Here is a 57,671-nt window from a genome sequence, read left to right on the forward strand (position 1 = left end):
CTGGCCGCGATCGGCGCCAAGGCGCGCAAGGAGTCGGCCTACCACCTCGACCACGCCTCGCTCTGGGTGAAGCGGCTCGGCGACGGGACCGACGAGTCCCACCGGCGGATGCAGGCCGCCGTCGACGAGGTCTGGCCGTACACCCACGAGCTGTTCGGCCCGGACCCGGCCGCGCCGGTCGACCCGGCCACCCTGCGGGCCGGCTTCGACGCGACCGTGACCGCCGTGCTCGACGAGGCGACGCTGACGCTCCCGCCGGCCTCCTGGGCGCCGGCCGGTGGCCGGGAGGGCGTGCACACCGAGCACCTGTCGTACCTGCTCGCCGAGATGCAGGTGCTGCACCGCGCCCATCCGGGGGCCCGCTGGTGACCACGCCCAGGGACGCCGTCGCGTCGGTGGTGGATCCGGAGATCCGGGTGATCACCATCGACGAGCTGGGCATCCTGCGGTCGGTCGACGAGGATCCGGCCACCGGCCGGGTGACCGTCACCATCACCCCGACCTACACCGGCTGTCCGGCGATGGACGTCATCCGCGCCGACATCCGGCGGGCGCTGGCCGCCGCCGGGCACCCCGACGCCGAGGTCCGAACGGTCTGGTCACCGGCGTGGAGCACGGACTGGATCTCCGAGTCCGGGCGGGCCAAGCTCGCCGCCGCCGGCATCGCCCCGCCCGGCCCGGCCCGCCACGACGGTGCGGTGCCGCTGACCCTGGCCGTCCGCTGCCCGCGCTGCGGCTCGCCGGAGACCGAACAGGTCAGCCGGTTCGGCTCCACCGCGTGCAAGGCGCTCTGGCGCTGCCGTTCCTGCTCCGAACCCTTCGACCACCTGAAGGCACTGTGACTGTCACCATCACCCGGCCGGTCCGCCGCCGGCCGGTCTTCCACCCGCTCCCCGTCGCCGCCGTCGACCGGCTCACCGCCGACGCGGTGGCGGTCACCTTCGCCGTACCCGAGGAGCTGCGCGAGGCCTTCGCGTTCTCCGCCGGCCAGCACCTGACCGTGCGCCGGGTGACGGACGACGGGGCGGAGGTGCGGCGCTCGTACTCGATCTGCTCCACCCCGGAGGACCTGGCCCGGCACGGCCGGCTGCGGATCGGGGTCCGGGAGATCCCGGGCGGCGCCTTCTCCGCGTACGCCTGCGGGGCGCTGCGCGGCGGCGACACGATCGAGGTGCTGCCGCCGCTCGGCCACTTCACCACGGCGTTCGCCCCCGAGCGGGTGCGCCGGTACGGCGCGGTGGTCGCCGGCTCCGGCATCACCCCGGTGCTCTCGCTGGTCGCGACGGCCCTGGCCGTCGAGCCGGCCAGCACCTTCACCCTGGTGTACGGCAACCGCACGGCGAGCACGGTGATGTTCGCCGAGGAGCTGGCGGACCTGAAGGACCGGTACCCGACCCGGCTGCACCTGGTGCACGTCCTGTCCCGGGAGCAGGGCGAGTCGCCACTGCTGTCCGGCCGGATCGACGCCGAGCGCCTGGGCCGGCTGCTGGACACGATCGTGCCCGGGGACACGATCGAGGAGTGGTTCCTCTGCGGCCCGTACGGGATGGTGGTCGACGCCCGGGAGGTGCTGACCGCCCGGGGCGTTCCGCAGCCGGCGGTGCACACCGAGCTGTTCCACGTCGACGCCCCGCCGGAGCCGGTGCGCCGTCCCGACGAGTCGTCCGGTGGCACGGAAGTGACGATCGTGCTGGACGGCCGCTCGTCGAGCTTCAGCATGCGGCGCGACGAGCGGGTGCTGGACGCGGCGCTGAAGGTCCGCGGCGAGCTGCCGTACGCCTGCAAGGGCGGGGTCTGCTCGACCTGCCGGGCGAAGGTCGTGGACGGCGAGGTCACGATGGCCCGCAACTACGCGCTGGAGCCGGACGAACTCGCCGCGGGGTACGTGCTGACCTGCCAGTCCAGCCCCACCACCGACCGCCTGACCGTCGACTACGACGCGTGACGGGAGAACGTCTTGTGCCACGGTGCCGTGGAGCAGATCGCCATCCGTGAGTTGAACCAGCACGCGAGCAAGGTGCCGGCAGGAGCTGAGCCGTCTGGGGTGCGCGTCACCCCGGGCGGAGTGGCGCGCCGGCTCCGGCAGGGGCGACGTAGGCTCGGGGCGTGACGGTGAGCCGGGAGATCGACGACATCCTGCAGCGCGGCGCGGACGGCGGGCGGATCACGCCCGAGGAGGCCCTGCTGCTCTACACCGACGCGCCCTTCCACGCGCTGGGCGAGGCGGCCGACGCGGTACGCCGGCGGCGGTACCCGGACAACATCGTCACGTACCTGATCGACCGCAACATCAACTACACGAACGTCTGCGTGACGGCGTGCAAGTTCTGCGCCTTCTACCGTGCCCCCAAGCACAAGGAGGGCTGGACCCACTCGACGGAGGAGATCCTGCGTCGCTGCGGCGAGGCCGTCGAGCTGGGCGCCACCCAGGTCATGCTCCAGGGCGGGCACCACCCCGACTACGGGGTCGAGTACTACGAGGAGCTGTTCTCCTCGGTGAAGCAGGCGTACCCGCAGCTCGCGATCCACTCGATCGGCCCCAGCGAGATCCTGCACATGGCGAAGGTCTCCGGCGTGGGCCTGGAGGAGGCCATCGCGCGGATCAAGGCTGCCGGGCTGGACTCGATCGCCGGCGCCGGCGCGGAGATGCTGCCCGAGCGCCCGCGCAAGGCGATCGCGCCGCTGAAGGAGTCCGGCGAGCGCTGGCTCGAGGTGATGGAGCTGGCCCACCGCCAGGGCGTCGAGTCCACGGCGACGATGATGATGGGCACCGGTGAGACCGCCGCCGAGCGGATCGAGCACCTGCGGATGATCCGCGACGTGCAGGACCGGACGCGGGGCTTCCGGGCGTTCATCCCGTGGACGTACCAGCCGGAGAACAACCACCTCAAGGGCCGTACCCAGGCCACCACCCTGGAGTACCTGCGGCTGGTCGCGGTGGCGCGGCTCTTCTTCGAGACCGTGCCGCATCTCCAGGCGTCCTGGCTGACCACCGGCAAGGACGTCGGGCAGCTCGCCCTGCACCTGGGCGTCGACGACCTCGGCTCGATCATGCTGGAGGAGAACGTCATCTCCTCAGCCGGCGCGCGGCACCGGTCCAACCTGCACGAGCTGATCGGGATGATCCGCTCGGCCGACCGGATCCCCGCGCAGCGCGACACCCTCTACAACCGACTGGCGGTGCACCGGACGCCGGCCGACGATCCGACCGACGACCGGGTGGTCTCGCACTTCTCCTCGATCGCCCTCCCGGGTGGTGGCGCCGGCCGGACGCTCCCGCTGGTCGACGCCCGCTGAGCTGCTCCCACGAGGACGGTCCATGACCGTCCGGGCACGGCCGGTGACGGTGATCGATTGCCCGAACGGCCGGTGGCGGTAGGTCGTAGATATCGATTCGGTGACCGTTTCACCGAGGGACGCACGCGTTCCCGGCTGACAACCCCGATCAATCCGGACAATCTTTAAGCCAGTCTTAGGTGGGCAGGCCAGACGCCTCTTCCCGAGGGCTGGCGAGGATGATCGTCACCCGCTAACGTCCCGGCCCGTATGTTTCCTTCACCCTGCGGGGGGACTTTCCATGATCTTCCGTAACCGGCCGCTTGCGCGGCTCGGCGCGGCCGCGCTGCTGGCCACCAGCGGGCTCGCCGTCACCGCGTCGCCGGCGTACGCCGCGGACACCAAGGCCGATCTCGAGATGACCGTCGCCGGCACCACGCTGGCCGAGGGCGCCACCGAGAAGGTCGGCTGGCTCAAGGTCAAGAACAACGGCCCGGGTACGCCGAGTGCGCTGCAGGTCGGTGTCGACCTCGACGGCGTCTTCGACGAGCGGATCTTCTCGGTGCCGCTGGGCCAGGACTGCGAGATCGAGGGCGCCTCGAAGATCGTCTGCGCGGTTCCGGCGGACGCGATCCCCGGCCCCGGCGAGACGCTCGAGTACCCGGTGCTCACCATCAAGGACGCCGAGGGCACCGACGGTGGGGACAGCAAGGTCCGCTTCTTCCTCGCGTCCGCCGACGACACCACGCCGGGCAACAACCACAAGGACGTCACCCTCCAGTTCGAGGGTGAGCCCGGCGTCGACCTCGGCGTGGTGGTGCCGGACGTGAAGACCCGGCCGGACGGTTCGCCGCTCCACGCCGGTGACGAGGCCCTCGTCTTCGGCGAGATCATCAACCAGGGCGACACCATCGCCAAGGGCATCGAGTTCAAGCTCCAGCTGCCGAAGGACGTCGCCTTCACCGAGCAGTACGAGGGCTGCGAGTACTCGGCCGACGCGGGCACCGCGACCTGCCGTGACGACGCCATCCTCGTGGACCCGCAGACGATCCTGCTGATCGAGTTCCCGGTCAAGGTCGCCGCCGGCGTCAAGGCCCCGGCCACGCTGCCGGCCGGTTCGCTGACCGCCGACGCGCTCGACGTGGCGGAGCCCGACTCCCCGGCGGCCCGCGCCGCCCGGAAGACCAGCCTCGAGAACGCCCGCCTGGTGAACAAGGGTGAGCGGGTCACCGACGTCGATCCTACGGACAACGTGGACGACTTCGCCGTCGTCGTGGCCGCCAAGGGCGGTGCCGGCGGTGGCGGCGAGGACGACGGCGACGGCCCCGGCCTGCCGGTGACCGGCCCACAGGCCGGCCTGATGGGCGGAATCGGTGTCGCGGTGCTGCTCGCGGGTGGTGTGATGTTCCTGGTCGCGCGGCGTCGCCGGATCGTTCTGGTGAGCCCCGGCGACGAGAAGCCGACCGCCTGACGGTTGTCCTCCATCGACCCGCGAGGGTCGTTCACATAACGCAGGGCAGTGCGGGCGGGATGGTCACATCCCGCCCGCACTGTCTCAACCGGACCAGGCCTCGGCGGACACGCGCCGGGGAACTGGCACAACCGAACGAGGTTGGATAGCGTCCGCTCGTTCCGCAACCTGTCCAGTAACCGTCCCTTACCCCCGGGGGATCGATGACAACGTTCCGATCGCTGGCCCGAGCCGGGGCCGTCGCCCTGCTCGCGGCTACCGCCCTCACCGGCGTGGCCGCTCCGGCGCGCGCCGCCGACCAGGCCGATCTGGCCCTCACCCCACTCAGCTACGAGTTGGCCAAGGGCGTCAAGGAGGCCAAGGCCAAGCCGTTCAAGTTCCAGGTCGACAACACCCGTGGCACGGTCGACGCGAAGGCCGTCCGGGTGACCGTCGAGACGAAGCACCTCAAGCCCCGCAAGGTCGGCGTCGTCATGCCGGAGGGGTGCGAGGTCGACGGCACCGCCTTCAGCTGCCTCCTCGGCGACCTGCCGGCCGGCACCACCGAGGACTTCGGCATCCCGATCTTCTCCACCGGCGGTCGCGGCGACGCCGGCACGCTGATCGTGACGGTCACCTCGGCGACCGCGGACCCGAACGTCGAGGACAACACGGTCGAGCACGACATCACCGTCGCCAAGCGCGGCTACGACCTCACCACCTGGGTGCAGGACGTCTACGCCGACGTGGCCGTCGACGGCGACGACGCGGGCGAGTCGAAGCTCGCACCGGTGCGCCCCGGCGGCACCGCCCCGCTCGACTGGGCGGTCTACAACGGCGGCAGCCGCCGGGCCACCGGCATCGCGTACGGGATCGTCCTGCCGGCCGGCGTCACCTTCGACGTGCTGCCCGAGGGCTGCGTCGAGCAGACGCTGGGCGGCGTCGCGGCGGCGTACTGCGAGGACTCTGGCGCGGTGCTCAAGCCCGGCCAGTACTACACCGCCGACGTGCGGGTGGCGGTGGGTGCGGACGTGACCGAGCCGGTGCTCCGTCCGGGCTTCCTCTTCGCCGCCGGCCTCGACGCCGCGCAGGGCGCGCCGGAGGAGGAGCCGCGGGTCGCCACCGAGGGCCAGCGCAAGACGTTCACCGAGGTCGACCCGGTCGACAACACGGCACAGTTCGACGTTTTCGTCGACCTGTCCGCCGAGCCGACGCCGACCCCCACGCCGACCGGTGAGCCGACCGCCACGCCCACGCCGACCGCCGCCCCCACGACCACCCCGACGCCGGGGGACGGCTCCGGCGAGGGCGGCGGCCTGCCGATCACCGGTGTGCAGGTCGGCCTGATCGCCGGCATCGGCGCGGCCGTGCTGGTGGCGGGCGGTGCCCTGCTGCTGCTCTCGCGGCGGCGCAAGGTCGTCCTGGTCAGCCCGGCCGACGACGCGTCGACCGACTGACCGGTCGGGCCTCACACGGGGGCGGGGCGGCCGGCGGGCCGCCCCGCCCCCGTCGCGTGTCGGTGCCGTACGCGGGGGGTGTGACGAGGGGGCCTTCCCCTGCCGCGGGCGTTGAGAAGGGGCGCTTCCTTCGGGCCGGTCGGCGGCTGGCAGAGTGGAGGAGTGAGTCGTACTCCCCAGGGCCAGCGCGCGAGCCTGGACAAGCAGCCGCACGAGGTCGCCGCGATGTTCGACGGGGTGGCGGCCCGCTACGACCTGACCAACACCGTTCTCTCCTTCGGGCAGGACCGGTCCTGGCGGCGGGCCACCCGGGCCGCGATCGGCCTGCGGCCGGGTGAGCGGGTGCTCGACGTGGGCGCCGGCACCGGCGTCTCGACCGAGGAGCTTTCCCGCTCGGGCGCGTACGCGGTCGGGGCCGATCTCTCCCTCGGCATGCTGCACGCGGGCAAGCGGACCCGCCCCGGCGTGCCCCTGCTGGCCGGGGACGCGCTGCGGCTGCCCTTCGCCGACGCCAGCTTCGACGCGGTGACCATCTCCTTCGCGCTGCGCAACGTCAACGACACGGACGCGGCGCTGCGCGAGCTGGCCCGGGTCACCAGGCCGGGTGGCCGGCTGGTGGTCTGCGAGTTCAGCACTCCGGTGAACCCCGCGTTCCGCACGGTCTACCTGTCGTACCTCATGCGGTCGCTGCCGGCCGTGGCGCGGGCCGTCGCCAGCAACCCGGACGCGTACGTCTACCTGGCGGAGTCGATCCGCGCGTGGCCGGACCAGGCGGCGCTGGCCGCGCGGATCGGTGCCGCCGGCTGGGACCGGGTGGCCTGGCGCAACCTCACCGGCGGGGTCGTCGCGCTGCACCGCGCGGTGCGGGCCTGACGCGCCGGCACGGGGTGTGCGGGCCTGACCGGCTGCACCGGGCTGTGCGGGCCTGACCGGCTGCGCCCCGGCGGTCCTGGGGCGCGGTCGGCAGCAGCGCGGCCTGACCAATCAACCAGCTTTTACGAATATTCGGATATAGTCCAATTTGTCCCGTAGGCTCGCACCCATGACCGGACCCGACCGGGCGGACCTCACGGCACCCACCGACGACGACGCCACCGAACTCGTCGCCCAGCTCAAGGAACTGGCCGGCGCCGACCCGGCCGACGTCCGTCAGGTCGTGGCCGAGGTGCTCGCCGCGCTCGACCGGGCGGCCGGCGGGGCACTGCGTGAGCATCTGCCGGCGACGATCCGGGCCGAGGCGGGCCTCGACGCCTCCCCGGCCCGCAACTGACCGCCTTCGCGCCCGGCTCCGCACGGAAAGGGCACCGACGCCCGGCTCGGCCCGCCACTGAGCGGCCTGTTTCCGGCAAGTTAGGTACCCCTCACCGGGCACCCTTGTTGCGCCGGTCATAGACTCCTCAGCGTCTGGCTTGTGAAGCATTTCACGAGCACGCGGGAGGAGGCGCGGATGACCACGGTGGAGCACGACGCCGAGGTGATCGTCGTGGGCGCCGGTCCCGGTGGGTCGGCGACCGCGTACCACCTGGCTCGGCACGGGGTGCGGGTACTGCTGCTGGAGAAGACCGAGTTCCCCCGGGAAAAGGTCTGCGGCGACGGGCTGACCCCGCGCGCGGTGCGCCAGCTGATCCGGATGGGCGTGGACACGTCGACCGAGGCCGGCTGGCTGCGCAACCGCGGCCTGCGGGTCATCGGCGGTGGCGTCCGGCTCGAGCTGGACTGGCCCGACCTGGCCAGCTTCCCCAACTACGGCCTGGTGCGCACCCGGCTGGACTTCGACGACCTGCTCGCCCAGCGGGCCGTGGCCGCCGGTGCCAAGCTGCGCACCGGCGTGAACGTCATCGGCCCGGTGCTCGACGACGACGGCCGGGTGGTCGGGGTCGAGGCCGAGGTCGGCCCGGAGCGGGAGCCGGCCGCTTTCCGGGCCCCCCTGGTGGTCGCGGCGGACGGCGTCTCGGGCCGCTTTCCGCTCGCCCTCGGCCTGGCCAAGCGGGAGGACCGGCCGATCGGTGTGGCCGTCCGCCGGTACTACCGCTGCGCGGCGAAGCACGACGACGACTACCTGGAGTCCTGGCTGGAGCTGCGCAGCAAGGGCAGCGACGCCCTGCTGCCCGGCTACGGCTGGATCTTCGGCCTGGGGGACGGCCGGGTCAACGTCGGCCTGGGTGTGCTCAACTCCTCGTCGGCCTTCGGCAAGACGAACTACCGCCGCCTGCTCACCGACTGGCTCGCCAACACCCCCGAGGAGTGGGGGATGACCGACGAGACCAACGCCGAGGGCCCGATCCTCGGCGCGGCGCTGCCGATGGGTTTCAACCGGGTGCCGCACTACACCCGCGGGGTGCTGCTGGTCGGCGACTCCGGCGGCATGGTCAACCCGTTCAACGGCGAGGGCATCGCGTACGCGATGGAGTCCGGCGAACTGGCGGCGGAGATCGCGGTGCAGGCCCTCGCCCGTCCGGCCGGCGCGGAGCGCGAGCGCGCGCTGGCGGCGTACCCGACGGAGCTGAAGGCGCGGTTCGGCGGCTACTACCGGCTCGGCGGCATCTTCGTGAAGCTGATCGGCCGGCCGGAGGTCATGCGTGCCGCCACCAGGTACGGCATGCCGCACCCGATGCTGATGCGCTTCGTGCTCAAGCTGCTGGCCAACCTGACCGACCCCCGTGGCGGGGACGCGATGGACCGGATCATCAACGCGATGACGAAGGCGGCGCCGGCTGTGTGAACGCACCGTGCTGGTCCGCTCGCGCAGAGTGTAAAAGGCCAGGTCAGGGGCCCCGAAAGGGCTCCGGACGGGACCGGGATCGACCCCCCGCTGGCAGCCGCCGGCCGGGACGTGAATAGTGTGATTTTCGCCAAGCACCGAGGGCAGGGAAGGACGAGCAGGAGAAACGATGTCGCTCTCGCCTTACGTACCGATCATCGGGCTGTTCGCCCTCGCCGCGGCGTTCGCCCTGTTCTCCGTGGCGGCCGCCCGCTTCGCCGGCCCTCGCCGCTACAACAAGGCCAAGCTCGAGGCGTACGAGTGCGGCATCGAGCCCAGCCCGCAGCCCGTCGGCGGCGGCCGGTTCCCGATCAAGTTCTACCTGACGGCGATGCTCTTCATCGTCTTCGACATCGAGATCATCTTCCTGTACCCCTGGGCGGTCTCCTTCGACGCCCTGCCGATCTTCGGCTTCGTGGAGATGGTCCTGTTCATCGTCGCGGTCTTCGTCGCGTACGCCTATGTGTGGCGGCGCGGCGGCCTGGACTGGGACTGAGGGAGGAACCTCAGATGGGTATCGAGGAGAAGCTCCCCGCCGGCGTCCTGCTCACCTCGGTGGAGAAGCTGGTCAACTGGTCGCGGAAGACGTCGACGTGGGGGGCCACCTTCGGCCTCGCCTGCTGCGCCATCGAGATGATGGCGGCCGGCGGCCCCCACTACGACCTGGGCCGCTGGGGCATGGAGGTCTTCCGGGCCTCGCCCCGCCAGGCGGACCTGATGATCGTGGCCGGTCGGGTGAGCCAGAAGATGGCCCCGGTGCTCCGGCAGATCTACGACCAGATGGCCGAGCCCCGCTGGGTGCTCTCGATGGGCGTCTGCGCCAGCAGCGGCGGCATGTTCAACAACTACGCGATCGTCCAGGGCGTCGACCACGTGGTCCCGGTGGACATGTACCTGCCGGGTTGCCCGCCCCGGCCGGAGATGCTCATCGACGCGATCCTCAAGCTCCGCGAGAAGATCATGCACGAGCCCCTCGGCCCGAACGGCCGCAAGATGCTGGAGGCCCGCAAGGCCCGCGGCGACGTGCCCGTGGTGCCGCACGGCTCGATGCCGTCGTCGTACCGCAGTGACAAGGCCCGGCGGGCCGAGTGGACGAAGGCCGTCCGCGAGGGCCGCGAGGAGCAGCTGCGGATCGAGAACTGGATGAAGTCCCAGAACCACCTGCGCGAGTACGGGGGACTGAAGAAGTGACCGCACCTCAGGACAGGCCGAACGACGGCGGCGTCCCGGTACCGGTGACCCCGGCCGGGGCGACCGGCGGCGCGCCGGCCGAGTACCCGCCGTCCAGCCCCGCCGGTCGCGGCATGTTCGGCAACCAGGGCACCGGCGACGTCTCCGGCTATGGCGGGCTGGTCCGCCAGCGCCGGCCGATCGAGGAGGCCACGCGCCCGTACGGCGGCTACTTCGACGAGGTGACCGACGCGTTGGAGGAGGCCTACCCGGCCTTCGGCGACGCCATCGAGAAGGTCGTGGTCGACCGGGGCGAGCTGACCCTGCACGTACGCGCCGAGCGGATCGCCGAGGTCTGCCAGGTGCTGCGGGACGACCTCGCGCTCCGGTTCGAGCTGTGCTCCTCGGTGTCGGGGGTGGACTACCTCGGCGCCGACGAGCGCCGGCTGCACGTGGTCTACCAGCTCACCTCGATGACGTACCGGCGGCGGGTCCGGCTGGAGGCCGCGGTCTCCGTGGCGGACCCGCACCTGCCGAGCGTGACCAGCGTCTACCCGACCGCCGACTGGCAGGAGCGGGAGACGTACGACATGTTCGGCGTCATCTTCGACGGCCACCCGGCCCTGACCCGGATCCTCATGCCGGACGACTGGGAGGGCCACCCGCAGCGCAAGGACTACCCGCTCGGCGGCGTGCCCGTCGAGTACAAGGGCGCCCAGATTCCGCCGCCGGACAAGCGGAGGTCGTACCAGTGAGCGCGAGGAGCGAGCGTTTCTGGGCGGCTCGCGTGGGACGCGGTCGCGCAGAAGTGCGAGGAGAGCTTGCGAGCCCCGCAGTCGTGAACGGAGGGCAGGCACAGTGACCACGTCCAACTACGCCACCGAGCGCGAGACCACCGAGGGCAAGGTCTTCACCGTCACCGGCGGGGACTGGGACGACATCGTCTCCGGCACCGACCCGATCAACGACGAGCGGCTCGTCGTCAACATGGGTCCGCAGCACCCGTCCACCCACGGCGTGCTCCGGCTGATCCTCGAGCTGGAGGGCGAGACGGTCCGCGAGCTCCGCTCGGTCGTCGGCTACCTGCACACGGGCATCGAGAAGAACCTGGAGTTCCGCAACTGGGTCCAGGGCTCGACCTTCGTGACCCGGATGGACTACCTGTCGCCGCTGTTCAACGAGACGGCGTACTCGCTCGCGGTGGAGAAGCTGCTCGGGATCGAGGAGCAGATCACCGAGCGGGCGACCGTCATCCGGGTCCTGATGATGGAGCTCAACCGGATCTCCTCGCACCTGGTCTGGGTGGCCACCACGGCCATGGAGCTGGGCGCGGTCAACATGATGCTGTACGGCTTCCGCGAGCGGGAGTACATCCTCGAGATCTTCGAGCTCATCACCGGCCTGCGGATGAACCACGCGTACGTCCGGCCGGGCGGCGTGGCGCAGGACGTGCCGGACGAGGCGATCGTCAAGATCCGCGAGTTCCTGAAGCTGATGCCGAAGCGGCTCAAGGAGTACGAGGACCTGCTCTCCGGCCAGCCGATCTGGCTGGAGCGGACGCAGGACGTGGCGGTGCTCGACGTCACCGGCTGCGTCTCGCTCGGCGTGACCGGCCCGGTGCTGCGCTCCGCCGGTCTCGCCTGGGACCTGCGCAAGACCATGCCGTACTGCGGCTACGAGACGTACGAGTTCGACGTTCCGACGCACACCGACGGCGACGTGTGGGGCCGCTACCTGGTCCGGATGGCCGAGATCCGGGAGTCGCTGAAGCTGGTCGAGCAGGCGCTGGACCGGCTCAAGCCCGGCCCGGTGATGGTGGCCGACAAGAAGATCGCCTGGCCGGCGCAGCTGGCCATCGGCGTCGACGGCATGGGCAACTCGCTGGAGCACGTCGCGAAGATCATGGGTCAGTCCATGGAGTCGCTGATCCACCACTTCAAGCTCGTCACCGAGGGGTTCCGGGTCCCGCCGGGCCAGGTATACGTGGCGGTCGAGTCGCCGCGCGGCGAGCTGGGCGTGCACGCGGTCTCCGACGGTGGCACCCGGCCGTACCGGGTGCACTACCGGGAGCCGAGTTTCGTCAACCTCCAGGCCCTCCCGGCGATTTCCGAGGGTGGCCTGATCGCCGACGTGATCGCCGGCGGCGCCTCGCTGGATCCGGTCATGGGTGGTTGTGACAGGTGAGCGCGAGGAGTGAGCTTGCGAGCCCCGCAGTCGCGAACGGAAAGGCGGCTCCGATGAGTGTGTTCACTGAAGAGACCCGGGCCCGGGCGCGGGAGATCGTCGCCCGGTACCCGGCCGACCGGTCCCGCTCGGCGCTGCTGCCGCTGCTGCACCTGGTGCAGTCCGTCGAGGGGTACGTCTCCCCGGCCGGCATCACGTTCTGCGCCGAGGTGCTGGGGCTGAACAAGGCCCAGGTCGGCGCGGTGGCGTCCTTCTACACCATGTACAAGCGCCGGCCGACCGGCGATTGGCTGGTGAGCGTCTGCACCAACACGATGTGCAACGTCCTCGGCGGCCAGAAGGTCTACGACACGCTCGCCGAGCACCTCGGGGTGGGGCACGAGGAGACCACCGCCGACGGGACGATCACCCTGGAGCACGCCGAGTGCCTGGCCGCCTGTGACTACGGCCCGGTGATGACGGTCAACTACGACTTCTTCGACAACATGGACCCGCAGACGGCCGTCGACGTGGTCGACGAGCTGCGCGCCGGAGGCCGGCCGACGCCGACCCGGGGCGCCCGGCTCTGCACGCTGAAGGAGATGTCGGTGCAGCTCGCCGGTTTCGCCGACGAGCGCGAGGGCGCGGTCGCCGACGGCGTGCCGGGCGAGCCGACCCTGCGCGGGCTGCGCCTCGCGCAGGAGCACGGCATCTCGGTCCCGGGCTTCGACCCGAACGCCCCGATCCGCAGCAAGGCCGAGGCCGACCAGGCCGCCGCCGAGGCGAAGGCGAAGGCCGAGGCCGCGAAGCCGGCGCCGGAGAAGCCCGAGGCACCCGCGAAGCCGGCGGGCAGCGCCGGCGTGGGCGAGCCGGTTCCGCCGGCCGCGGCGGCCGGCAGCACCACCCGGGACGTGAAGGCGCCGGACGACAAGTCGCCCGAGGTGCGGGCGGCGGAGACCCGGCAGCCGGACGCGCGGACCGCGGTGCCTGACGCGCCGGGCACGAAGGTGCCGGCGGACGGTGCGCCCCCGGTGCCGCGCGGCGCCCAGGCGGCGGAGGCGTCCGGCGCGGCGGCGAACCCGCCGGCCGGTGACGGCAAGCCCGCCGGCGACGACGCCGGGGCGCAGGAGCGCTCGCTGAAGGATGCGGAGGCCAAGAAGTGACCACTCCTCGGCCGGAGACCCTGGCCAAGCTCACGCCGGTGCTCACCAAGCGCTGGCTGTCGCCGGACGCCTGGCAGGTCGACACGTACGAGAAGCTCGACGGGTACGCGGCGCTGCGCAAGGCGCTCAAGGCCCACCCGGACGACCTGATCCAGCTGATCAAGGACTCCGGTCTGCGCGGCCGTGGCGGCGCGGGCTTCCCGACCGGTCTCAAGTGGGGGTTCATCCCGCAGGGCGACGGCAAGCCGCACTACCTGGTGGTCAACGCCGACGAGGGCGAGCCGGGCACCTGCAAGGACCTGCCGCTGATGACGCACGATCCGCACTCGCTGGTCGAGGGCGTGATCATCGCGTCGTACGCGATCCGGGCCAGCCGCGCCTACATCTACATCCGGGGCGAGGCGGTGCACGCCGCGCGCCGGCTGCGCAACGCGGTGCGGGAGGCGTACGCCAAGGGCTACCTCGGGAAGAACATCCTGCGCAGCGGGTTCGACCTGGACCTGGTGGTGCACTCGGGTGCCGGGGCGTACATCTGCGGTGAGGAGACCGCGCTGCTGGACTCGCTGGAGGGCTTCCGGGGCCAGCCCCGGCTCCGGCCGCCGTTCCCGGCGACCCACGGCCTGTACGCGAGCCCCACGGTGGTGAACAACGTCGGCACCATCGCCTCCGTCCCGTACATCGTGCTGGGTGGAGCGGACTGGTGGCGGACCATGGGGACCGAGAAGTCGTCCGGCCCGATGATCTACTCGCTCTCCGGCCGGATCGCGAACCCCGGCCAGTACGAGTGCTCGATGGGCATCACGCTCCGCGAGCTGATCGAGCTGGCCGGCGGCATGCAGCCGGGACACAGCCTGCGGTTCTGGACGCCGGGCGGCTCGTCGACGCCACTGCTCACCGCCGAGCACCTGGACGTGCCGCTGGACTTCGAGGGGGTGGCGGCGGCCGGGTCGATCCTGGGCACCACGGCCACGCAGATCTTCTCCGACCAGGACTGCCCGGTGTACGCCACGTACCGGTGGCTGGAGTTCTACCACCACGAGTCGTGCGGCAAGTGCACGCCGTGCCGCGAGGGCAACTACTGGATGGTCCGCGTCTACCGCCGGATCCTCTCCGGGCAGGGCACCCAGGAGGACCTGGAGACGCTCCTGGACACCTGCGACAACATCCTCGGCCGCTCGTTCTGCGGTCTGGGTGACGGTGCGACCAGCCCGGTGACCTCCTCGCTGAAGTACTTCAAGCAGGACTACCTCGACTACATCGAGGGACGTACCGCTCCGAAGCTGTCGGAGAAGCAGTTGGTGGGGGCGCACTGATGAGCGCGAGGAACGAGCTTGCGAGGCCCGCAGTCGCGAGTGAAAGGCGACTCTGATGAGCGACGTAGCCAAGCAGACCGAGACGGTCACGCTGACCATCGACGGGATCCAGGTCACCGCGCCGAAGGGGGCGCTGCTGATCCGGGTCGCCGAGCAGATGGGCATCGAGATCCCGCGGTTCTGCGACCACCCGCTGCTGGCCCCGGCCGGCGCCTGCCGGCAGTGCCTGGTCGAGGTGGAGGGGCAGCGCAAGCCCGTCGCCTCCTGCACCCAGACCGTGGCCGACGGCATGGTCGTGAAGACCCAGCTCACCTCCCCGGTCGCCAAGAAGGCGCAGGAGGGGATCATGGAGTTGCTGCTGGTGAACCACCCGCTCGACTGCCCGATGTGCGACAAGGGTGGCGAGTGCCCGCTGCAGAACCAGGCGATGTCGACCGGCCGCGCCGACTCCCGGTTCCACGAGCACAAGCGGGAGTACGAGAAGCCGCTGGAGATCAGCACCCAGGTGCTGCTCGACCGCGAGCGCTGCGTGCTCTGCCAGCGGTGCACCCGGTTCTCCGAGGAGATCGCCGGCGACAAGTTCATCGACCTGATGAACCGGTCGTCCGCCGAGGAGATCAACATCTACCGGGACGAGGTGTACGGCGCGGAGGAGAGCGACGACGGTGACGTGCCGTTCAACTCGTACTTCTCCGGCAACACGATCCAGATCTGCCCGGTCGGCGCACTGACCGGGGCGCAGTACCGCTTCCGGGCCCGCCCCTTCGACCTGGTCTCCTCCCCCAGCGTCTGCGAGCACTGCTCGGCCGGCTGCGCCCAGCGCACCGACTGGCGGCGCGGCAAGGTGTTGCGGCGGCTGGCCGGCGACGACCCGGCGGTCAACGAGGAGTGGAACTGCGACAAGGGGCGCTGGGGCTTCCAGTACGCCCGCGCGTTCGACCGGCTGACCACCCCGCTGGTGCGCGACGAGCGCACCGGCGAGCTGCGTGCGGCGTCGTGGAGCGAGGCGCTCACCGTGGCCGCCGAGGGGCTGCGCGCGGCGCGGGACGGCGAGCGGGGCGTGGGGGTGCTCACCGGCGGTCGGCTGACCGTCGAGGACGCCTACGCGTACGCCAAGTTCGCCCGGGTCGCGCTGCAGACCAACGACATCGACTTCCGGGCCCGGCCGGTCTCCCGCGAGGAGGCGGACTTCCTGGCCAGCTCGGTCGCCGGGGTCACCGACGTCACCTACGCCGACGTCGAGAAGGCGCCGGCCGTCGTGCTGGTCGGCCTGGAACCGGAGGAGGAGTGCCCGATCCTCTTCCTGCGGCTGCGCAAGGCGTACCTGAAGAAGACCCTGACGGTGTACGCGATCGCGCCGTTCGCGACGCGTGGCCTGGAGAAGCTCGGCGCCAAGCTGGCCCGGGTGGTGCCGGGCGAGGAGGCCAGCGTGCTCGCGGAGCACGCCACGGTCGCCGAGGCGCTGAGCCAGCCGGGCGCGATCCTCGTCGTCGGCGAGCGGTTGGGCGCGGTGCCGGGCGGCCTGTCCGCCGCGGCGGACGTGGCCCGGCGTACCGGGGCCAAGCTGGCCTGGGTGCCGCGGCGCGCGGGTGACCGGGGCGCGGTCGAGACCGGCTGCCTGCCGAACCTGCTCCCCGGTGGCCGCCTGGTCACCGAGCCGGCCGCCCGCGCCGAGCTGGGCGAGGCGTGGGACATTCCCGCCGGGGTCATCCCCAGCCAGGCCGGCCGGGACACCGACGGGATCCTCGCCGCGGCGGCCGCCGGTCAGCTCGGCGCGCTGGTCGTGGCCGGCGTCGATCCGGCGGACCTGGCCGACCCCCGGCTGGCCGAGGAGGCCCTGGCGGCGGTGCCGTTCCTGGTCAGCCTCGAACTGCGCAACAGCGCGGTGGCCCGCCGGGCCGACGTGGTCCTCCCGGTCGCGCCGGTGGTGGAGAAGGCCGGCAGCTTCCTCGACTGGGAGGGGCGGCTGCGCCCCTTCGAGGCGGTCCTGCAGACCGCAGCGATGACCGACGGCCGGGTGCTGGACGCGCTGGCCGCTCAGCTCGACGTGCGGCTCGGCACGGCCGACGTGCCGAGCGTCCGCCGCGAGCTGGGCGGGCTGCCGCACACCCGGACCAGCAAGCCGGCGCCGCCGGCGGTGGAGCCGGCGGCCGTGCCGGAGCCGGGCGCCGGTGAGGCGGTGCTGGCCACCTGGCACCAGCTGATCGATCTGGGCAGCCTGACCGACGGCGACGAGCACCTCGCCGGCACGGCCCGCCCGCCGGTGGTCCGGCTGGGCAAGGGCACCGCGGAGGCGATCGGTGTCGCCGACGGCGACGCGGTGACGGTCGGCACCGACCGGGGCGCGATCACCCTGCCGGCGGCGGTGACCGAGATGCCGGACGGCGTCGTGTGGCTGCCGACCAACTCGCCCGGCTCGACGGTCCGCCGCAGCCTCGGCGCCACGGCGGGAGCGGTCGTGCGGGTCTCCGCCGCCGTGGCCGCCCCGGCCGTTCCCCAGCAGGCCGACTCGCCCGTCGCCACCGACGCGGCCGGTCGCCCGGGCCCGCTCCTCAACTCCGGGGGTGTCGCATGACCTTCCTCGCCCAGGACCCGACGCTGGCCGACTTCGGTCAGGACACGTGGTGGCTGGTCCTGATCAAGATCGTCTTCGCGTTCGCGTTCGGCCTCCTGGCCACGCTGCTCGGCGTGTGGTTCGAGCGCCGGGTCGTGGCCCGGATGGCGGTCCGGCCCGGCCCCAACCAGGCCGGCCCGTTCGGCCTGCTCCAGACGCTCGCCGACGGCCTGAAGATGGCCTTCAAGGAGGACATCCTCCCGCGGTCCGCGGACAAGGTCGTCTACTTCTTCGCGCCGGTCATCTCGGTGGTCTGCGCGGTCACCGCCCTGTCGGTGATGCCGTTCGGCCCGATCGTCAGCATCTTCGGGCACCGGACCCCGTTGCAGGTGACCGACGTGCCGGTGGCGGTGCTGCTGGTGCTGGCCTGCTCGTCGATGGCGGTGTACGGCGTCGTGCTCGCCGGCTGGGCCTCCGGGTCGACCTACCCGCTGCTCGGTGGTCTGCGGTCCACCGCTCAGCTGATCTCGTACGAGGTCGCGCTGGGGCTCTCCGTCGTGTCGGTGTTCATGCTCTCCGGGACGATGTCGACCAGCGGCATCGTCGCCGCGCAGGGGGAGCGGCCGAGGCTGGAGCTGTTCGGCACGGACCTCGCCGCTCCGGGCTGGTACGCGATCCTGCTCTTCCCGAGCTTCATCGTCTTCTTCATCGCGATCGTCGGTGAGACCAACCGCGCCCCGTTCGACCTGCCCGAGGCGGAGTCCGAGCTGGTCGCCGGCTTCATGACGGAGTACAGCTCGCTGAAGTTCGCGCTCATCATGCTCTCCGAGTACGTCGCGATGGTGACGATGTCGGCGTTCACCGTGACGCTGTTCCTCGGCGGCTGGCGGGCCCCCTGGCCGCTGACCCTCTGGGACGGGGCGAACTCCGGCTGGTGGCCGATGCTGTGGTTCTTCCTCAAGGTCGTCGCCCTGGTCTTCGTCTTCATCTGGCTGCGGGGCACGCTGCCCCGGCTGCGCTACGACCAGTTCATGCGCTTCGGCTGGAAGGTCCTCATCCCGATCAACCTGGTCTGGATCCTCGTGCTGGCCGGCTGGCTGAAGACCCAGGGCTGGGAGCGCACCGACCGGCTGATCGTCTACGGCGCCGTCGCCGGTGTGGTGCTGCTCGCCACGCTGTTCTGGCCGAGCCGCAAGCCCGTGGCCAAGCCGACGCTCGCCGAGCAGGTCAACAACCGTCCACAGGGCAGCTTCCCGCTGCCCCCGATGGACCTTCAGGTACCACCGAGCCCGCGCACCCGGCGCGTGGTCGCCGAGCGGGAGCCGGCCAACCTCGCCGCCGGCACGGACTCCAGGGAGGTGTGACGTGGGCGCGATCACCGGAACGTTCAAGGGCTTCGGGGTCACCTTCTCGCACATGTTCAGGAAGGTCGTCACCACCGACTACCCGGCCAAGCCGCCGGTCTCGGCACCCCGCTACCACGGGCGGCACATCCTCAACCGGCACCCGGACGGCCTGGAGAAGTGCATCGGCTGCGAGCTGTGCGCGTGGGCCTGCCCGGCGGACGCGATCTACGTGGAGGGTGGCGACAACACCGAGGAGCAGCGCTTCTCCCCGGGTGAGCGGTACGCCAGCGTCTACCAGATCAACTACGCCCGCTGCATCTTCTGCGGGCTCTGCATCGAGGCCTGCCCGACCCGCTCGCTCACCATGAGCAACGAGTACGAGCTGGCCCGGGACAACCGGCAGGACCTGATCTTCACGAAGGAGCAGCTGCTGGCGCCGCTGCTGCCGGGCATGGAGCAGCCGCCGCACCCGATGCGGTTGGGTGACAGCGAGAAGGACTACTACGTCGGCGCGCTGGAGAACCCGGGCACCTCGGCCGGCGCGGAGCGCTCGCCGATGGGCCCCGGCCGCTACCAGCTCGACGAGCACCCCGGGGTGACCTTCCCGGGTGCCGAGCAGGCCGCGCAGCGGGCCGGCAAGGGAGACGGAGCATGACCACGCAGACGGTGCTCGCCGCGGCGGGCTCGGTGTCCGGCGGCGAGGCGGTCACCTTCTGGATCCTCGCCCCGCTGGCGCTGCTCGGCGCGATCGGCATGATCGCCTCCCGCAACGCCGTGCACTCGGCGCTCTGGCTCGTCCTGACGATGCTCTGCCTGGGCGTGTTCTACGTGCTCCAGGCCGGCCCGTTCATCGGCATGGTGCAGATCATCGTCTACACCGGCGCGATCATGATGCTCTTCCTGTTCGTGCTGATGCTGGTCGGCCGGGACTCGTCCGACTCGCTGATCGAGACGCTGCGCGGGCAGCGGATCGCGGCGATCGTCCTCGGGATCGGCTTCGCCGGCCTGGTCGGCACCGGTGTCTACCGGGCGCTGGCGGGCGGCGACGCCGCCGGCCTGGCCGTCGCCAACGCCGAGGGCAACGTGCAGGGCATCGCGCGGCTGCTGTTCACCAAGTACGTCTTCGCGTTCGAGCTGACCTCGGCGCTGCTCATCACGGCGGCGATCGGCGCGATGGTGCTGGCGCACATCGAGCGGCGCAAGGAGGACCGGATGGACCAGATCGCCACCATGAAGGCGCGGTTCCGTCCCGGCAGCTACCCGGGCCCGAAGCCCGGCCCCGGCGTGTACGCCACGTCCTCCTCGGTCGCCACGCCGGCCCGCCTGCCCGACGGCCGGCTGACCGAGCGCAGCACCCCCGACATCCTGCCGGTCCGCGAGCTGACCGCCGAGGAGATCACGCCGAAGGGGACCGAAAAGTGAACGAGTTCTTCTCGGTCGAGCCGAACTACTACCTGGTCCTCGCCGCGGTGCTGTTCACCATCGGCGCCTCCGGGGTGCTCGTCCGGCGCAACGCGCTCGTGCTGTTCATGTGCGTCGAGCTGATGCTCAACGCGGCCAACCTGGCCCTGGTCACCTTCAGCCGGATCAACGGTGACCTCAACGGGCAGATCATGGCGTTCTTCGTGATGGTGGTGGCCGCGGCCGAGGTCGTGGTCGGGCTCGCGATCATCATGGCGATCTTCCGGACCCGGCGCTCGGCGAGCGTCGACGACGCCAACCTTCTGAAGTACTGAGGGGCCTGCGGTGATGGAGATTCTGGCGAACGCTCCGGTAGAGCCGGTGGGCGCCGTCACGTATGCGACGGCCGACGGGCTGCTCGGCAGCGTCTGGCTGCTGGTCGCGATCCCGCTGGTCAGCGCGGCGATCCTGCTGTTGCTCGGCCGCCGGGCGGACCGGTGGGGGCACTGGCTGGGCGTGGCGTCGGTCGGCGTCGCGTTCGTGCTCGGCCTGACCTACTTCTTCCAGCTGCGCGGCCTCGAGAACCGGTCCGTCGAGCTGAGCCTGTGGGAGTTCATGGCGGTCGGTGACCTGCACGTGGACTTCGGTCTGCTCTTCGACCCGCTGGCCGCGGTCTTCGTCCTGCTGATCACCGGGGTGGGCTTCCTGATCCACCTGTACGCCGTGGAGTACATGGCGCACGACGCGGGGCGCCGGCGGTTCTTCGGGTACTTCAACCTGTTCGTCGCCGCCATGCTCCTGCTGGTGCTCGGCAACAACTACGTGATGCTCTACTTCGGCTGGGAGGGCGTCGGTCTGGCGTCGTACCTGCTGATCTCCTTCTGGTACGAGCGGCCCAGCGCCGCCACGGCCGGCAAGAAGGCGTTCCTGATGAACCGCGTCGGCGACGCCGGCCTGGCCATCGGCATTTTCATCATGTTCGCCACCCTCGGCACCACGCAGTACGACGAGGTCTTCTCGGGCGTCGGCTCGCTGGCCGCCACCACGGTCCTGGTGCTCGGCGTGCTCCTGCTGCTCGGCGCGACCGGCAAGTCCGGTCAGTTCCCGCTGCAGGCGTGGCTCCCGGACGCGATGGAGGGCCCGACCCCGGTGTCGGCGCTCATCCACGCGGCCACCATGGTCACCGCGGGCGTCTACCTGATCGCCCGGTCGAACCCGATCTTCTCGGCCAACTCGACGCTGCAGCTGGTCGTGATGACCGTCGGCGCGCTGACGCTGCTGATCGGCTGCATCATCGGCGCGGCCAAGGACGACATCAAGCGGGTGCTCGCCTGGTCGACGGTCAGCCAGATCGGCTACATGTTCCTCGGCGTCGGCCTCGGCGGTGCGGCGTACGCGCTGGCGATCGTGCACCTGCTGGCGCACGGCTTCTTCAAGGCCAACATGTTCCTGGGCGCCGGCTCGGTCATGCACGGCATGAAGGACCAGGTGGACATCCGGCGCTTCGGCGGGCTGTCGAAGTACATGAAGGTCACCTGGCTGACCTTCATGACGGGCTGGCTGGCGATCATCGGTCTGCCGCCGTTCTCCGGCTTCTTCTCCAAGGAGCCGATCATCGTGGCCGCGTTCGAGCGGGAGGGCTGGACGGCCTGGCTGTTCGGCCTGGCGGCCCTGCTCGGCGCCGGGCTGACCGCGTTCTACATGACCCGGCTCTTCGTCCTCACGTTCCACGGCCCGGCCCGCTGGACCGAAGATATTGCAGGTACGGGTGGGGGGGCGGGCGACCACCCGCACGAGTCGCCGAAGCTGATGACCGTCCCGCTGATCCTGCTCGCCGTCGGCTCGGTCGCCGCCGGTGCGCTGATGGCCGGGCCGGTCCCCGAGTGGCTGGAGACCACCGCCGGGCTGGGCGGCCAGACGGAGGCGCACGAGGCGGTGCTGTCGCACCTCGCGATCACGATCCTGTCGATCCTGGTCACCGCCCTCGGCGCCGGGCTCGCCTGGTTCCTGTTCCGGGCCGGCACGGCCACCGAGCCGCAGCCGGCCGGGGTGCTGGTCACCGCCGCCCGGAAGAACCTCTACACCGACGCCTTCAACGAGGCGGTGTTCGAGAAGCCGGGCATCTTCCTGACCCGGGCGCTGGTCTACCTCGACAACCGCGGTATCGACGGGCTGGTCAACGGCCTGGCCGCCGGGGTGGGCGGCGGCTCGGGCCGGCTCCGGCGGCTGCAGACCGGCTTCGTCCGGTCGTACGCCACCTCGATCCTGGCCGGCGCCCTGCTGGTGGTGGCAGCCTTCCTGGCCGTCGAGGCGGGGTGGCTGGCGTGATCGACCTCAAGAGGCCGTCGGCCTCGCACGCGGCCGTCGCCGACGGACCGCGCAGTGACGACGGAGGTAAGGCCGCGTAATGTCCGACTTTCCGTTCCTCTCGGTGCTCACCGTGGCGCCGCTGGTCGGCGCCCTCGTGGTGGCCTTCCTGCCCCGCCGCCGGCCGGAGCTCGCCAAGCGGGTTGCGCTCGGCTGGTCGCTGCTGGTGCTGGCGCTCTCGGTGGTCATGTGGGTGACCTGGCAGACCGGCGGCGACCGGTTCCAGTTCCGCGAGTCGTACCCGTGGATCCCGAACTGGGGCGTCAACTTCACCTTCGCCGCCGACGGCATCGCGCTGGTCATGCTGATGCTGATCGCGGTGCTGGTGCCGCTGGTGATCCTGGCGTCCTGGCACGACGCGGAGTCGAGCAAGCGGTCGGTGCCGGCCTACTTCGCGCTGCTGCTGGTCCTCGAGTGCACGATGCTCGGCGTCTTCGCCGCCGCCGACGTCTTCCTGTTCTACGTGTTCTTCGAGGTCATGCTCGTGCCGATGTACTTCCTCATCGGCAGCTACGGCGGCCACCAGCGGCAGTACGCGGCGGTGAAGTTCTTCCTCTACTCGCTGGTCGGCGGTCTGTTCATGCTCGCCGCGGTGATCGGCCTGTGGGTCGTCGGCGGGAAGACCTTCGACTGGCAGGCGCTGTCGCAGGTGGACATCTCCACCGGCACCGAGCGCTGGCTGTTCCTCGGCTTCTTCCTCGCGTTCGCGATCAAGGCGCCGTTCTTCCCGTTCCACACCTGGCTGCCGGACGCCGGTGGGGCCGCCCCGGCCGGTGCCGCCGCGCTGCTGGTCGGCGTGCTCGACAAGGTCGGGACCTTCGGCATCCTGCGTTACTGCCTGCCGTTGTTCCCGGACGCGGCGAAGTGGTTCGCGCCGTGGGCGCTGGCGCTGGGCCTGATCGGCATCATCTACGCGGCGCTGCTCGCGGTCGGGCAGAACGACCTGAAGCGCCTGGTGTCGTACACCTCGATCGCGCACTTCGGCTTCATCGGGGTCGGCATCTTCGCGTTCACCAGCCAGGCCGCGACCGGCGCGGTGCTCTACATGGTCAACCACGGCCTCGCCACCGGCCTGCTCTTCCTGGTGGTCGGCATGCTGATCGCCCGGCGGGGCTCCGCGCTGATCAGCGACTTCGGCGGCGCCGGCAAGCTGGTGCCGCTGCTGGCCGGCGTGCTGTTCTTCGCCGGCCTGGCCTCGCTGGCGCTGCCCGGCACGGCGCCGTTCGTCTCCGAGTTCCTGGTGCTGATCGGCACGTTCACGGTGAACAAGCCGGTCGCCGTGATCGCCACGCTCGGCATCATCCTGGCCGCCGCGTACGTGCTGTGGATGTTCCAGCGCACCACGCAGGGCACCCTCAACCCGGCGCTGACCGAGATCGACGCCATGAAGCGTGACCTCAACCTGCGCGAGAAGGTCGTGGTGGCCCCGCTGATCGCGTTGATCGTGCTGCTCGGCTTCTACCCGAAGCCCGTCACCGACGTGATCAACCCGGCCGTCCAGGCGACCATGCAGGACATCGGTAGGACCGACCCGGCCCCGTCGGTGGGCACCGTCCAGGAGGCGGCCAAATGAGTGAGCTGAAGCTTCCCTCGATCGAGTACGCGGCGCTCGCGCCGATACTCATCATGCTGGGCGCCGCGCTGGCCGGTGTGCTGGTCGAGGCGTTCGTGCCGAGGCGGCTGCGGCACGTGGTGCAGCTGGCGGTGGCGCTGCTCGCGGTGCTGGCCGCGCTGACCATGGTCGTGCTGAGCGCCGACGACCGTCTCATCACCATCGGCGGCGCGATCGCCGTGGACGGGCCGGCGCTCTTCCTCCAGGGCGCGATCCTGGTCCTGGCCGCGATGGCGCTGCTGCTGATCGGCGAGCGTACGGTCGAGCGGGGCGGGTCGTTCGTGGCCCAGGCGGCGGTGACCGCCGAGTCGGCCGACGACCGCCGGCAGGCCGAGGGCGCGAACGGCCTCACCGAGGTCTACCCGCTGACCAGCTTCGCGGTCGCCGGCATGCTGATCTTCGTGGCGGCGAACGACCTGCTGACCATGTTCATCGCGCTGGAGGTCTTCTCCCTGCCGCTCTACCTGCTCTGCGCGCTGGCCCGCCGCCGGCGTCTGCTGAGCCAGGAGGCGTCGCTGAAGTACTTCCTGCTCGGCGCGTACGCCTCGGCGTTCTTCCTCTTCGGTGTCGCCCTGGTGTACGGCTTCACCGCCGGCATCCCGGGCCGGTCGGCCGGGGTGGACTTCGCCACCGTCCACGCGGCCGTGGCGGAGAGCCCCGCCAGCCCGCTGCTGCTCTTCGCCGGCATGGCGCTGCTCGCCATCGGCCTGCTGTTCAAGGCCGCCGCGGCGCCGTTCCACGTCTGGACGCCGGACGTGTACCAGGGGGCGCCGACGCCGATCACCGGCTTCATGGCGGCGTGCACGAAGGTCGCCGCGTTCGGCGCCCTGCTGCGGGTCTTCCACGTGGCGTTCGAGGGCGCCCGGTGGGACTTCACCCCGGTCCTCGGCGTGGTCGCGGTGCTGACGATGCTCGTCGGCGCGGTGCTGGCGGTCACCCAGACCGACATCAAGCGGCTGCTCGCGTACTCGTCGATCGCGAACGCCGGTTATCTCCTGGTCGGCGTGCTCGCGCCGAACAGCGAGGGCATCTCCGGGACGATGTTCTACCTGGTGGCGTACGGCTTCTCGGTGCTGGCCGCGTTCGCCGTGGTCACCCTGGTCCGCGACGCGGACGGGGAGGCCACCCACCTGTCCCGCTGGGCGGGCCTGGGACGGCGCTCGCCGTTCTACGCCGCGCTGTTCACCCTCATCCTGCTCGCCTTCGCCGGCATCCCGCTGACCAGTGGCTTCACCAGCAAGTTCGCGGTCTTCGGTCCGGCCCTGGACGGTGGGCACGTCTGGCTGGTGATCGCCGGTGTCCTGACCAGCATGGTGCTCGCCTTCCCGTACCTGCGGGTGGTCGTGCTGATGTGGCTCTCCGAGCCCGGGGAGTCCACGCCGACCGTGACCGTGCCGGGCGGGCTGACCTCGGCGGCGCTGATGATCGGTGTGATCGCCACCCTGGTCCTCGGCGTCGTCCCGGCGCCGCTGCTCGATCTCGCCACGGGGGCCGCAGAGTTCGTGCGGTGACACCTGTCCGGCGCGGGGCCGGTACGCGCCCGCGTACCGGCCCCGCGCCGTTTCCGGAACCGGGCCTCGCCCCCCGTACGGTGTCCGGCCCCATCCCGGCCCGGGGCTGGTCGGCGGCGTGTGGCATGGTTGGAGACGTGGTTAAACCGGCTGGCGAGCGTTCAAGTGCCACCGGCGTGGGCGGTCGCCCGGGCCGGGAGAGCACGAGTCAGTTCGGCGCGCTCGGCCTGCGCTTCGGCGATCCCCGCCTCGAGGAGTCGGTGCTGGGCGTGCTGGAGGGCGTCGAGGCCGAGCTGCGCTCCAGCGTCGCGAGCGCGGACCCGTTCGTCACCGAGGCCGCCCGGCACCTCGTCGAGGCCGGCGGCAAGCGGTTCCGCCCGCTGCTGGTGGCGCTCGGTGCGCAATTCGGTGACCCGTCGTGCGCGCGGGTCGTGCCGGCCGCGGTGGTGATGGAGCTCACCCACCTGGCGACGCTCTACCACGACGACGTCATGGACGAGGCGCCGGTGCGCCGGGGCGCTCAGAGCGCCAACTCCCGCTGGACGAACTCGGTCGCCATCCTGGTCGGTGACTATCTCTTCGCCCGCGCCGCCGACATCGCGGCCGACCTGGGCACCGAAGCCGTACGCCTGCAGGCCCGGACGTTCGCGCGACTGGTGCACGGCCAGATCGCGGAGACCGTCGGGCCGCGCCCGGGCGACGACCCGGTCGCGCACTACCTGAACGTGATCGCCGAGAAGACCGGCTCGCTGATCGCCACCTCGACGCGCTTCGGTGGCATGTTCGGCGGGGCCAGCGCCGAGCACATCGAGGCGCTCGGCGGTTTCGGCGAGACGATCGGCGTCGCTTTCCAGCTCTCCGACGACCTGCTGGACATCGCCAGCGAGTCGATGCAGTCCGGCAAGACGCCGGGCACCGACCTGCGCGAGGGTGTCCCGACGCTGCCGGTGCTGTACGCGCTCGCCTCCGACGACGCCGACGCCTCGTCGGTGCGGCTGCGGGAGATCCTGGCGACCGGTCCGCTCACCGACGACGACCTGCACGCCGAGGCGCTCGGCCTGCTCCGCGAGAGCCCCGCCCTCAAGCGGGCCCGGGAAACCGTCCGGAGCTACGCCGAGGACGCCCGCGCGGAGCTCGCCCCGCTGCCGCACACCGCGGCCCGCCGGGCCCTGGAATCCCTCTGCGACTACATAGCCGACCGCACCAGCTGACCGCCCCTCCCGGCACCGCCCGTCGCTCCGTCGATCATGAGGTTGTAGCGCCTCGCGTCGGCGTGTCGCCGCGACAACTTCATGATCGGCGCGCTGAGGTCGGGCGGGGTGGGGTCGGCTGGGGGTGGTGGGTCGGGCGGGACAGCAGGCGGCTGCCGGTCAGCATCAGGGCGGCGGCCACGAGCATCGCGACCGCCGCTGTCGTCCACATGGTGGGGTAACCCAGGTGGGCGGCCAGGGGGCCGAGGGTGAGCGGGCCGAGGCAGCCGCCGGCGTACACACCGGTCTGGGTGATCGACGTGGCGGCGGCCGGCGCCTGCGGGTGGAGCCGGACCACGGCGAAGTTCATCAGGCCCGGCCAGGCCCAGCCGAGCCCGAAGCCGAGCACCACACCGGCCACCAGCGGGACCGGGCCGGCGACGGCGAGCAGGCCGAGCCCGCCGGCGCCGACGACGAGCATCCCGGCGATGACGGCCACGTGCCCACCCGCCCGCCGGTCGGCGAGCCAGCCGGCGCCGACCCGGGCGACGACGCAGACGGCGCTGCCCAGGGTCAGCGTCAGCCCGGCCAGACCGGGCGCCAGGCCGCGCGCGGCGGCGGAGTCGACGACGAACGTGCCGAGCGCGTTCGCGGCGGCCGCGGCGAGGGTCGCGGCGACGCCCACCACCACCAGCGCCCCGGTCGCCCGGCCCCCGCGGGCGGCGGCCCTCCGCGTCGGACGCGGCTCCCGAGCCGACACGGCCGGCAGTACGACCAGAGCGGCGCCGGCGGCCGCCACGAAGGCCCAGCGCCAGCCGACGGTAAGCGCCACGGTCGGTACCGCCACCCCGGCCAGGAGCGTGGAGATCGGGATGGCGGCCTGCTTCACGCCGAACGACAGGCCCTGCCGCCGGACCGGGACGTGCCGGGCCAGCGCGGCGTTGCTCGCCAGCTGGCCCAGCGCGTTGGCCGTGCCGGCCAGCGCCAGGAGCCCGACCAGCACGGGATAGGACCGGGCGAGACCGGCGACGGCGAGCATGGTGGTGGCGGAGATCAGGATGCCGGCCCGGGCGACCACGGCCGGGCCGTACCGCTCGGCGAGGGCGCCGGAGGGCACCGACGCCAGCGCGCCGACGCCGAAGTAGATCGCCACCACGAGCCCGAGACCGGCCGGGGAGAAGCCCAGGTCGTCACCCATCTGCACGGCCAGCCCGCCGACCAGGAAGACCGGCAGGACACAGGCGATGGTGACCGCGACGGCACCGGCGGCGGCCCGCACCGGCCGGGCCGGAGCGTCGGTGAGCTGAAGCGCGGCGTCGACCATGATCTGAACAACCTACGCGATTCACCTTCGTATCACGTTCAGTGGCCAAGGTGGTACGGCGTGTGGATGACGATCTGGCATCCTCCACCCGAACAGGCATTTCGCACCGGGCACGTATTTCATATGGTGTAAGTCCCCGGCTGCGGAGGTGGTTGTGCGCGACCCCTTGGCGGAACCTTCGGACCTGATCCGGAGCGTGTCCCGCGCGCTGCGAGTGCTCGAGTCGGTCGGTCGCGCCCCGCGAGGGCTGACAGTCAAGCAGATCGCGCGGCGGTGCGAGTTGACCGTCGCCACCACCTACCACCTGGTGCGCACCCTGGCGTACGAGGGCTACGTGATCCGGCGCGAGGACGGCACGTACATCGTGGGGTTGGAGGTGGCCGACCGCTACCGCGAACTGGTCACCGCGTTCCGGGGGCCGCCGGCGGTCGGCGAGTGCCTGCGGCGCGCCGCCGCCGATACCGGTTACAGTCACTACCTCGGCAAGTTCGTCGGCGGGCAGGTCGCCATCACGGCCGTCGCGGAGGGCCCGCGCTCGCCGTACCTGGAGGACCTGGTCCCCGGCTTCGACGAGGGGGCACACGCCACCGCGCTGGGCAAGGCGCTGCTCGCGACCCTCACGGCGGAGCAGCGGTTCCGCTACCTGCGCGAGTACGGCATGCGTGCGTTCACCACGGCGACGCTGACCACCGTCGAGGCGTTCGAGGCGGACCTGGCGGCGGGGGACCGGCGCGGGATGCAGATGGAGTTGGGGCAGTACCGGCAGGGCGTGGCGTGCGCGGCGGTGCTGGTGAGCCCCGACAAGGACATGGAGCGCCGAGTCGTGCTCGCCTGCGCCCTGCCGGCCAGCGAGATGATGACCTCCGCGCGGGTGGTCCGTGCCAAGCTGCTCACCGCAGCCCGCAGCATCGCGGAGTGCCTCGCCGCCGAGAACTGACGGCCCGCGCCAGCGGCGCCACCACCCGAAGCCGAGGACCAGCGCGCCGACGGCGCCCGATCGGCGCACACCGGTCAGCGGGTGGCGGGCGTACCGCCGGACGCCAGGCGGTGGCGAGGGTCGGCGTCGATGTGGACCGGGCCGGAAACACCTCGCCCGGAGCAATGACGATGACCTGCGGCTGAACCGATCGGGACGGGCGCACGTATGTCCCTGCGAAGGCCTGCCGGACCTACTCGCCGAGAGCGAGGAATCGCCATCAGCGACCACGACGCCCACCTGCTCCGCGCCCTGCACGACGAGCACGCGGAGGCGCTGTACGCGCACGCCCTGCGCCTGGTCAACGGTGACCGGCAGCGGGCCGAGGACCTGGTGCAGGAGACCCTGCTGCGGGCCTGGCGGCACCCGGAGTCGCTCGACCCGCGCCGCGGTTCGGTGCGTGGCTGGCTCTTCACCACCGCCCGGAACCTGGCGATCGACGCCTGGCGCCGCCGGTCGACCCGGGTCGGCGAGGTCTACACCGACGAACTGCCCGAGCCACCCGAGGCGATCGACGAGGCGGAGCGCGCGGTCGAGGCGTGGACCGTCGCCGAGGCGTTGAACCGACTCAGCCCCACCCATCGTGACGTCCTGGTGGAGTGCTTCTACCAGGGACGGTCGGTGGCCGAGGCCGCGGCGCGGCTCGGGGTGCCGCCGGGGACGGTCAAGTCCCGGACGCACTACGCGCTGCGCTCACTACGGTTGGTCCTGGCCGAGATGGGGGTGACGGGATGACCCGGTGCGAGTTCGCGCACGACGACGGCGCGTACGTGCTGGGCGCGCTCGCTCCCGCCGAGCGCGTGGCGTACGAGCGGCACCTGACCGGCTGCGCCGAGTGCCAGCAGGCGGTCGCCGAGATCGCCGTCCTGCCCGGGCTGCTCGGCCGGTTGGACCCGGCCGACCTGGACCACTTCCTGCCGCCGCCGGAGGACTCCCGGCTGCCCGACCTGCTCGCCGCCGCGCGGGAGCGGCGACGCCGGGAACGACAGGCCACGCGCCGCCGGTACACCCTCACCGCTCTCGCCGCCGCCGCGTTGGCGCTGGTCGTCGGTCTCGGCACGGCCGCCGTGCTGCCCGGTACGTCCCCGGACCCGACGCGCGGCGCGCAGATGGTCGCGATGCAGCCGGTGGCCGGCACGGTGCCGGTGCACGCCGAGGTCGGGCTGGCCGGCACGGAGTGGGGAACGGCGGTGACCATGCGCTGCGGGTACGACGCGAAGGTGGGCTACGGCAAGGCGCACGCCTTCCGGCTGGTCGCGCACGGCCCGGACGGCGCGACCGAGCAGATCGGCTCGTGGCTCGCCGCGCCCGGCGACGACCTGCGGATCAGCGGGGCCACCAGGTTCACCGACGCGGAGCTGGTCCGGCTGGAGCTGGTCCGCGCCGACGGCACCCCGGTGCTGGTCTACGAGGTCCCCTGACCCACACCCCGCACCCCGCGATCTGGCATTTCCGGCCCCGGCAGCGGGTGCGTTCCGGGCGCACCGAGCGCCGAAGGCGCAAGGTCGACGGGTGCGGTGGCGGCGGCGCGGGCGGTGCGGCGAGTGTGTCGGGCCGCCCGGACGGCGTCGAGGGTGAAGATGGTCAGTGCCACCCAGACCAGGGCGAAGCCGGCCAGGCGGGCGGGCGGCATCGGCTCGTGGAAGACCAGGACGCCGCAGCCGAGCTGGATGATCGGCGCCAGGTACTGCAGCATCCCGAGGCTGGTCAGCGGTAGGCGGTTGGCGGCGCCGGCGAACATCAGCAGCGGGACCGCCGTGATCGCGCCCGCCATCACCAGCAGGGCGGTGTGCGCGGGCGAGACCGTCCCGAAGGCGGCGTCGCCGCCGGCCGTCAGCCACCAGAGGTACGCCACAGCGGGCAGGGCGAGCACCGCCGACTCCACGAACAGCCCCTCCGCGGCGGGCAGGCCGAGCCGCTTCTTGACCAGCCCGTACCCCCCGAAGCTGAACGCCAGGGTCAGCGCGAGGTACGGCAACCGGCCGTAGTCGACCGTCAGCACCGCGACCGCCACCCCACCCACGCCGAGCGCCAGCCACTGCGCGGGCCGCAGGCGCTCCCGCAGCACGAAGACGCCGAGCAGCACGACGACCAGCGGGTTGATGAAGTAGCCGAGCGCGGTCTCCACCACCCGGTCGGAGTTGACCCCATAGATGTAGGTGCCCCAGTTGAGGCCGATCAGCACGGCGGCGACGCCGACCCCGGCCAGGGCCCGTGGCCGGCGCGCCAGCGCCCGCAGGAACCCGATGTTGCGCAGCGCCGCCAGCACCAGCGCGACGAACGCCACCGACCAGACGATCCGGTGGGCCAGGATCTCCAGCGGGGCGGCGGGCTGGAGGAGCTTCAGGTAGAGCGGGAAGAAACCCCAGAGAAGGTACGCGCCGATGCCGTACAGGTAGCCGAGCCGACTAGGCGTCACGGCTAAACGGTAAGGGGCGTGAAGCTGTTTGACTCATTGTCGGTGAGCGGGGTCACCCGCTGGTCGAGCTGCATCCAGAGGCGTGCGTCGGGCAGTGGCGTGAAGCCCGCCTTCGCGTACACGGCGTGCGCGTCGTTGGTGGCCAGCAGGATCCGGCGTACGCCGAACTCCGCCAGGTGGTCGCGGACCGCGCCGGCGAGCCAGGTGCCCAGCCCGCGACCCCGCTCGGTCCGGTCGACGTACACGTCGCAGAGCCAGGCGAAGGTGGCCCGGTCGGTCACCACCCGGGCCACCGCCACCTGCCGCCCGTCCTCCGGGCGGTAGACACCGAAGCCGATCGACCCGGCGAAGGCGCGCTCCACCGTCGCCCGGTCCCGCCCGAGGGCCCAGTACGCGTCGGTGGCGAGCCAGCGGTGCACCCGGTCGAGGTCGAGGCGCCCGGGATCGGTGCTGAGCAGGTAACCGTCGGCGCGGGTCAGCGTGAACACCGGACCGACGTTAGTCGCCGGCAGCCGCCCGCTCAGCAGCCAATTCCCGGAATCTGGCCGGTCAGTCCCGGTCGAGGATGGCGCCGAGGATCCAGGTGACCACGCCGACGAAGAGCGCGCCGAGCACGGCGGCCGGCCAGAACCCGTCCACATGGAACGGCAGCCCGGCCTCGCCGGCGATCCAACTGGTGAGCAGGAACAGCAGCCCGTTGACGACCAGCGCGATCAACCCGAGGGTCAGCAGGTAGAACCCGCAGCCCACGGTCTTGATGATCGGCTGGAGGACCGCGTTGACGACACCGAAGATGGCGGCGACCAGGACCAGCGTGGTGACCGTCTCGGTAGCCGAGTTCGAGTCCAGCGTGATGCCCGGGATCAGCAACGTGGCCAGCCAGAAGGCGACCGCCGTGATGGCCAGGCGGATCAGGAGCCCTTTCAGGAAACCCATGGCCGAAGATGGTGCCACGGTCTGATCACCCAGGGAACCCTCCAGCCGACCCCGGGTCGCCGTTGCGCCGCCCGACGCCGCCTCAGCGGCGGTTGGGTTGCCCGATCAGTTGCGCCTCGATCGGCGACGGTGTCAGGCGGGCCCAGCGCAGCGCGCGCCGGTTGACCACCGCCACCATGTCCTCCCGGATCCGGGTGAGCCACTCGGCGGACCCGCCGAGCCCCAGCGCGCTCCCCGCCAGCGCCGCTTCGGCGCGATCGAGCGGCTGAAGCAGAGCCAGGTCGGCGCGGCCGAGCGTCGCGACGTCGGCCGGGGTCAGCTCGTCCCGGAGGAGGAGGGTGGCCTGCCACGGCGGGTCCGGCTCGGGGGCCGGACCGGCGGGACCGGTGTCGACCACCAGCAGCACGGGTCGCAGCGGCGACGCCGGCTCGCCGCCGACCGGCCGCCCCGGCGGCAGCAGCGGGATCCCGCCCGGCGTGCCGACCCCGCGCACGAACGGCTCCCAGGCGCGGGGGCGGGCCGTCCGCACCACCACCCGCGCGCCGAGCGCCATCGCCCGCAGGACGATCAGCTGGCCGGCGCGGAGCCCGCCGGCGAGCGCGACCCGGGTGCCCTCCGGGCGGAACAGCCGGACCGTCACGGCGGCGCCGTGCCGGTTGGCGCCCATCAGCAGACCCGCTTCGCCGACGGTCAGCTCGGGTGCGGCGGGACCGGGCCGCGAGCCACCGGGCAGGGCCAGCGGGACGGTGGCGGCCAGCCCGGCGAGATGCTCCCCGTCGAGCCGCCGCACCGCGCCGCCGGCGCCGCCCACCGCGCGGTGCAACGCCCGCTCCGCCGCCGCCAGCTCGGCCGGCGTGCCGGCGGCCAGGCGCACGGCCAGCTCGGACGGCGGCGACCCCGCGTCGCCCGTCGACGGGCCGGCGCTGAGGGAGACCGTCACCGCGGTGGCCGGCAGGGCGAGCAGCCGGGACACCAGCCGCCGAGCACCCTCGGCACGCGGATCCGGCCACCGGTCGAGCTGGAAGCCCGCCTGGAGCAGGCCCCCGCTGTGAAGGGTGGACCACGACTCCCGTACCGGCCCGGCCTCGTGGTGGGCCAGCTCCGCCAGGACCCGCAGCGTCGCGTGCTCGCCAAGTGGCCGGGCCGACACCGGACCGAGCCGGCGGACGATCCGGCGCAGCGTCCCGGCCAGGGCGTGCCGCAGCTCCTCCGGGCCGGCGCCGTCGACCCGGAGCACCCGGACGGCGAGCACCGACCGCTCGCGGCCGGGCAGCCGACCGTCGGTGAGCTGCCGGTACGACGTGGCGACCGCGCCGCCGCCGAGCGCGACGGCGGGTGCGGCCGCACCGGCCATCAGGAGTTGGATCCGGACCGGCGGGCCACCGGCGGTGGCGGCGGCGAGCAGCGCGGCCGGTGGCGGCAGCGCGTGTGGACCGTCGCCGATCAGCTCGGCGGGCTCGAGGATCTCCAGCACCGCGACCAGGCCGGTGGCGTCGTCCAGGACCGTCGCCGGCAGGCCGCTCAGCTCGGTGGACCGCACGACGACCCCCGGGGCGACCAGGTCCAGCAGGTCGGCCGGGCCGGCCTCCGCCGGCAGGGCGCGCCGCCGGGAGAGGTACGCCAGGGCGGTGCCGAGCCACTCGAAGAGCCAGCGCCCGCGCACGCGTGCCCCGGCCAGCGCCACCAGCAGGGCGGCCACCGTCACGCCCGCCAGCACCACCGGGACTCCACGACCGAGGGCCGCGACCACGACCGCCACGGCCGCCTGGAGGACGACCACCTGACCGGCTCGGACGCCCCCGGCCGGCGGGCCCGGGGGACTCCACTGTGGTGGCAGGACGCCCGCAACCCGGCCATCCACCGGCCGGCCGTCGGCGGCCGGGCGGCGCGGCGCACGCTGCTCGGGCAGTTCCGGCGCGGGCCCGGTCCGGGCGATCGGCGCCGGGCCGGCCGGGGTGGTCGTCGGCACCGCACCTCCTCAGCCGGTCACGCACTGCGATCTGACTGCCGCCCATCGTAACGGCCGTCCGGCGGTCGCGGGGCCCCGCCGTTGTCCACAGGGGAGCGGGAGGGGGTAGCAGAACCGCGACCGTACGGCTACCGTCAGCGACGAGTTTCGCTGACCAATGTCCGCCTTGCCCGCCCTGCCCCTCGGCGGGCGGCGTGCCCCGAGCGGGCGCGCGGCGGCCAGCCACGACCCACGAGACGAGGTGACGTCCGTAGTGTCCGAGACCCAGGCGGAAGCGGCGGTCATGCAGCAGACCGCCACGAAGTTCGAGCAGGTCGACCAGTCGTTGCAGGCCATGCTGAGCAGCCTGATGACCGAGCTGGAGGTGCTGCAGCAGGCCTGGCGCGGTGCCGGTGGGCGGTCCTTCGAGCAGGTCAAGCAGCAGTGGGCGCAGGACCAGGCGGCGCTGCAGCGGGCGCTGCGGGAGACCGCCACCGCCATCCGCACCGCCGGCCAGCAGTACGACGTCTCGGACACCGAGGCCGCGGGCCGGGTGTCCATGACCAATCGTGGCGGCATCCAACTGCCGCTCTAGACCCGGGACCGGGGGAGGAGACAAGCGATGGAGCACGGTGTGCTGGTCGTCAACTTCGCCGCGCTACAGCAGGCCAGCGCGGACATCCAGCGGGCGCTGACCACGCTCGACGCGCAGCTCGGTCAGCTCGAGCGGGACGCCGCCCCACTGGTGGCCGGGTGGTCCGGCGAGGCCCGGGCGGCGTACGAGCAGCGGCAGACCCGCTGGCGGTCCGCCTCGCAGGACCTCCAGACGATGCTCCGCGACATCAAGCTCGCGGTCGACGACTCCGCGGCCGACTACCTTGACACGGAGAAGCGGAACGCAAACCTGTTCCAGTGACGCCACGAGCCGGTGGCGCCGACCCGCTCCCGGCCGGCGCCACCGGGCGCGTCGGGCCGGGCGAGCCGGGTCGGGTCGGGTCAGGTCGCAGGCGGGTCAGCACGGATCCGGCGGCCGCCACCGGCGGCGGGTGCCCCGCGGGAGCACCACGGCCAGCAGCACGGCAGCCGTGACCAGCACCGCGCCGATCCCGGCCACCAGCAGGGCGCGGTCCCGCGCCGCCGCCCGGCGGGCCCGCTCGGCGAGCCGGCCCGGGTCGGCCCGGTCGTCGAGCAGCGCCGCGGCCGGCCGGGCCCGGGCCGGTGCGCCGCCGCTCTCGGTGACCGCCCGGTAGGGATTCAGCACGCCCACGCCGTACCCGGCACTCGGGGCGGGATCGGTGGTGGCGAGGATCCGCTCCGCCACCCCGGCCGCATCCAGCTCGGGTCGGTACTGCCGGAGCAGGGCGGCGGTGGCCGCCACGAAGGGCGCCGCGTAGCTGGTGCCCTCGGCCCGATGGTGCCCCTGCCGGGGGGCCGCCGTCACCACGTCGCCGCCCGGCGCGACCAGGTCCACGTAGGCGCCGGTCTGGGAGAACGGGGAGCGCCGGCCGTCCGCGCCGATCGCGCCCACCCCGAGCACCCCGTCGTACGCGGCCGGGTACGGGCGGGGATCCCCGCTGTCGTGCAGGTTGCCGGCGGCGGCCACCACGACCACGTCCCGGGCGAGGGCGTGGGCGACGGCCGCCCGCACGGCGGGGTCGTCCCGGTACAGCACGACCGAGAGGTTGAGGACGTCGGCGCCGTTGTCGACCGCCCAGCGGATCGCCGTGGCGAAGTGGCGGGCGCTCACCGTACGCCCCGACTCCCGGCCGTCGACCACCTGCTGCTCGCTGACGCGTACCGGCAGTATCCGCGCTCCCGGCGCCAGGCCGTGGAAGCCGACGCCGTCGTGCCGCTCGGCGGCGATGATGCTCGCGACGCCGGTGCCGTGGCCGGCGCAGTCCCGGGTACCGTCTCCGCCCGGGTCGAGCAGGTCGGCGCCGGTGGCGACCCGCCCGGTGAGCTGCGGGTGCGTACGGTCCACCCCGGAATCGACCACCGCCACGGTCACCCCCGCCCCGGTGGCGAGCGGGGCCAGCCGCTCCGGGGCGTACCGCTGCTGCGGCCACGGCACCGTGGTGATCGGGCGGGCCGGTGCGAGCGGTGTCGCACATCCCGGCGCGGCGTACGCGGGAGCGGCGCTCAGGGGCGCCAGCACCGCTACCGCCAACGCGGCGGGAAGCAGGCGCCTCGGGCTCCGGGACATCGACCGCCTCCGTATCGTGTCGACTCCGGAACGCGATGTTATCGCCTGCGCCGGTCCGGCGCGGCCAGCCATTGTGATCTTGCTACCACCTTGTAGGTTGTACGCGATACCTGTGGCCTGTTGCCGGGGAGGAGGGGTGGCCGTGACCGAATGGGAGCCGGCCACCGAGGCGGAAGCGGCGATGCAGGAGGCGCTGCGCGCCAACGACCAGCAACTCTACTTCCGCATCCTGTCGCGGACGGACCTGCTTCTTCCCGTCTCCGCGCAGGCCCTCGCCGGTCAGGCCCCGATGAACTGGGGCACCTGGACCACCGGCGGCCGGACCCACGTGCTGGCGTTCACCTCCCCCGCCGCGATGCGCGCCTGCCTCGGCGAACACGCCGGCGCGAGCCGCCGGGCCGCGTACGGCGAACTGGCCGACCACTGGCCCAACCACGAGTGGTGGCTCGCGGTCAACCCCGGCCTGCCCATCGAGGGATACCTGCCGGCCTGGTACGTCGCCCAGCTCTCCCGCGGGGACGTCCGGCTGCCGGGACGCACGATGGGGGCGCGGGCCCGCCTGGAGCGCGCGGAGACGCTTACCCGGGGCCGCCCCACCGGAACCGGTCCGGCCGGCGGCGACGGCCAGCCGTCCACCGGACCGCAGGGCCGGGTGCCGCAGGCCGGCCCGGGCCCGGAGGGCGGCACGCCCCCGCGACCCGCTCCGCCACCCGTCCCGCCGCCGGGGACGCCGCTGCGGAGTCCGGCCGAGCTGCGCGCCGCCGCCCTCCGGCGACCGCTGATGGACCCCGGCCGCACCTCCCCGCCGGGTGACGCTCCGGCCGACCGCTGGCCCCCACCACCCGGGCCGGACCGCCCCGGCCGGCTGCCGGCCGACGCGGGCACGCCGACCAACGGGCACCCGACCGGAGACCCCGACCGGTCCAACCACCGCTCCTTCTTCGAGCCGGCCTCGGGGCGCGCCAACCGGGAGGAACGGGCGGTCCCGCCGCCACGCTTCGGCCGCGGCGGTCAGCCGTTCCCGCGTCGCCGGCCGCTCACCGATCCGTTGGCGGAGGCACCCACGCAGGCGTTTCCCGCCGGGGACGAGACACGCAGCGGCCAGGACGTGGCGGCCAGGGCCTTCGCTACCCCCGCCGAGGAGACGTCGCGGGCGCCGCACCAGCGGGCCACCGGGGAGGACCGGACCATCCGCTTCCCCGTGCCCGACCCGGCGACCCTCCGGGCGTACGCCCGTCGCACGCCGGACGCGGAGGCGACCCAGGCCCTGCCCCGGCGTCGGCCCGCCCCGGCACCCGCCGACCCGGAGCCCGCCTCGGTGGCCGAGCCGGTGTCCGGCCCGCCGGCACCCCGCCGGGGGTTCACCCCGATCGTCATCGAGGGCACGATCGTCGAGTCGCGGGACCTGAGCGTCCCGCCGGTCTCCGGGCGGCCCGGAGACACGGGAGACGCCTCGCGGCCAACCGGGAATCAGCCGGGGCAGGGGCTGGCCGCCGGGCCGGTCGCGCCGCCAGCAGTCGCCGAACCCGGCACCCCGCCACCCGCCGTCGAGCGGCCCGTGCCGGCGCCCGCCGCCGGGCCGGTCGCACCGCCACCCGCCGGGCCGGTCACTCCGCCGCCGGTCGGCGGACCGGTCTCACCGCCACCCGCCGCTGGGCCGGGTCAGCCGGCCAGGTCAGTGCCGGAGCTGGCCGGCGCGGTGCCTGATCCGGCCGCTACCGGCGCCGGTCCCGTCGGAGCGGAGCCAGTCGGCGCCGCGGCCGGCACCGCCGCGCCGGTTCAGGTAGACCCGCCGGCCGGCACGGGCGCCGCCGGCGTCACAGCGGCCGCCAGCACGGGCACCGCCGACCTCACCGCGGCGGCGGCCGGCAGGGGCACCGCCGATCTCACGGCGGCGGCCGCCGACACGGACACCGTCGACCTCACCGCGGCGGCCGCCGGCAGGGGCACCGCCGATCTCACGGCGGTGGCCGCCGACACGGACACCGTCGACCTGACGGGGGCATCGACCGCCGCGGGTTCCGTGGCCGCCGCCGCCGACCCGACGGCCGCGGCCCCCACGGCCGTCGTCGATCCCGCGCGAACCACCCCCGGCGCCGTCGCGCCGACGGTCGCCGTGCCGCCGGACTTCGAGCCGGCGAACGAGGTCGAGGAGGATCTGCTCGACGCGACCGGCAGCGGCAGCACCGACACGTTCCTGTCCACGCTCCTGCTCGCCCGCGTGCTACTGCCGGTGGACCCCGACTCGGCTGCCGGAAGCCGGCCGGGCGAGCCGGGCTTCGTATGGCGTACCGAGGAGCTGGACGGGGAGACCTTCGTCGTCGTCTACACCTCCCCGGAACGGCTCGCCGACCACACCGACGCGGCCCTCGAGACGGTCCGGATCCGTTTCGTGCAGCTCATCCACCAATGGCCGGAGCGGTCGTGGTCGTTCGCCGTCAACCCGGGCAGCCCGATCGGTGCGAAGCTGCCCGGCGAGCAGATCGTCGGCCTCGCCAACTGGGCGGCGGAGGTGGGCCTCCGCGACGACGGCGGCCCGGAACCGGAGCCGTCGCCCGCCGCCGAGGCGCCGGCCGACCGGCCGCGTTACGAGCCGCCCGCCCCCGACCCGACCCGGCCGGTCGTCATGCAGAAGGCCGTGGCCCCCGGCCAGCTCGCGTACTACCTGGAGCGCGGCTACGACCGGGTCTCCGGCTTCGTGCACCGGGCCGGCGAGTTGGCCCACCTGACCACGCCGGCCCAGCTGTACGACGCGCTCGGCCTCAACTACCCCGACTCCCCGTTCCACCGGGCGGCCGAGGAGATCCACGTCCTGCGCTGGCCGGCGCACCGGCCGAGCCTCTACCGCATCCCGTACGGCGGCCAGACCGAGCCCGCGATGCGGGCGATGGAGGGCTGGGTCATCGAGCGGCCGCCGTTCCGTGGCAACGGCTTCGCCCCGGGTGAAGGCAGCGACGTGGTGGCGGAGTTCAAGGTGGACAGCGCCCGGTTGCCGCACGGCGCGCAGCTGTGGCGGATCGGCGCGGACGGCACCGAGCGGGTGGTTGCCACCCTGGACGCCGACGTGCCGGTGTGGCGACAGGCGGGTGACGAGTGACCCGGGACGGTTACGTGGCGCGCTGGCAGGGCCGCGAGTACCAGGCCAGCCCGGACGGCGACGACGTGCGGCTGTACCGGCCGGATCCGGGCGAGGGTTTCATCGAGGTGCGCCCCGGCCGGTACCTGCGCGTGGTGCCGGCCACCGAGGTGGAGGACCTGGTGTACGTCCGGACCACCTGCACCTGGAAGGGGCAGCCGTTCATCGTGCTGGGTGAGCACGACGGCTGGCTGCGCGTCGAGTACACGGGTGGCCGGTGGCCGGTGGCCGAGGCGCTGGGACTCGAGGTGTTCGACTTCGGCGTCTACCAGGGGTGGGCGCCGGCGAAGGAGGTCAGCGACCTGCGCGAGTCGCGGGTCTAGGACCCGCTCCGGCGAGGCCTACGACTTCGTCCAGCGCAGGACCTCACCGAGCACGACGTCCCGCGCCTCGACGTGGGGAAAGTGGCCCACGTGGTCGAGCAGGCGCCACTCGTACGGAGCCACGACGTACCGGCCGGAGCCCTGGGCGGTACGCGGCAGGGAGGCCCGGTCGAGCGCGCCGTGCAGTTGCAGGGTCGGCGTGACGAGGGGCTTCTGCATGAGCCGCACGAAGCGGTAGCCGTGCAGCCGCAGCACCGAACGGAACGCCCAGCGGTAGCCCTCCAGGGCGCAGAAGGCGGCCTGCGGGATGCGCATCGCCTCCCGGCACCGGGCGGCGTACGCGGCGAAGTCCGGCCCGTGCACCCAGCGCGGCCCACCCCAGCGGCGCAGCATCTCCTCCACCGCTGCCGCGTTGTCCCGGGTCAGCACGTGCTCGTACCGGGGCAGCTGGAACTTCAACGTCGGAGTGGAGGCGGCGAACTGGCCGCGCGGGTCGGCGAAGATGGCGGCCCGCAGCCGCAGCGGATGTGGCGCGCCGAGCACCACCAGCCGGCGGACCAGCGACGGGTGGAACGAGGCCGCCGTCCACCCGATCAGACCGCCCGCACCGGAGCCGACCAGGGTCGCCGACCGCTCGCCCAGGGCCCGGATCAGCCCGGCGACGTCGGCGGCCAGGGTGTATCCGTCGTACCCCCGGGGTGGCTTGTCGCTCGCCCCGTAGCCGCGCAGATCGACCGCGACGGCCCGGAAACCGGCGTCGGCGACCGCCGGCAGCATCTCGTGCCAGGCCCACCAGTGCTCCGGGAACCCGTGCAGGAAGAGCACCATCGGCCCGGTTCCGGCCTCCACGACGTGGAAGCGGCTGCCGTTGGCCCCGACGAACCGGTGCGTCCACGGCCCCTCGGTGAGTACGCAGGACTCGTCGACGGGCCCGCCAGGGTGCTCGGTCATGTGCCACAGCCTAGGCCAGCCCCCGCCATCAGCCGGGCGGCAGCGGCCCGCGGGCGCCGAGGATCAGGGGTTTCTCCGGGCTGGCCCGGACCGCCGGGACGTCGGGCGTCCTCGTCAGCCGACCCGCTCGATCTTCACCAGCCCGGCGGGCTGTCCGGGGCCACAGTCGACCCCGTCCGGCGCCGGCCCGACCGTGACCCGCACCCACGTGCCGGTGGGGAAGGTGCCCATGTCCGGGCCGTACAGCGCGTACTCCCGGCCGTCGTCGGTGAGCAGGCCGTAGCACGGCCCGTCGCCCCCGCGGATGATCCGGCCGGCGAGGGCGCCGGGCTTGCGGACGTCGGTCGGGTGCCGGGGCGGGCCGGTCGGCGGCCGCAGCGTCGGCAGGTCCGCCGGGGAAGTCGGCGTACGACCGGACGGGGCCACCGGCGCCCCGGACGCCGCCGTGGAAGAGCCGTCGGACGAGGGTCCCTGGGTCGCGGCCACGTCGTCTCCGTTCTCCGTCTGTGCGCAGCCCAGCAGGATGAGGGTCAGGGCGAGGGCCGGGACGAGTCGGGGGGCGAGGGTGGTGGGCACGTCGGTCAGACGCGGCCCGGGCCGGCCCGGTTCCCAGGTCGAGCGCCCGGCGGGCCCCCGGCGTGGGTGCCGGGCAGGGAACGTCGGGGCCGGCCCGGGCCCGGAGACGGGCGATGCCCGGGCAGGTGACCTGCCCGGGCATCGCGTCGTGTCGCCGTGCGATCAGCGCATCAGGAGATGCGGATCTTCATCGAGGTACCGTTCTGCTCCAGCACCTTGATCTTGACACCGACGGCCGGGAGCTTGACGCCGTGGTTCGGCAGTTCCTCGTACCAGTACTTCTTGGTGTCGTCGAAGAGCGGCTCCGCCGCCTGGCCGCGGATGTAGTGCGGCTGGCTGTTGATGTGCAGCGTGAAGGAGTCCGCCTTCTTCAGGCTGAACGGCGCGTCGTACACCTGGACCCGGGCCCGCCACGGCTGGCCGGTGAGGTTGTAGATCGGCCGCGGGTGCGCGTCGATGTAGAGGTTGCGCCCCTCGCCCGGGTGCTCGAACGTGTCGTTGTCCGTGTACCGGGTGTTCCAGTACGAGATGAGCAGGCCCTCCTGGTACGCGTAGTGGTCCACCCAGTCCGGGCGGGTGTTCGCGTACCCGAAGTAGTACGGGCCGGTCTTCAGGTACTTGTCGTAGGAGACGTACGAGCGGTTGCCCGCGATGTAGAAGTTCGCGAACTTCTGCTTGTAGGTCTCCTCGGCCACGGTCCAGCCGTTCAGGGCCCAGCCGGCCGCACCGGCCTCGGCACCGTCGCTGAACACGGTCTGCCCGTCGGCGGTGACGGTGATCGCGTCACCGAAGAAGCCGCCCTCGGCGAGACCGCCGTCCGTCTGGTAGCGGAGGCGGATCTGCGCCGCCGTGCCGGCGATCGAGTCCAACGGGATGTTGATGTCGACCCACTGGCCCTCGGTGTACCCGTCCAGGGCGAAGCGCCCGGGCGAGATCTCCTTGAGCGGCTTGCCGTTCGCGATGCCCGGCAGGGTGGCCCAGTTCTGGCCACCGTCGGTGGACGCCTCGAAGAAGAGGTAGTCGAAGTCCTCCTCGATGCTGTAACGGCCCTTCATCGACAGCGCGGCGCTGCTCTTGCCGGTGAGGTCGACGGCCCGCGTCATCGTGTTGTTCAGGTCGTTGTCGTTGCCCGAGAAGAACTGCTTGGTGCCCTCGAACGGCTTGCCGTTGTCGAACGTGTACTCCCGCTCCGGCAGCACGACCACGACGCCCTGCGCCTCGTTGGAGTTGTACTCCTGCGGGCCCAGCTTCAGGGTGCGCTTCTGCCCGGCCACGACCACCTCGTAGTCGAGCCAGTTGAGCTGGAGCTTGTTCCAGGCGCCCAGGTCGCCACCGCGCTCGCCGATGCCGCCGTCGTTCTTCGCGCCGAGCCGGCTCTGGGCCATCAGGGTCCAGTGCTCGTTGTTGTTGTCGCCGCCGTTGATGTTGTTGTAGTCGTCCGGCAGGCCGAGGTCGTGGGCGTACTCGTGGTAGAAGACGCTCCGGCCGCCGTTCTCCGGCTGGATGGTGTAGTCGCCGATCCAGACGCCGGTGTTGCCGATCTGGGTGCCGCCGGCCGGGAAGTTCGCCGGACCGGTGCGGCCCTGGTCGGTGATGTAGGCGTACCAGCGGTGGCTCCAGATGGCGTCCTCACCCTGCCACGGGTCACCGTCGGCCTCGTCACCGCCGGCGTGGACGATCTGGAAGTGGTCGATGTAGCCGTCCGGCTCGTTGAAGTTGCCGTCGCTGTCGTGGTCGTAGCGGTCCCACTGGTCCATGGCCTTGACGTCGGCGGCGATCTCCGCGTCCGTGCGGCCCTGGGCCTTCTGGTCGGCGACCCACTGGTTGGCGGCGTCGCGCACCAGCGCCCAGGTGTTGCTGCAGACGTTCGAGCCGCAGGGGAAGCCGCCGGAGCGGCCGTACCGGGCCTCGTTGTACTGGACCTTGACCCAGTCGGTGACCGTGCCCTCGACGCTGTAGCGACCCGAGGACTGCGCCTCGTAGTACTGCTTCACCGACTCCTCGCCCGGGCCCGTACCGAAGTACAGGTTCCGGAAGTAGTCGGCGCTGTAGTCGGCCTGCCAGACGGTGGAGTTGTCCACCGCGCGGTTGGGCTGCGGGATCTCGTTGTGCAGCGGCCCGTCGAAGCGGGCCGGACCCGGCGTGTTCGGGTTGGTGTCCTGGTCGGGGTAGTCGGGGTGCCGCTCGTTGCCGAACTCGGCCAGGATCACGAAGATCCGGTCGGTGTTCTCGCGGGAGAGCTCGACGTACTGGTCCTCGACGGGGCCCTTGCCGGCCTTGGTGCTCTTGGCGGCTCGACCCGCCTTGGCACCCTCGGCCGCCCGCTCGCCGACCTTGACGACGGTGCTGCCGTTGATCCTCTGCGCCTTCGCCTTGCCGGTGAGGACGTTGCTCAGGCCCTCCTGGCGCAGCGCCCGCCGCTTGGTCTCGAGTGGGTTCGGCAGATCGTGGTCAACGTGGGCGGGCTCGGCGACCGACGGAGCCGGCGCCGGCAGCTTGGGCTTCGGGGCGGCGCTGGCGGACGGTCCGACCGCCAGTCCCGTCGCCGTCAGCGAGAGCCCCAGCAGACCCACTGCGACTTTGCGCACGTGGTACCTCCGGGTGTGAGGGAACCGGCCCAACGGGGGTACGGGCCGGTGAGAGATCGATCCCACTAGTGGGACCACTGGTGAACATAGACACCTGTGTGACTGGTGGGAAGACCACCGCGTCAATTTGTTGCATGAATTTGTTGAATCGGCCGTCCGCCGTCATATCGTTGGCGAGCGCGCCAATGGTCCCAACCAGCCGGAGTCCGGCCGGATCTCGCTGGCCGACGGCGAGTGGTGTCGTCCGGTGCGCGGACACGACGACGGGCGGCGGTCGAGAAGACCGCCGCCCGTCGAGCCGATCCGAGACAGCGACCGCGCCGCGCGGCGCCGAGCCTCGATCCGCCGGCCGCTGTTCGGTGGAGTCAGCCGCTGGAGAGCCGAGCCACCGTCAGGAAGTTCTGGCCCGGCTTCTGCGGCTCGGCCCCGAGTTCAGACCAGGCCACATGATCGCCAGCGCCGAACACCAGGCTGAGGCCGGGCGCCTCGCCGAGTCGCAACAGCCGGCCCGGCTGCACATCCAGCACGTACTGCCCGGCGTCACCGCCGCCGCTGCCGTTGCTCCAGCAGACCCGGCCGGGGGACGAGCTCAGGGTCATCGTGCTGCCGTTGTCGCCGAGGGCGACCTGGGTGGCCTGCCCGGACGCCGGATCGAGCACGAACAGCGAGGCGGCCGGTTCCGGCTGTGGCGCGGAGACGATCCAGGAGACGTGCTCGGCCTCCGCGGTCAGCGCCGTGACCTGCTGACCGGCGGTCAACGGACCGGAAGCGACCACGACGTCCCGTCCACCGGCCACCTTGCGGATCTCGTAGCGGTCGACGGGGAAACCGGGCGCCACGTCCTCGGTACGCACGTAATAGAGGTCGCTTCCGGCGGCGGCCGGCAGCTTGGCCTGCTCGGCGACGACCTCCGGAGAGCCGTCGCCGGTCAGGGACCGGCCCAGGATCTGGGCGCCGAACTCGCGCTCGCCCTTGGTGGGCACCGCGGTGGTCCAGTAGACCCGACCGCCGCCGACCGACAACAGCGAGACGCCCGGCGGAATCGGCATCTTCTTGCCCTTCGCGACGGCGGCCGAGTCGCCGAGCAGCACCGTCCGCTCGGAGCGCCGGTCGAAGCCGTAGACCAACCAGTCCATTTGGTACAGGTCGGTGCTCGTGGTCTCCATCCAGGCCACGGTCCGCTCGTCCGCATCCGCGTAGATCGCCTGGCGGGCCGGGCCGCGCTGCCGGGTTGACAGCTCGCGCGCCCGGCCGCCCGTGTAGAGCCCGACCCGGCTCTGGCCGATGGTCAACTCGCCGTCACCGGTCTTGGGGACCGGGTTGGCGGCGCTGACGACCTGCCCGTCCGGGGTCAGACCGAGATGGTTGAGGGTGCGCCCCCCGGTCGTCACGCCCGACAGGCGGAAAGTGACCTGAAGGTCCCGGCCCCGTACGGCGTCCGCCGCGTCCGTGGCGCTGAGCCGCGACCGGATCTGGAACGAGAGCCCGGAACTGCCGCCGCCGGCGGTGCCGGTGGGCGAGGCGGCGGGGGTGGGCGCATCCGGCACGTCGGATGCGCCCACCCCCTTCCCGTCATCACAGCCAGCGACAGTAATGAGCAGAAGCGCTACTGTCAGTGTTCGTCGCACAGCTAGTACGCAATTCCGTTCGACTGGAGGAAGCGGGACGCGAAGGTGGAGGTGTTGTAGCTGAACGTCGGCTTGGTGGCCGACCACACCGTGGTGGCCGGGTCGGCCCAGTGCGCGACCTGGCCGGACTGGGTGTAGCCGAAGCCGACGATCCAGTGACCGATCGTCTTGCTGGTCGGGTGTCCATTGTAGTGCGTCCCGCCGGCGAACTCGACGGTGTCCGCGGCGACCGGCATGCCGTTGCCGCCGACGCTGTGCGTGAAGACCGAGACCAGCAGCTTGCTGCTGGGCTTGGCGACCTGCACGTACCAGTTGGTGCCGCGCCACCGGTTGACGCCGGTGACCCACTTCTTGCTGGTCCAGGAGGTGGTCTTGGCGGAGGCGGTGTTCATGTGGCTGGCGTTCGCCAGGTTGTCCTGGGAGAGGGCCTTGCCCTTCTGGTACCTGCTCGTGAACCCACTGCCGTGCAGCATGCGGATGATCATGTAGCCGGAGGCCGGGCCGCAGTAGTAGCCCGTCTTCTGGCCGTACTGGGTGAGCGGGAGGAGGCGGCTCGTCGGCGCGGCGGCGATCCGCATGCCGCCCGGGTCGTCGTGGCCCGAGCCGCCGTACTGCGCGAGGTAGTCGGCTTCGAGTTGGGCGAGCTTGCTCGGATCGGCGCCCTCGAAGTTGACCGCGTACCACTCCTGCGACAGCTGGGTCTTCAGCGTGGTCTGGTCGTCCATCGGCTGCTCGAGCGAGGGGTCGGTGACGTCGCCACCGGTGAAGTTGCCCTCGATGCCCTCGTACGGCTGCTCCGGGTCGGTGTCCGCGAACGCGGGGCTCGGAGCGCTGAGCGCCGCGACGCACCCGATCATCAGGGCGGTGAGCGCCGCAGCGCCGCGCCGGTGTCGTATAGCCGGTCTGGTCACATTCTCCTCCGACAATGGCAAAACTAATCGCGGGGTCGTTCGTCGGTTGACGAACGCGATTCGTAATGCGGAGCATAACGACGACCGGTCGGCGACGCCTGTCCCGTAATCTGGGGACAGCGAAAGCGTCACCCGGAACACTTTTTGCAGGTCAGCTGGCAGGAGAGGCTGCGTCGTCCGAATTGAGCGCCGCGCGGGTGAGGAACGCTTTGTTGCCGTGCCCGAGTTTTGCCTTCTGTCGCTTCACGTACGTATTGACCGTGTGGACGCTCACCCGCATGCGGGCGGCCGTCTGGCTGTGGGTCAGCCCGCCGGCGATGCAGTCGAGCACCTCCCGCTCCCGCTGGGAGAGTCGTTGCGGCCCCCCGTCGCGACCGTCCCGCGCTGACCCGGGTGCGGCCGGCACGGCAAGGGCAATAACGTTGTCGCCGGCCGCCTCCGCCAACGGTCCGGCAACCGCCTCGGGCTTCAGTTGGTCGGCTGTCACCACCAGGACGCAGTACCGCCCGGTGCTCACGTCGGGCGGTGCCACCCGGAGGACGTCGAGGTGATCGGCGTGCGGCGGCTCCCGGCCGACGACGGCGGCCTCCGGTATGACGGTGGCGCCGGCCGAGCCGAGGACCTCGCCGACGAGGCGGCCCAGGCCCGGGTCGCCGGCGAGAATTTGGACCCTCATCATTGCTGTTCCTCAGGCAGAATGCGACGGACCGCCGGATGGCCGCTGCGTTATTCGGCATCCTTGGCGGTTGGAAAGGCACGCTAAATGTGAGCCGCTGCCATTTGTGCGTGGAGAGACGCTGGAACGCTCTCGATTCCTGGTGGGTTCATCCGCGTGCGCGCGTCGCGTTCATGCCGTCACCCCCGTGTTGGCAAAAAGGACAAGCGGGTCAGTTTGCCGATCCACCGGCTCCCGCTGTTGACATCGACGAGTGTCGCACACGCATCCCCCGGCGCGCTGCCCCGGACACCCGAGCGGGCCGGGAACGACGACGGGTGGCGATCCCGGACGGTGGCGATCTCGGACGGTGGCGATCCCGGTGGTGGCGAGGCGTCGACTGCTCGGAGCCGTGACACGCGGGCGGGGCCCGGCCGGAGCCTGCGCTCCGTCCGGGCCCCGCCGTGCGGCGATTCGAGGTCAGGGCCTCGCGGGGGTCACGTACACCGTGGCGTACGAGTTGTCCTTCGCGGCCCGCTTGATGGTGATCGTGACGCCGTACGCGGCGTCGGCGTCACCGGGGTTGCCCGAGCCCAGGACGGTGAACCCGAGGTCCGTGCCGTACAGGTCGGTGGCCGGGCTGCCGTCCGGGTTGGTGATTCGGGTGGTGTAGGGCACGTGGCCCTTGGACGGGATCACCACCGACGCGTCGGCGTCCCGGGCGAACAGCGACGAGCCGCGGACCTCGATGCCCGGGTACCAGCCCTTGGCGTCGGTGAACGCCGGGACGGCCGGCTGGGCGCCGAAGCTGGTGCAGTACTCGCTGTACGGCTCACCCGCCGCCTCCAGGCACTCCTTGAAGGGGTACGTGGGGTGCAGCGAGAAGGCCGCGTTCGAGGACTGCGGGCGGCTGGGCAGGTTGTCCAGCACCGACGGGTCCTTGTCGGCCGCCTCGCCCTGGCGGCGGAGCGGGTCGAAGTGCGAGTCCACGATCAGCAGGCCGCCCTTGGCGCCGTAGCTGGGCAGGGCGGTCGCCTGCGCGGTGACGTGGTTGACGTCGCCGAGCGCGGTGTCCCGGTACCAGACCAGCATGCCGGGGGCGTTGTACGCGACCCGGTCGACCTTCCACGCGTCCCGCGAGTACACCGTGTCGTAGGTGTACTTCAGGCCCTCGTCGAAGCCGTCGAAGTTGCGCCACTCGGCCAGGTAGTAGTGCGCCTGGACGGAGGTGCCGCTGTCGATGCGCCAGCCGGGACCGGTCGTGTCGACGAACGTGCCACCGGTGGCGGTCCAGCCCGCCGTGCCGTTCTCGACGTCGTCGCTCCAGGTGGTGGCGCCGCCGGTCACCGAGAAGTCGTCGGCGAACCAGCCCCGCTCGACGAACGCCTCGTCGGTGGCGTAGCGGAGGCGGAGCTGGATGGTCGTCCCGGCGTACGCCGACAGGTCGACGTAGTCGTGCCGCCAGCCGTCGGTGTCACCGCTGAGCCCGTACTTCTTGTTGCCGAAGTCGACCATGCGGCCGTTCGGGTCGGCGTAGCCGTCGTCGGTGGTGACCAGCTTGCCGGTCGAGTCGTAGACCTTCTGCTCGGCCCAGGTCGCGCCGCCGTCGGTGGAGACCTCGACGAAGCCGAAGTCCCAGTCCGCCTCGATGACGTAGTTGTTCCACATCCAGAACTTCGCGTCCGCCGCCGCCGGCACCGCCACCTCGCGGGCGATCTTGATGTCCGCCCAGTTCTGGTCGGCGCCGGAGTACCACATGTTGTCGCCGCTGTGCGGCTCCGCCAGGGTGATCACCTTGTCCGGCAGGTTGATCTTGACGCCGTCCTTGGTGCCCCGCGGCGTCCGCGAGGTCTGGCCCAGCTGCACGCTCCGCGGCCCGTCGCCCGGGTCGAACTCCAGCGGGTCGGCCCAGCCGAGCACCCACTTGCCCCAGAGGCCCATGTGGGTCGGCAGGGCCTGGAAGATCTCGCCCGAGTGCGAGCCCGAGGCCATCAGGTCCCAGAAGTCGATGTCCGAGTCGGCGTTGCCGGAGGTGTCGTACAGGTCCGGCAGGCCGAGGTCGTGGCCGAACTCGTGGGCGAAGACGCCGACGCCGGCGTCCTCCGGCTGCACGATGTAGTTCGACACCTTGAGCTGGGTGCCGGGGATCGTGTAGCCGCCGGTGATCGACGACGAGTGCGCCCAGACGGCGTACGTGCCCTGCGCCCCGCCGCCGCTGGACTTGCCCTTGCCGGCGTGCACCAGCACCAGGTGGTCGATGACGCCGTCCGGCTCGAAGAAGTTGCCGTCACCGTCCCGGTCGGCCTGGTCCTCGATGTCGTAGTCGGCCCACGGGAAGTTCGGGTCCATCTGGGCCAGCGTCTCGATCGCGTCGACCGCGAGCCGCCCGGCGCCCTGCGGGTTGTCCGGGTGGCCGTTCATCGACTGCTGCCGCCCGGCGACCCAGTTGCCGTTCTCGTCCTGGAAGCAGCGGGAGGCCGCGTACCAGCCCTCCGAGTGCGGCACCTTGATCCACGGGCTGGCCTGCCCGTCGACCGTGTACGCGCCCTTGGACATCTCCAGGTACATGTTGCGCATGGTGCGGCCGGCCAAGCTGACGCCCGGCTTGCCGTCCGGCCCGGTCAGGTCGGTGCGGACCCGCTCCGTGATGCCCTCCGAGGTGTAGAGCATCTTGTCGTAGTGCTCGGGCGAGAAGTCCGGCACCCACATCGAGTTGTTGTCCAGCTTCGGCAGGCTGGCCGGATTCGGGATGTTGTTGTGCAGCGGTCCGTTCTGGACGGTGCCGAGGACACAGCTCCGGTCCTCGAAGACCGTACTGGGGACCATGACGTCGGTGAAGTCGTCGTTGGCGTTCTCGTTGAACTCCACCAGCAGGGTCAGCAACTTGGCGGTCTGCGTACCCTTGGCCTGCTTGATCTGCCGGGGGCTCTGCCCCGTCTTGATCGCCTTGGCCTCGTTCTTCGCCAGCTGGCGCGCGGCCACCGGGTTGCCGTGAGCGAACTTGCGGTCGTACGCCCGCGCCTCGTCGACCGCGGGAGCGTGGACGCCGCCCTTGCCCTTGACCTCGCGACCGTCGCTGTCCGGCTGGACCGCCGGCTCGGCGTAGTTGATGTAGAACTCGTCCGCCCCGATCGTTGCCGGGGCCGGACCGGACTGTGCCGACGCCGAGCCGCCAATCACGGTCAGTGACGTGGCGGCGAGGGCGAGGGTGGGCAGCGCGACGAGTAGGCGCCGACGCGACCCGGCTTTCGGATTTCTGTTCATGCCGCTCCGTTTCTCGGGCATGGGGAGAGGGAATCGGTCGGCCGTCTTCGTCGATGTGATGCCCATCGAACCGGTCCGACCTGCGTGAACCTAAATCACAAAGAACGCGGACGACAGGGGGTGGACCCAGCCTGTGTCCGTTCAGCTTCTCCGGTTCCCCCGACCGACCGATGTGACGCAGCTCGGCCGTGTGCGCTCCGTAGGCGTCAGAGACGGCGACGGGGTGGCGGTCCGCGCGGACCGCCACCCCGTCCGGGTACGCCGGCCGTCAGTCCTCGTCGGACTTCCCGCCACTCATGCCCGCGGAGATCAGGTCCATCACGGACGAGTCCTGGAGCGTGGTGACGTCGCCGAGCGACCGGTGCTCCGCCACGTCCCGCAGCAGCCGGCGCATGATCTTGCCGGAGCGGGTCTTCGGCAGCTCCGGCACGAGCATGATCTGCCGCGGCTTGGCGATCGGCCCGAGCGTCTTCGCGACGTGGTTGCGCAGGTCGGCGATGAGCTGCTCGCCCGCCTCGCCAGCGGTGTCCGTGCTGCCCCGCGGGATCGCGAACGCGACGATGGCCTGCCCGGTCGTCGGGTCGGTCGCGCCCACGACCGCCGCCTCGGCCACCGACGGGTGCGACACCAGCGCCGACTCCACCTCCGTGGTGGAGATGTTGTGGCCGGACACCAGCATCACGTCGTCGACCCGCCCGAGCAGCCAGATGTGCCCGTCGTCGTCCTTCTTCGCACCGTCACCGGCGAAGTAGACCCAGTCGCTACCGTGGTTGGCGCCGGCACCGAAGCGCGACCAGTACGTCTCGATGAACCGGTTGTCGTCGCCCCAGACCGTCCGGAGCATCGACGGCCACGGCTCCTTGAGCACCAGGTAGCCGCCGCCACCGTTGGGCACCGACTGGCCCTGGTCGTCGACCACATCGGCACTGATCCCCGGCAACGGGGTCATCGCCGAGCCCGGCTTGGCGTGGGTCACGCCGGGCAGCGGGGAGATCATGATGGCGCCGGTCTCGGTCTGCCACCAGGTGTCCACGACGGGCAGCTGGCCGTGACCGATGTGCTGCCGGTACCACATCCACGCCTCGGGGTTGATCGGCTCGCCCACGCTGCCCAGCAGCCGCAGCGACGACAGGTCGAAGCCGGCGGGAATGTCCTCGCCCCACTTCATCATCGTGCGGATCAGCGTGGGAGCGGTGTAGAGGATCGTGACCCGGCACTTGTCGACGATCTCCCAGAGCCGGCCCTTGTGCGGGGTGTCCGGGGTGCCCTCGTACATGACCTGGGAGGCGCCGTTGGAGAGCGGGCCGTACACGATGTACGAGTGGCCGGTCACCCAGCCGATGTCGGCGGTGCACCAGTAGACGTCCGTCTCCGGCTTGAGGTCGAAGACCGCGTGCGTGGTGTACGCCGTCTGGGTCAGGTAGCCGCCGGTGGTGTGCAGGATGCCCTTCGGCCGGGCCGTGGTGCCGCTGGTGTAGAGGATGAACAGCGGGTGCTCGGCGTCGAACGGCTGCGCCACGTGCTCTGCCGACGCGGTCTCCACCGTCTCGTGCCACCAGCGGTCCTTCTCCGACCAGGCCACCTCCTCGCCGGTGCGGCGCAGCACGAGCACGTGCTCGACCGACGGGCACTTCGCCACCGCCTCGTCGACCGTGGGCTTGAGCGCCGACGGCTTGCCCCGCCGGTAGCCGCCGTCGGCCGTGATGACCACCTTCGCGCTGGCGTCCTGGATCCGGTTGGTCAGGGCGTCCGCGGAGAAGCCGCCGAAGACCACGCTGTGCGTGGCGCCGATCCGGGCACAGGCCAGCATCGCGACCGCGGCCTCCGGCACCATCGGCAGGTAGATCGCCACCCGGTCGCCGGCGGTGACGCCCAGCTCGGTCAGCGCGTTCGCCGCCTGGCAGGTGAGCCGGTGCAGCTCCGTGTACGTGATCGCGCGGCTGTCACCCGGCTCGCCCTCCCAGTGGATGGCGACCTTGTCCCCCCGGCCCGCCTCGACGTGCCGGTCCAGGCAGTTGTACGCCACGTTGAGCTGGCCGCCGACGAACCACCTCGCGAACGGCGGCTTCGACCAGTCGAGCACCTCGTCCCACCGCTTCGCCCAGGTCAGCCGGTCGGCCTGCCGCTCCCAGAAGGCCAGGTGGTCGGCGTCCGCCTCGCCGTACGCCTCGGCGGTGACGTTGGCGTTCGCGGCGAGTTCGGCCGGCGGCGGGAACTGGCGTGTCTCGTTCAGCAGATTGGCCAATGCCTCGCTCATGCCGTACTCCCTCGTCGCTCGGGGTGACCTGCGTCTCTCGCAGGAGAGGTTAGCGGGGCGACGGTTCGCAGGCGACCGTCGGCGGCGCACCGCCGCGCCGAGCGGCCCCTGGAGCGCGCCGGGCGGCACCGGGCACGGCAGGGCCCTTCGCAACGCCTGCGGGTCCCTTGTCGCCACCGCGCGAGTGGCGGCGGTCGCGTTCCGCCGGCTCGCCCGCGGGTCGTGCGGGGTGGTCGATAGCGTGACGGGGTGACCGACGACCCGCTCGCCCCGCTGCTCGCGCTCGCCGACGTCGCCCCCGCCGTGCAGCGGGCCCGCGAGCGCTTCGACCAGGCGCTGCGGCACCGCGCCCTGCGCCGGCACGGCGGTCAGGTCGCGGCCGAGGTTAGCCTCCGGTCCGCGGTGGCGAGCGCCGCCCTCGAGGGGTACGCGCACGAGCGCGAGGAGGTCCGGGCCGGCACCGTCACGGAACCGGTGCTCCAGGGCGCGCTGCGGGTGGCCGGGGCGCTGCCGGGGCTGGCCGACCGGTGGCCGAAGGCCCCCCGCCAGGCCCTCGCGAGGCTGCACGTGCTCGCCGCGCGGGACGCCGTACCCGAGGCCGACCTCGGCCGCCCGGTGAACGACCCCGTCGTGGCCGCCCGGCTCGACGGCCTGGCCACCCTGGCGGCCGGCGGTACGAAGGTCCCGCCGCTGGTGCTGGCCGCCGTCGTCCACGGCGAGCTGCTGAACCTGCGGCCCTTCGCCGGCCCGTCCGGAGTGGTGGCCCGGGGCGCCGCGCGGCTGGTGCTGATGGCCAGCGGCTTCGACCCGCGTGGCCTGCTCGCCGTGGACGTCGGCCACCGGGAACGGGAGCCCGAGTACGTCGGTGCGGCCGGTACGTTCGCCACCGGCACGCCGGACGGGCTGCGCTCCTGGCTGCGGCACTACATGAGCGCCGTGGAGGTGGGCGTCGATCAGCTCACCGCGATCGGCGACGAGGTGCTGGCCACCGCCTCCTGACGTGCGCGCCGCGCTCGCCGGTCAGGTGGCGCCCAGCTGATCCCGCCCCGGAGGGCGGTGCTCCGTCAGCGTGCTGCCACCCGGCTCCTGGCCTGGGGGGCGGTGCTCCGTCAGCGTGCTGCCACCCGGCTCCTGGCCTGGAGGGCGCTAGCGGCGTGCTGCCCGGCTGATCTTGCTCTGGAGGGCGCGCCGGGCGATCGGGCCGAGGTCGTCCACGATCTCGATGAGCACGGCGAGCTGGTCCAGCGCCGTCATCGCCTGGTCGGCGGCGGGCCGGTCGACCCCGTCGTACAGTTCCAGGCCGATGAACGCGGCCGACACGGCCCGGGCCAACCCCGGCACGTCGGCGACCTCGGCGAACGGCGACCCCGCCAACAGTCGGCGCAGGACCCACTCGATCTCGTCGACCCACAGTTGCAGCGCCTCGGCGGTGGGAGCCACGAGCCGTTCGTCGGTTTGCGCGCCCGCCAGCAGTTGGGCCAGCACCGAGACGTTGCCCAGCGTCCGCTCCTCCTCGTGCAGGGCGCGGCCGACGTCGAGGAGTTCGCGCAGCGACCGGACCTTGCGCAGCCGCGGTGACCAGTGCGCCACCCGCTCGGCCGTGCCTTGCCGGCAGGCCGCCGCGAGCAACTCGTCGACGCTGCCGAAGTGGTAGAAGACCAACGCCTGGTTCACCCCGGCGGCGGCGGCGATGGTGCGGGCGGAGACGCCGGCGATGCCGTGCTGCCCGATCGCGGTGATCGTGCCGTCGAGCAGGCGCCGCTTGGTGTCGGACATCGCTCCCCTCCCGCTGCGTGTGGCGGTGCGATCATCGCATCGGTCGCCAGCTGCGCCAGCCAGGTCGTCCCCGGGACGACCGGAATGTCCCTCCGACGGAGGCCCGGCCCGGGTGCGGCTGCTCGCCTGCGGGCGACGGCGGCCACCCCCCGTTCCGGGTGGCCGTCGCCGCCCCGGTACTCGGCCCGCACCTGTCCGTTGGCCGGCAGGATCGCGAGCCCCGCCGGATGGCACCGCACCGAGCAGGGTGCACACCCGGCGTCGAGCCGTAGCACCGCCGGATCGCCTGGGACGTACACCGCCCGAGGCTTGTCGCCGAGGTGTGCGGGGGGCGGTCTCTTGAGCGAGCGGTCAGCCCAAGGCTAGGGATATTTGAGCGACTGATCAAGAGTTGGGGGGCGCCTGGTCGTGCCCCGGGACAGAGCCGTGAAGCGGGGGTGCGGCCCGCCGTCGGGACGCGTTGACGTGCCGGAACAGCCGGCGACCCGGCAGCCGGTGGGCGACGATCAGGCGGCGGGGGCCGTGCGGGTCCGGCGGTGGCGGCCGTACCAGGCGATGCCGATCGCCACGCCCACCCCAACGCCGAGGGCGGCGGCCGCGACCGGGACGGCCGGGCGATCGCGCAGGCGCCGGCCCAGCGGGACCGGGTGCCGGAACTCCAGCACCGGCCAGGAGTTCTCCAGAGCGAGTTTGCGCAGCTGGCGGTCGGGATTCACGGCGGTCGGGTGGCCGACGCACTCCAGCAGCGGGCGGTCGGTGTACGAGTCCGAGTACGCGTACGAGTCGGCGAGGTCGTACCCCCGCTTGAGGGCCAGTTCGCCCACCGCGTCGACCTTGGCCGGGCCGGCCGCGTAGAACTCGATCTCCCCGCTGTAGCGACCGTCGACCACGCCCATCCGGGTGGCGATCACGTCGGTCACGCCGAGCAACGCGCCGATCGGCCGGACCATCTCCTCGCCCGACGCCGACACGAGAACCACGTCCCGACCGGCCGCCTGATGCTCCTCGATCAGCGCCGCGGCCTCGGCGTACACGTAGGGGTTGATCAGCTCGTGAAGTGTCTCCGCGACGATCTGGCGGACCTGCTCCACCTGCCAGCCCTTGCACAGCGTGGCCAGATAGTCCCGGGTCCGGGCCATGGTCTGCTCGTCGGAGCCGCCCAGCCGGAACATCAGCTGCGCGTACGCCGACTTGACCACGTCACGCCGAGTGATCAGACCGTCCCGGTAGAACGGCCGGCCGAACGCCAGCGCGCTCGACTTGGCGATGACGGTCTTGTCCAGATCGAAAAAAACGGCACTTCGGCCCACGGCGCGAAAGTCTAGTCGGATGGTCTATGGTCTGCGGGTGCCCGGGGTCCACCGACCCCTCGGACCTGCGGGCCAGCCGCCGATACGTCCCGCTCTGCGTGACCGTGATCACACTCTGCGAACAGGATTTCGCAGGGAGTGGAGGCTACACCACTCGACGTAGCCAGGTTCACTCAGGCAGACTGTCGGCACGACGAGCGTTCATGTCTCGGACGACCAGCAGACCCTCGGCGGTTGCACCCCCCGTGACCGCTGAGTGGGTTCGGCTCGACCCCCCCGGAGCCGAACCTCCCGACGACCCCCGTCTCCCCCCGGCGGGGGTCGTCCCTATCTGCGGACTTTGCTCCGCCGCGGGTCGCGGCCCGCCTCCGTCTCGTCCAGGGCAGCCTCCGCCGCCGGCGGAGAGCGGGGTCGCCGAACGCGGTACGGGCGGCCCAGTCACTCGGTGCGCGTGTAACGATTCAGCGTCGTCGAAGCTCTCGTGGCCAGGAACCCCCGCGTCCGGCTGACCGTGCGCGCCGCGGGCCAGGTTGCCGGGGCGTCCGGACGATCGACAGCCGGGCCGCCGCGTCCCGACGATGCGGTGCCGGCCGCTACCGTCCGCCGTGCGGCAACGGTACGCGCCGCCGGAATGCGGAACGACCCAGGTCGAGCCGACGGCAGTTTCTCGCCCATTCACGTAACGAGGAAGAGGCAATGGACAAGGGTTACGCAGCCCTTATCGCTCAGGTCGTCCCCGTCGTTCTGCTCGCCGTCGTGGTCGAGTTGCGAGAACTGCACCGGGTGTGGCTGGACACCATTTCGGACCGCTCGAAACCCACCAACGTGACGGGCGGGCAACGGCAACGACGCCCGGAGGAGGGTCCGTCACCTGCCCATCTGCCGTCACCGCTGCCGATGATCATCGTAGGTCTGGTGCTCGTTTCCTATCTTGCGGTCGTCGAGGGAGCAGCCCTGCTGGGCGCCTTTAATAAGGCGAGCGACCTCATCGAACAACTGCTTTCGCCCGGAGTGGTCGTCTTTTCGGTGGTCGGTGGCCTGGTATTGATCGCGGCGTTCTCGACGGTCGCTCTCACCCACCGCTACCAACAGCTGGGAGTGATTTCCAACCGGTCCCGGGCGGTCGTGCAGTGGGTGATCCGGGCCGTGGTCGTTGCAGCCCTGCTGGTATCCGCCGCACTCGCCGTCGAATAGCCAGCCGCGTCATCGGACGTCAATTCCACCTGCCCGGGTCGCGTCTCGCGCCGGGCCGGGCAGGCACCCGTACGGCGACCGGGCCGGGCCGCCTGCTCCGACGATGCGGGTGACGAGTTTCGCCTCGTGCAGCTGGGACGGGCACCGCCGTCGTTTGAGTACGCCCGTGCCGCGATCCGGCGGCTGACCTCGGCGTACCGAGGTCTTCGGGTCGGCGACGCATAGCAGATCAACTGCCGCTGCGGGCGTTGTCCACAGGCACCTCCGTTGTCCACAGGCGGCACTCCGGGGACCGACAAGCGGCGGACGGACCGGGCAGGGTTCCGGGTCAGCGATTCCGAGCCGACCCGCCTGGAGGCCGTGATGCCACCCCGCACCACCTCCGTACCGCCCCCTCGGCGTCTGCCCCTGCTCGTGACGTCCGACAGCGATCTGCTCGACGATCTGCTGCGGCTCGCCGCGGCCGGTGGTGTCGAGGTCGACGTCGCGGCGGATCCGGCGGCCGCCCGACCACGTTGGTTGCCGGCTCCGCTGGTCCTGGTCGGCGGCGATCAGGCGGAGC

General features: G+C 72.1%; 50 protein-coding genes and 1 pseudogene (2 of these 51 only partly in view). 34 read left to right on the forward strand and 17 right to left on the reverse strand.

The genetic code is table 11. The features are described 5' to 3' along the window. The 24 genes from paaC to EV376_RS06960 form a co-directional block, all read left to right on the forward strand. Positions 1–369, forward strand: the 3' portion of a protein-coding gene (gene paaC / locus EV376_RS06845) for a 1,2-phenylacetyl-CoA epoxidase subunit PaaC (RefSeq protein WP_130321285.1). 357 nt of this gene lie to the left of the window's left edge; only the last 369 of its 726 coding nucleotides appear in the window; its start codon lies off the left edge, out of view; its stop codon occupies positions 367–369. Next, positions 366–842 (forward strand): 1,2-phenylacetyl-CoA epoxidase subunit PaaD, encoded by a 477-nt coding sequence (gene paaD / locus EV376_RS06850; RefSeq protein ID WP_130321286.1) that lies wholly within the window; start codon positions 366–368, stop codon positions 840–842. Before paaC ends, paaD begins: the two co-directional genes overlap by 4 nt. Continuing rightward, positions 839–1,945: a 1,2-phenylacetyl-CoA epoxidase subunit PaaE gene (gene paaE / locus EV376_RS06855; RefSeq protein WP_130321287.1), complete on the forward strand. Its 1,107-nt coding sequence runs from the start codon at positions 839–841 to the stop codon at positions 1,943–1,945. The genes paaD and paaE overlap by 4 nt, the downstream gene beginning before the upstream one ends. A gap of 161 nt (positions 1,946–2,106) precedes the next feature. Next, complete coding sequence (gene mqnC / locus EV376_RS06860) at positions 2,107–3,297, forward strand: cyclic dehypoxanthinyl futalosine synthase (protein WP_130321288.1); 1,191 nt, start codon at positions 2,107–2,109, stop codon at positions 3,295–3,297. Positions 3,298–3,577: 280 nt separating this feature from the next. Next, entirely contained in the window at positions 3,578–4,747 is a 1,170-nt protein-coding gene (locus EV376_RS06865; RefSeq protein WP_130321289.1) for a hypothetical protein, read from the forward strand. Positions 4,748–4,950: 203 nt separating this feature from the next. Beyond that, positions 4,951–6,183 carry a cell wall anchor protein gene (locus tag EV376_RS06870; RefSeq protein ID WP_130321290.1) on the forward strand — a complete coding sequence of 411 codons (1,233 nt, stop codon included), beginning with the start codon at positions 4,951–4,953 and terminating at the stop codon, positions 6,181–6,183. A gap of 162 nt (positions 6,184–6,345) precedes the next feature. Further along, complete coding sequence (locus tag EV376_RS06875; RefSeq protein WP_130321291.1) at positions 6,346–7,056, forward strand: demethylmenaquinone methyltransferase; 711 nt, start codon at positions 6,346–6,348, stop codon at positions 7,054–7,056. 169 nt (positions 7,057–7,225) lie between these two features. Further along, the gene (locus EV376_RS06880; protein WP_130321292.1) at positions 7,226–7,453 is read left to right on the forward strand and encodes a hypothetical protein; all 228 of its coding nucleotides are present in this window, start codon (positions 7,226–7,228) and stop codon (positions 7,451–7,453) included. 177 nt (positions 7,454–7,630) lie between these two features. Then, complete coding sequence (locus EV376_RS06885) at positions 7,631–8,905, forward strand: geranylgeranyl reductase family protein (RefSeq protein WP_130321293.1); 1,275 nt, start codon at positions 7,631–7,633, stop codon at positions 8,903–8,905. Positions 8,906–9,074: 169 nt separating this feature from the next. After that, positions 9,075–9,440 (forward strand): NADH-quinone oxidoreductase subunit A, encoded by a 366-nt coding sequence (locus EV376_RS06890; RefSeq protein WP_130321294.1) that lies wholly within the window; start codon positions 9,075–9,077, stop codon positions 9,438–9,440. A gap of 14 nt (positions 9,441–9,454) precedes the next feature. Beyond that, a complete protein-coding gene (locus tag EV376_RS06895) occupies positions 9,455–10,135 on the forward strand; it encodes a NuoB/complex I 20 kDa subunit family protein (protein ID WP_130321295.1) in 681 nt (226 codons plus the stop codon). Beyond that, a complete protein-coding gene (locus tag EV376_RS06900) occupies positions 10,132–10,869 on the forward strand; it encodes an NADH-quinone oxidoreductase subunit C (RefSeq protein ID WP_130321296.1) in 738 nt (245 codons plus the stop codon). The genes EV376_RS06895 and EV376_RS06900 overlap by 4 nt, the downstream gene beginning before the upstream one ends. A 103-nt stretch (positions 10,870–10,972) precedes the next feature. Next, positions 10,973–12,298 carry an NADH-quinone oxidoreductase subunit D gene (locus EV376_RS06905; RefSeq protein ID WP_130321297.1) on the forward strand — a complete coding sequence of 442 codons (1,326 nt, stop codon included), beginning with the start codon at positions 10,973–10,975 and terminating at the stop codon, positions 12,296–12,298. Positions 12,299–12,351: 53 nt separating this feature from the next. Further along, positions 12,352–13,440, forward strand: a complete 1,089-nt coding sequence (gene nuoE / locus EV376_RS06910) for an NADH-quinone oxidoreductase subunit NuoE (protein ID WP_130321298.1) — start codon at positions 12,352–12,354, stop codon at positions 13,438–13,440. Beyond that, positions 13,437–14,753 carry an NADH-quinone oxidoreductase subunit NuoF gene (gene nuoF, locus EV376_RS06915; RefSeq protein ID WP_130321299.1) on the forward strand — a complete coding sequence of 439 codons (1,317 nt, stop codon included), beginning with the start codon at positions 13,437–13,439 and terminating at the stop codon, positions 14,751–14,753. Before nuoE ends, nuoF begins: the two co-directional genes overlap by 4 nt. A 55-nt stretch (positions 14,754–14,808) precedes the next feature. Next, positions 14,809–17,328, forward strand: coding sequence for an NADH-quinone oxidoreductase subunit G (locus tag EV376_RS06920; protein ID WP_130321300.1), 2,520 nt, complete (start codon positions 14,809–14,811; stop codon positions 17,326–17,328). Beyond that, positions 17,325–18,671: an NADH-quinone oxidoreductase subunit NuoH gene (gene nuoH / locus EV376_RS06925; protein WP_130321301.1), complete on the forward strand. Its 1,347-nt coding sequence runs from the start codon at positions 17,325–17,327 to the stop codon at positions 18,669–18,671. Before EV376_RS06920 ends, nuoH begins: the two co-directional genes overlap by 4 nt. A gap of 1 nt (position 18,672) precedes the next feature. After that, the gene (nuoI, locus tag EV376_RS06930; protein ID WP_130321302.1) at positions 18,673–19,308 is read left to right on the forward strand and encodes an NADH-quinone oxidoreductase subunit NuoI; all 636 of its coding nucleotides are present in this window, start codon (positions 18,673–18,675) and stop codon (positions 19,306–19,308) included. Further along, positions 19,305–20,075 (forward strand): NADH-quinone oxidoreductase subunit J, encoded by a 771-nt coding sequence (locus tag EV376_RS06935; RefSeq protein ID WP_130321303.1) that lies wholly within the window; start codon positions 19,305–19,307, stop codon positions 20,073–20,075. The genes nuoI and EV376_RS06935 overlap by 4 nt, the downstream gene beginning before the upstream one ends. Continuing rightward, complete coding sequence (nuoK, locus tag EV376_RS06940) at positions 20,072–20,389, forward strand: NADH-quinone oxidoreductase subunit NuoK (protein ID WP_130321304.1); 318 nt, start codon at positions 20,072–20,074, stop codon at positions 20,387–20,389. Before EV376_RS06935 ends, nuoK begins: the two co-directional genes overlap by 4 nt. A 13-nt stretch (positions 20,390–20,402) precedes the next feature. Beyond that, complete coding sequence (gene nuoL / locus EV376_RS06945; protein WP_130328554.1) at positions 20,403–22,382, forward strand: NADH-quinone oxidoreductase subunit L; 1,980 nt, start codon at positions 20,403–20,405, stop codon at positions 22,380–22,382. Positions 22,383–22,461: 79 nt separating this feature from the next. Beyond that, positions 22,462–23,994 (forward strand): NADH-quinone oxidoreductase subunit M, encoded by a 1,533-nt coding sequence (locus tag EV376_RS06950; protein ID WP_130321305.1) that lies wholly within the window; start codon positions 22,462–22,464, stop codon positions 23,992–23,994. Then, entirely contained in the window at positions 23,991–25,544 is a 1,554-nt protein-coding gene (gene nuoN, locus EV376_RS06955; RefSeq protein WP_130321306.1) for an NADH-quinone oxidoreductase subunit NuoN, read from the forward strand. Before EV376_RS06950 ends, nuoN begins: the two co-directional genes overlap by 4 nt. Before the next feature lie 125 nt (positions 25,545–25,669). Then, positions 25,670–26,755: a polyprenyl synthetase family protein gene (locus tag EV376_RS06960; protein WP_130321307.1), complete on the forward strand. Its 1,086-nt coding sequence runs from the start codon at positions 25,670–25,672 to the stop codon at positions 26,753–26,755. A gap of 79 nt (positions 26,756–26,834) precedes the next feature. Here the strand turns inward: EV376_RS06960 and EV376_RS06965 are convergent, their stop codons facing one another. Further along, on the reverse strand, positions 26,835–28,058 hold the full coding sequence (locus tag EV376_RS06965; protein ID WP_130321308.1) for an MFS transporter: 1,224 nt from the start codon (positions 28,056–28,058) through the stop codon (positions 26,835–26,837). A gap of 154 nt (positions 28,059–28,212) precedes the next feature. Between EV376_RS06965 and EV376_RS06970 the strand changes: the two genes are divergently transcribed. The 3 genes from EV376_RS06970 to EV376_RS06980 all read left to right on the forward strand — a co-directional run bounded on the left by EV376_RS06970 (position 28,213) and on the right by EV376_RS06980 (position 30,455). Beyond that, positions 28,213–28,995, forward strand: a complete 783-nt coding sequence (locus EV376_RS06970) for an IclR family transcriptional regulator domain-containing protein (protein ID WP_130321309.1) — start codon at positions 28,213–28,215, stop codon at positions 28,993–28,995. Positions 28,996–29,202: 207 nt separating this feature from the next. Further along, the gene (locus tag EV376_RS06975; RefSeq protein WP_130321310.1) at positions 29,203–29,769 is read left to right on the forward strand and encodes a sigma-70 family RNA polymerase sigma factor; all 567 of its coding nucleotides are present in this window, start codon (positions 29,203–29,205) and stop codon (positions 29,767–29,769) included. Next, positions 29,766–30,455 (forward strand): zf-HC2 domain-containing protein, encoded by a 690-nt coding sequence (locus EV376_RS06980; RefSeq protein WP_130321311.1) that lies wholly within the window; start codon positions 29,766–29,768, stop codon positions 30,453–30,455. Before EV376_RS06975 ends, EV376_RS06980 begins: the two co-directional genes overlap by 4 nt. Here the strand turns inward: EV376_RS06980 and rarD are convergent. The 4 genes from rarD to eccE form a co-directional block, all read right to left on the reverse strand. Beyond that, positions 30,440–31,453 (reverse strand): EamA family transporter RarD, encoded by a 1,014-nt coding sequence (gene rarD / locus EV376_RS06985; RefSeq protein WP_130321312.1) that lies wholly within the window; start codon positions 31,451–31,453, stop codon positions 30,440–30,442. The genes EV376_RS06980 and rarD overlap by 16 nt on opposite strands. A gap of 2 nt (positions 31,454–31,455) precedes the next feature. Then, positions 31,456–31,941, reverse strand: coding sequence for a GNAT family N-acetyltransferase (locus EV376_RS06990; protein WP_130321313.1), 486 nt, complete (start codon positions 31,939–31,941; stop codon positions 31,456–31,458). A 61-nt stretch (positions 31,942–32,002) separates the two neighbouring features. After that, the gene (locus EV376_RS06995) at positions 32,003–32,389 is read right to left on the reverse strand and encodes a phage holin family protein (protein WP_130321314.1); all 387 of its coding nucleotides are present in this window, start codon (positions 32,387–32,389) and stop codon (positions 32,003–32,005) included. 82 nt (positions 32,390–32,471) lie between these two features. Continuing rightward, positions 32,472–34,358, reverse strand: coding sequence for a type VII secretion protein EccE (gene eccE / locus EV376_RS07000; RefSeq protein WP_486482545.1), 1,887 nt, complete (start codon positions 34,356–34,358; stop codon positions 32,472–32,474). Positions 34,359–34,611: 253 nt separating this feature from the next. On the opposite strand from eccE, the gene EV376_RS07005 reads away from it, so the two are divergent. Continuing rightward, complete coding sequence (locus EV376_RS07005) at positions 34,612–34,932, forward strand: WXG100 family type VII secretion target (RefSeq protein ID WP_130321315.1); 321 nt, start codon at positions 34,612–34,614, stop codon at positions 34,930–34,932. A gap of 27 nt (positions 34,933–34,959) precedes the next feature. Next, positions 34,960–35,253, forward strand: a complete 294-nt coding sequence (locus tag EV376_RS07010) for a WXG100 family type VII secretion target (RefSeq protein WP_130321316.1) — start codon at positions 34,960–34,962, stop codon at positions 35,251–35,253. A gap of 96 nt (positions 35,254–35,349) precedes the next feature. On the opposite strand, the gene mycP is transcribed toward EV376_RS07010, so the two are convergent. Further along, entirely contained in the window at positions 35,350–36,540 is a 1,191-nt protein-coding gene (mycP, locus tag EV376_RS07015; protein WP_130321317.1) for a type VII secretion-associated serine protease mycosin, read from the reverse strand. Between the two features lie 142 nt (positions 36,541–36,682). On the opposite strand from mycP, the gene EV376_RS07020 reads away from it, so the two are divergent. Continuing rightward, positions 36,683–39,637, forward strand: a complete 2,955-nt coding sequence (locus EV376_RS07020; protein ID WP_130321318.1) for an SseB family protein — start codon at positions 36,683–36,685, stop codon at positions 39,635–39,637. Further along, the gene (locus EV376_RS07025; protein ID WP_130321319.1) at positions 39,634–39,999 is read left to right on the forward strand and encodes a hypothetical protein; all 366 of its coding nucleotides are present in this window, start codon (positions 39,634–39,636) and stop codon (positions 39,997–39,999) included. Before EV376_RS07020 ends, EV376_RS07025 begins: the two co-directional genes overlap by 4 nt. 18 nt (positions 40,000–40,017) lie before the next feature. Here the strand turns inward: EV376_RS07025 and EV376_RS07030 are convergent, their stop codons facing one another. The 8 genes from EV376_RS07030 to acs all read right to left on the reverse strand — a co-directional run bounded on the left by EV376_RS07030 (position 40,018) and on the right by acs (position 52,829). After that, positions 40,018–40,950 carry an alpha/beta fold hydrolase gene (locus EV376_RS07030; protein WP_130321320.1) on the reverse strand — a complete coding sequence of 311 codons (933 nt, stop codon included), beginning with the start codon at positions 40,948–40,950 and terminating at the stop codon, positions 40,018–40,020. Between the two features lie 114 nt (positions 40,951–41,064). After that, positions 41,065–41,526, reverse strand: coding sequence for a hypothetical protein (locus EV376_RS07035; protein ID WP_130321321.1), 462 nt, complete (start codon positions 41,524–41,526; stop codon positions 41,065–41,067). Between the two features lie 170 nt (positions 41,527–41,696). Next, positions 41,697–44,099 carry an immune inhibitor A domain-containing protein gene (locus EV376_RS07040; protein ID WP_130328556.1) on the reverse strand — a complete coding sequence of 801 codons (2,403 nt, stop codon included), beginning with the start codon at positions 44,097–44,099 and terminating at the stop codon, positions 41,697–41,699. A gap of 380 nt (positions 44,100–44,479) precedes the next feature. Next, positions 44,480–45,676 carry a hypothetical protein gene (locus EV376_RS07045; protein ID WP_130321322.1) on the reverse strand — a complete coding sequence of 399 codons (1,197 nt, stop codon included), beginning with the start codon at positions 45,674–45,676 and terminating at the stop codon, positions 44,480–44,482. Positions 45,677–45,744: 68 nt separating this feature from the next. Further along, positions 45,745–46,653 carry a C39 family peptidase gene (locus EV376_RS07050; RefSeq protein WP_130321323.1) on the reverse strand — a complete coding sequence of 303 codons (909 nt, stop codon included), beginning with the start codon at positions 46,651–46,653 and terminating at the stop codon, positions 45,745–45,747. 151 nt (positions 46,654–46,804) lie between these two features. Next, positions 46,805–47,329: a helix-turn-helix domain-containing protein gene (locus tag EV376_RS07055; RefSeq protein WP_207228061.1), complete on the reverse strand. Its 525-nt coding sequence runs from the start codon at positions 47,327–47,329 to the stop codon at positions 46,805–46,807. Between the two features lie 459 nt (positions 47,330–47,788). Next, a complete protein-coding gene (locus EV376_RS07060; RefSeq protein WP_130321325.1) occupies positions 47,789–50,572 on the reverse strand; it encodes an immune inhibitor A domain-containing protein in 2,784 nt (927 codons plus the stop codon). A gap of 268 nt (positions 50,573–50,840) precedes the next feature. Beyond that, positions 50,841–52,829: an acetate--CoA ligase gene (gene acs / locus EV376_RS07065; protein WP_130321326.1), complete on the reverse strand. Its 1,989-nt coding sequence runs from the start codon at positions 52,827–52,829 to the stop codon at positions 50,841–50,843. 249 nt (positions 52,830–53,078) lie between these two features. Between acs and EV376_RS07070 the strand changes: the two genes are divergently transcribed. After that, entirely contained in the window at positions 53,079–53,828 is a 750-nt protein-coding gene (locus EV376_RS07070) for an oxidoreductase (protein ID WP_130321327.1), read from the forward strand. Positions 53,829–53,975: 147 nt separating this feature from the next. On the opposite strand, the gene EV376_RS07075 is transcribed toward EV376_RS07070, so the two are convergent. The 3 genes and pseudogenes from EV376_RS07075 to EV376_RS07085 all read right to left on the reverse strand — a co-directional run bounded on the left by EV376_RS07075 (position 53,976) and on the right by EV376_RS07085 (position 55,915). Continuing rightward, on the reverse strand, positions 53,976–54,605 hold the full coding sequence (locus tag EV376_RS07075; protein ID WP_130321328.1) for a TetR/AcrR family transcriptional regulator: 630 nt from the start codon (positions 54,603–54,605) through the stop codon (positions 53,976–53,978). Then, positions 54,500–54,901 (reverse strand): annotated as a pseudogene (locus EV376_RS30755) (isoprenylcysteine carboxylmethyltransferase family protein); the annotation flags it as partial. The pseudogene EV376_RS30755 and the gene EV376_RS07075, both read right to left, overlap by 106 nt. 210 nt (positions 54,902–55,111) lie before the next feature. After that, positions 55,112–55,915, reverse strand: coding sequence for an HAD-IB family hydrolase (locus EV376_RS07085; RefSeq protein ID WP_130321329.1), 804 nt, complete (start codon positions 55,913–55,915; stop codon positions 55,112–55,114). A gap of 696 nt (positions 55,916–56,611) precedes the next feature. On the opposite strand from EV376_RS07085, the gene EV376_RS07095 reads away from it, so the two are divergent. Beyond that, entirely contained in the window at positions 56,612–57,109 is a 498-nt protein-coding gene (locus tag EV376_RS07095) for a hypothetical protein (protein WP_130321331.1), read from the forward strand. Positions 57,110–57,523: 414 nt separating this feature from the next. After that, positions 57,524–57,671 carry the 5' portion of a septum site-determining protein Ssd gene (gene ssd / locus EV376_RS07100; protein WP_207228063.1) on the forward strand. 908 nt of this gene lie beyond the right edge of the window, so the window shows 148 of its 1,056 coding nt (coding positions 1–148); its start codon is at positions 57,524–57,526; its stop codon lies off the right edge, out of view.

It is taken from the genome of Micromonospora sp. CNZ295 (genome assembly GCF_004217535.1).

Excerpts from the sequence above, each read along its gene's own strand:
- nuoH (WP_130321301.1), top strand. The coding sequence starts at position 17,325 with ATGACCTTCCTCGCCCAGGACCCGACGCTGGCCGACTTCGGTCAGGAC.
- EV376_RS06965 (WP_130321308.1), bottom strand. The coding sequence starts at position 28,058 with ATGGTCGACGCCGCGCTTCAGCTCACCGACGCTCCGGCCCGGCCGGTG.
- EV376_RS06960 (WP_130321307.1), top strand. The coding sequence starts at position 25,670 with ATGGTTGGAGACGTGGTTAAACCGGCTGGCGAGCGTTCAAGTGCCACC.
- EV376_RS06890 (WP_130321294.1), top strand. The coding sequence starts at position 9,075 with ATGTCGCTCTCGCCTTACGTACCGATCATCGGGCTGTTCGCCCTCGCC.
- EV376_RS06950 (WP_130321305.1), top strand. The coding sequence starts at position 22,462 with ATGTCCGACTTTCCGTTCCTCTCGGTGCTCACCGTGGCGCCGCTGGTC.
- EV376_RS06995 (WP_130321314.1), bottom strand. The coding sequence starts at position 32,389 with ATGGGTTTCCTGAAAGGGCTCCTGATCCGCCTGGCCATCACGGCGGTC.
- acs (WP_130321326.1), bottom strand. The coding sequence starts at position 52,829 with ATGAGCGAGGCATTGGCCAATCTGCTGAACGAGACACGCCAGTTCCCG.
- EV376_RS06885 (WP_130321293.1), top strand. The coding sequence starts at position 7,631 with ATGACCACGGTGGAGCACGACGCCGAGGTGATCGTCGTGGGCGCCGGT.
- nuoN (WP_130321306.1), top strand. The coding sequence starts at position 23,991 with ATGAGTGAGCTGAAGCTTCCCTCGATCGAGTACGCGGCGCTCGCGCCG.
- EV376_RS07030 (WP_130321320.1), bottom strand. The coding sequence starts at position 40,950 with ATGACCGAGCACCCTGGCGGGCCCGTCGACGAGTCCTGCGTACTCACC.
- EV376_RS06935 (WP_130321303.1), top strand. The coding sequence starts at position 19,305 with ATGACCACGCAGACGGTGCTCGCCGCGGCGGGCTCGGTGTCCGGCGGC.
- EV376_RS07095 (WP_130321331.1), top strand. The coding sequence starts at position 56,612 with ATGGACAAGGGTTACGCAGCCCTTATCGCTCAGGTCGTCCCCGTCGTT.
- EV376_RS07055 (WP_207228061.1), bottom strand. The coding sequence starts at position 47,329 with ATGAGGGTCCAAATTCTCGCCGGCGACCCGGGCCTGGGCCGCCTCGTC.
- EV376_RS06865 (WP_130321289.1), top strand. The coding sequence starts at position 3,578 with ATGATCTTCCGTAACCGGCCGCTTGCGCGGCTCGGCGCGGCCGCGCTG.
- EV376_RS07010 (WP_130321316.1), top strand. The coding sequence starts at position 34,960 with ATGGAGCACGGTGTGCTGGTCGTCAACTTCGCCGCGCTACAGCAGGCC.
- EV376_RS07075 (WP_130321328.1), bottom strand. The coding sequence starts at position 54,605 with ATGTCCGACACCAAGCGGCGCCTGCTCGACGGCACGATCACCGCGATC.
- EV376_RS06920 (WP_130321300.1), top strand. The coding sequence starts at position 14,809 with ATGAGCGACGTAGCCAAGCAGACCGAGACGGTCACGCTGACCATCGAC.
- nuoE (WP_130321298.1), top strand. The coding sequence starts at position 12,352 with ATGAGTGTGTTCACTGAAGAGACCCGGGCCCGGGCGCGGGAGATCGTC.
- EV376_RS07060 (WP_130321325.1), bottom strand. The coding sequence starts at position 50,572 with ATGAACAGAAATCCGAAAGCCGGGTCGCGTCGGCGCCTACTCGTCGCG.
- EV376_RS06895 (WP_130321295.1), top strand. The coding sequence starts at position 9,455 with ATGGGTATCGAGGAGAAGCTCCCCGCCGGCGTCCTGCTCACCTCGGTG.
- EV376_RS06870 (WP_130321290.1), top strand. The coding sequence starts at position 4,951 with ATGACAACGTTCCGATCGCTGGCCCGAGCCGGGGCCGTCGCCCTGCTC.
- EV376_RS06880 (WP_130321292.1), top strand. The coding sequence starts at position 7,226 with ATGACCGGACCCGACCGGGCGGACCTCACGGCACCCACCGACGACGAC.
- mycP (WP_130321317.1), bottom strand. The coding sequence starts at position 36,540 with ATGTCCCGGAGCCCGAGGCGCCTGCTTCCCGCCGCGTTGGCGGTAGCG.
- nuoL (WP_130328554.1), top strand. The coding sequence starts at position 20,403 with ATGGAGATTCTGGCGAACGCTCCGGTAGAGCCGGTGGGCGCCGTCACG.
- EV376_RS06975 (WP_130321310.1), top strand. The coding sequence starts at position 29,203 with ATGTCCCTGCGAAGGCCTGCCGGACCTACTCGCCGAGAGCGAGGAATC.
- EV376_RS06980 (WP_130321311.1), top strand. The coding sequence starts at position 29,766 with ATGACCCGGTGCGAGTTCGCGCACGACGACGGCGCGTACGTGCTGGGC.